General features: G+C 39.7%; 53 protein-coding genes, 5 tRNA genes and 1 riboswitch. Of the genes, 15 read left to right on the forward strand and 43 right to left on the reverse strand.

All coding sequences use genetic code 11. From position 1 onward, the window contains the following. Positions 1–60: 60 nt before the first annotated feature. The 3 genes from FFU37_RS12600 to FFU37_RS12610 all read right to left on the reverse strand — a co-directional run bounded on the left by FFU37_RS12600 (position 61) and on the right by FFU37_RS12610 (position 1,660). Positions 61–570 carry a hypothetical protein gene (locus tag FFU37_RS12600; RefSeq protein ID WP_138489625.1) on the reverse strand — a complete coding sequence of 170 codons (510 nt, stop codon included), beginning with the start codon at positions 568–570 and terminating at the stop codon, positions 61–63. A gap of 99 nt (positions 571–669) precedes the next feature. Next, positions 670–1,119 (reverse strand): low molecular weight protein-tyrosine-phosphatase, encoded by a 450-nt coding sequence (locus tag FFU37_RS12605; protein ID WP_138489626.1) that lies wholly within the window; start codon positions 1,117–1,119, stop codon positions 670–672. A 34-nt stretch (positions 1,120–1,153) separates the two neighbouring features. After that, positions 1,154–1,660 carry a DUF3087 domain-containing protein gene (locus tag FFU37_RS12610; RefSeq protein WP_024606258.1) on the reverse strand — a complete coding sequence of 169 codons (507 nt, stop codon included), beginning with the start codon at positions 1,658–1,660 and terminating at the stop codon, positions 1,154–1,156. Between the two features lie 156 nt (positions 1,661–1,816). Between FFU37_RS12610 and FFU37_RS12615 the strand changes: the two genes are divergently transcribed. The 3 genes from FFU37_RS12615 to FFU37_RS12625 all read left to right on the forward strand — a co-directional run bounded on the left by FFU37_RS12615 (position 1,817) and on the right by FFU37_RS12625 (position 3,826). Further along, entirely contained in the window at positions 1,817–2,446 is a 630-nt protein-coding gene (locus FFU37_RS12615; protein WP_138489627.1) for an energy transducer TonB, read from the forward strand. Between the two features lie 176 nt (positions 2,447–2,622). Then, positions 2,623–3,216 (forward strand): sigma-70 family RNA polymerase sigma factor, encoded by a 594-nt coding sequence (locus tag FFU37_RS12620; RefSeq protein WP_138489628.1) that lies wholly within the window; start codon positions 2,623–2,625, stop codon positions 3,214–3,216. Continuing rightward, positions 3,203–3,826 carry a hypothetical protein gene (locus tag FFU37_RS12625; RefSeq protein ID WP_138489629.1) on the forward strand — a complete coding sequence of 208 codons (624 nt, stop codon included), beginning with the start codon at positions 3,203–3,205 and terminating at the stop codon, positions 3,824–3,826. Before FFU37_RS12620 ends, FFU37_RS12625 begins: the two co-directional genes overlap by 14 nt. Positions 3,827–3,916: 90 nt before the next feature. Here FFU37_RS12625 and FFU37_RS12630 read toward each other — a convergent pair whose 3' ends face one another. From FFU37_RS12630 to xerD, 18 genes are all read right to left on the reverse strand, one after another. Beyond that, the gene (locus FFU37_RS12630; RefSeq protein WP_138489630.1) at positions 3,917–5,608 is read right to left on the reverse strand and encodes a hypothetical protein; all 1,692 of its coding nucleotides are present in this window, start codon (positions 5,606–5,608) and stop codon (positions 3,917–3,919) included. After that, entirely contained in the window at positions 5,609–7,333 is a 1,725-nt protein-coding gene (locus tag FFU37_RS12635; protein WP_138489631.1) for a hypothetical protein, read from the reverse strand. A gap of 120 nt (positions 7,334–7,453) precedes the next feature. Continuing rightward, positions 7,454–7,600, reverse strand: a complete 147-nt coding sequence (locus tag FFU37_RS20310; RefSeq protein ID WP_175413907.1) for a hypothetical protein — start codon at positions 7,598–7,600, stop codon at positions 7,454–7,456. A 342-nt stretch (positions 7,601–7,942) separates the two neighbouring features. Continuing rightward, positions 7,943–9,685, reverse strand: a complete 1,743-nt coding sequence (locus FFU37_RS12640; RefSeq protein ID WP_138489632.1) for a potassium/proton antiporter — start codon at positions 9,683–9,685, stop codon at positions 7,943–7,945. 237 nt (positions 9,686–9,922) lie between these two features. Next, positions 9,923–11,299: a Na+/H+ antiporter NhaC family protein gene (locus FFU37_RS12645; RefSeq protein WP_138489633.1), complete on the reverse strand. Its 1,377-nt coding sequence runs from the start codon at positions 11,297–11,299 to the stop codon at positions 9,923–9,925. Between the two features lie 191 nt (positions 11,300–11,490). After that, the gene (gene pbp4b, locus FFU37_RS12650; protein ID WP_138489634.1) at positions 11,491–13,149 is read right to left on the reverse strand and encodes a penicillin binding protein PBP4B; all 1,659 of its coding nucleotides are present in this window, start codon (positions 13,147–13,149) and stop codon (positions 11,491–11,493) included. A gap of 9 nt (positions 13,150–13,158) precedes the next feature. Next, positions 13,159–14,334, reverse strand: coding sequence for an exo-beta-N-acetylmuramidase NamZ family protein (locus FFU37_RS12655; RefSeq protein WP_138489635.1), 1,176 nt, complete (start codon positions 14,332–14,334; stop codon positions 13,159–13,161). Positions 14,335–14,703: 369 nt separating this feature from the next. Continuing rightward, positions 14,704–14,780 (reverse strand) — tRNA-Arg (locus FFU37_RS12660). Positions 14,781–14,895: 115 nt separating this feature from the next. Beyond that, positions 14,896–14,972, reverse strand: a tRNA-Arg gene (locus tag FFU37_RS12665). 78 nt (positions 14,973–15,050) lie between these two features. After that, positions 15,051–15,127, reverse strand: a tRNA-Arg gene (locus FFU37_RS12670). 46 nt (positions 15,128–15,173) lie between these two features. Beyond that, positions 15,174–15,250 (reverse strand) — tRNA-Arg (locus FFU37_RS12675). A 38-nt stretch (positions 15,251–15,288) separates the two neighbouring features. Next, positions 15,289–15,381 (reverse strand) — tRNA-Ser (locus tag FFU37_RS12680). A 128-nt stretch (positions 15,382–15,509) separates the two neighbouring features. Then, a complete protein-coding gene (locus FFU37_RS12685) occupies positions 15,510–15,692 on the reverse strand; it encodes a hypothetical protein (protein WP_002961421.1) in 183 nt (60 codons plus the stop codon). 321 nt (positions 15,693–16,013) lie between these two features. After that, a complete protein-coding gene (lysS, locus tag FFU37_RS12690) occupies positions 16,014–17,549 on the reverse strand; it encodes a lysine--tRNA ligase (RefSeq protein WP_138489636.1) in 1,536 nt (511 codons plus the stop codon). Between the two features lie 26 nt (positions 17,550–17,575). Beyond that, positions 17,576–18,674 (reverse strand): peptide chain release factor 2 gene (gene prfB / locus FFU37_RS12695; protein ID WP_100218355.1). Its coding sequence is split into 2 segments (ribosomal slippage): positions 17,576–18,598 and positions 18,600–18,674, totalling 1,098 coding nucleotides; the frame shifts between segments, so codons are not numbered across the junction. Between the two features lie 144 nt (positions 18,675–18,818). Beyond that, on the reverse strand, positions 18,819–20,540 hold the full coding sequence (recJ, locus tag FFU37_RS12700; RefSeq protein WP_138489637.1) for a single-stranded-DNA-specific exonuclease RecJ: 1,722 nt from the start codon (positions 20,538–20,540) through the stop codon (positions 18,819–18,821). Positions 20,541–20,618: 78 nt separating this feature from the next. Next, positions 20,619–21,347, reverse strand: coding sequence for a bifunctional protein-disulfide isomerase/oxidoreductase DsbC (gene dsbC / locus FFU37_RS12705; protein ID WP_002961417.1), 729 nt, complete (start codon positions 21,345–21,347; stop codon positions 20,619–20,621). Positions 21,348–21,410: 63 nt separating this feature from the next. After that, positions 21,411–22,337 (reverse strand): site-specific tyrosine recombinase XerD, encoded by a 927-nt coding sequence (gene xerD, locus FFU37_RS12710; protein WP_002961416.1) that lies wholly within the window; start codon positions 22,335–22,337, stop codon positions 21,411–21,413. A gap of 94 nt (positions 22,338–22,431) precedes the next feature. Between xerD and fldB the strand changes: the two genes are divergently transcribed. Beyond that, positions 22,432–22,953: a flavodoxin FldB gene (gene fldB, locus FFU37_RS12715; protein ID WP_024605911.1), complete on the forward strand. Its 522-nt coding sequence runs from the start codon at positions 22,432–22,434 to the stop codon at positions 22,951–22,953. A gap of 385 nt (positions 22,954–23,338) precedes the next feature. Here the strand turns inward: fldB and FFU37_RS12720 are convergent, their stop codons facing one another. The 4 genes from FFU37_RS12720 to FFU37_RS12735 form a co-directional block, all read right to left on the reverse strand. After that, positions 23,339–23,806, reverse strand: coding sequence for a YHS domain-containing (seleno)protein (locus FFU37_RS12720; protein WP_138489638.1), 468 nt, complete (start codon positions 23,804–23,806; stop codon positions 23,339–23,341). A gap of 137 nt (positions 23,807–23,943) precedes the next feature. Next, complete coding sequence (locus tag FFU37_RS12725; protein WP_138489639.1) at positions 23,944–24,390, reverse strand: DUF2147 domain-containing protein; 447 nt, start codon at positions 24,388–24,390, stop codon at positions 23,944–23,946. Between the two features lie 356 nt (positions 24,391–24,746). Then, on the reverse strand, positions 24,747–26,756 hold the full coding sequence (locus FFU37_RS12730) for an alpha-amylase (RefSeq protein WP_138489640.1): 2,010 nt from the start codon (positions 26,754–26,756) through the stop codon (positions 24,747–24,749). A gap of 156 nt (positions 26,757–26,912) precedes the next feature. Then, positions 26,913–27,611: a tRNA1(Val) (adenine(37)-N6)-methyltransferase gene (locus FFU37_RS12735; protein WP_138489641.1), complete on the reverse strand. Its 699-nt coding sequence runs from the start codon at positions 27,609–27,611 to the stop codon at positions 26,913–26,915. Positions 27,612–27,686: 75 nt separating this feature from the next. Between FFU37_RS12735 and srmB the strand changes: the two genes are divergently transcribed. Both srmB and FFU37_RS12745 read left to right on the forward strand, forming a co-directional pair. Continuing rightward, on the forward strand, positions 27,687–28,913 hold the full coding sequence (gene srmB, locus FFU37_RS12740) for an ATP-dependent RNA helicase SrmB (RefSeq protein WP_002961405.1): 1,227 nt from the start codon (positions 27,687–27,689) through the stop codon (positions 28,911–28,913). 273 nt (positions 28,914–29,186) lie between these two features. Further along, on the forward strand, positions 29,187–29,507 hold the full coding sequence (locus FFU37_RS12745) for a BON domain-containing protein (RefSeq protein ID WP_002961403.1): 321 nt from the start codon (positions 29,187–29,189) through the stop codon (positions 29,505–29,507). 843 nt (positions 29,508–30,350) lie between these two features. Here the strand turns inward: FFU37_RS12745 and FFU37_RS12750 are convergent. Beyond that, positions 30,351–31,307, reverse strand: coding sequence for a mechanosensitive ion channel family protein (locus FFU37_RS12750; protein WP_024596180.1), 957 nt, complete (start codon positions 31,305–31,307; stop codon positions 30,351–30,353). A 120-nt stretch (positions 31,308–31,427) separates the two neighbouring features. Next, positions 31,428–32,207 (reverse strand): peroxide stress protein YaaA, encoded by a 780-nt coding sequence (yaaA, locus tag FFU37_RS12755; protein ID WP_138489642.1) that lies wholly within the window; start codon positions 32,205–32,207, stop codon positions 31,428–31,430. A gap of 225 nt (positions 32,208–32,432) precedes the next feature. On the opposite strand from yaaA, the gene tal reads away from it, so the two are divergent. Both tal and FFU37_RS12765 read left to right on the forward strand, forming a co-directional pair. Then, on the forward strand, positions 32,433–33,383 hold the full coding sequence (gene tal, locus FFU37_RS12760) for a transaldolase (RefSeq protein WP_002961397.1): 951 nt from the start codon (positions 32,433–32,435) through the stop codon (positions 33,381–33,383). Between the two features lie 212 nt (positions 33,384–33,595). After that, a complete protein-coding gene (locus FFU37_RS12765; protein ID WP_002961395.1) occupies positions 33,596–33,784 on the forward strand; it encodes a DUF3545 family protein in 189 nt (62 codons plus the stop codon). A gap of 87 nt (positions 33,785–33,871) precedes the next feature. Here the strand turns inward: FFU37_RS12765 and ung are convergent, their stop codons facing one another. The 8 genes from ung to FFU37_RS12805 form a co-directional block, all read right to left on the reverse strand. Further along, entirely contained in the window at positions 33,872–34,534 is a 663-nt protein-coding gene (gene ung, locus FFU37_RS12770; RefSeq protein WP_138489643.1) for a uracil-DNA glycosylase, read from the reverse strand. Continuing rightward, positions 34,531–35,391, reverse strand: a complete 861-nt coding sequence (locus tag FFU37_RS12775; protein ID WP_138489644.1) for a cobalamin-binding protein — start codon at positions 35,389–35,391, stop codon at positions 34,531–34,533. Before FFU37_RS12775 ends, ung begins: the two co-directional genes overlap by 4 nt. Next, positions 35,391–35,990 (reverse strand): cob(I)yrinic acid a,c-diamide adenosyltransferase, encoded by a 600-nt coding sequence (gene cobO / locus FFU37_RS12780; protein WP_007376484.1) that lies wholly within the window; start codon positions 35,988–35,990, stop codon positions 35,391–35,393. The genes FFU37_RS12775 and cobO overlap by 1 nt, the downstream gene beginning before the upstream one ends. Next, positions 35,983–37,467: a cobyric acid synthase gene (locus FFU37_RS12785; RefSeq protein ID WP_138489645.1), complete on the reverse strand. Its 1,485-nt coding sequence runs from the start codon at positions 37,465–37,467 to the stop codon at positions 35,983–35,985. The genes cobO and FFU37_RS12785 overlap by 8 nt, the downstream gene beginning before the upstream one ends. Before the next feature lie 4 nt (positions 37,468–37,471). Next, positions 37,472–38,476 (reverse strand): FecCD family ABC transporter permease, encoded by a 1,005-nt coding sequence (locus FFU37_RS12790; protein WP_138489646.1) that lies wholly within the window; start codon positions 38,474–38,476, stop codon positions 37,472–37,474. A gap of 1 nt (position 38,477) precedes the next feature. Then, the gene (locus tag FFU37_RS12795; RefSeq protein WP_138489647.1) at positions 38,478–39,290 is read right to left on the reverse strand and encodes an ABC transporter ATP-binding protein; all 813 of its coding nucleotides are present in this window, start codon (positions 39,288–39,290) and stop codon (positions 38,478–38,480) included. Positions 39,291–39,802: 512 nt separating this feature from the next. Then, positions 39,803–39,954: riboswitch (cobalamin riboswitch) on the reverse strand. 43 nt (positions 39,955–39,997) lie between these two features. Beyond that, positions 39,998–40,930 carry a porin gene (locus tag FFU37_RS12800; RefSeq protein ID WP_002961381.1) on the reverse strand — a complete coding sequence of 311 codons (933 nt, stop codon included), beginning with the start codon at positions 40,928–40,930 and terminating at the stop codon, positions 39,998–40,000. Positions 40,931–41,096: 166 nt separating this feature from the next. Beyond that, positions 41,097–41,969, reverse strand: a complete 873-nt coding sequence (locus tag FFU37_RS12805) for a LysR family transcriptional regulator (RefSeq protein ID WP_024596245.1) — start codon at positions 41,967–41,969, stop codon at positions 41,097–41,099. Positions 41,970–42,060: 91 nt separating this feature from the next. Between FFU37_RS12805 and FFU37_RS12810 the strand changes: the two genes are divergently transcribed. Then, positions 42,061–42,435, forward strand: a complete 375-nt coding sequence (locus FFU37_RS12810; protein ID WP_024596244.1) for a MaoP family protein — start codon at positions 42,061–42,063, stop codon at positions 42,433–42,435. An 86-nt stretch (positions 42,436–42,521) separates the two neighbouring features. Further along, positions 42,522–43,757: a response regulator gene (locus tag FFU37_RS12815; RefSeq protein ID WP_138489648.1), complete on the forward strand. Its 1,236-nt coding sequence runs from the start codon at positions 42,522–42,524 to the stop codon at positions 43,755–43,757. A 16-nt stretch (positions 43,758–43,773) separates the two neighbouring features. Here FFU37_RS12815 and rarD read toward each other — a convergent pair whose 3' ends face one another. Continuing rightward, a complete protein-coding gene (gene rarD, locus FFU37_RS12820; protein ID WP_039488332.1) occupies positions 43,774–44,691 on the reverse strand; it encodes an EamA family transporter RarD in 918 nt (305 codons plus the stop codon). Between the two features lie 51 nt (positions 44,692–44,742). Then, complete coding sequence (locus tag FFU37_RS12825) at positions 44,743–45,198, reverse strand: thioesterase family protein (protein WP_024596241.1); 456 nt, start codon at positions 45,196–45,198, stop codon at positions 44,743–44,745. 133 nt (positions 45,199–45,331) lie between these two features. Between FFU37_RS12825 and recQ the strand changes: the two genes are divergently transcribed. From recQ to FFU37_RS12845, 4 genes are all read left to right on the forward strand, one after another. Continuing rightward, positions 45,332–47,155 carry a DNA helicase RecQ gene (recQ, locus tag FFU37_RS12830; RefSeq protein WP_024603604.1) on the forward strand — a complete coding sequence of 608 codons (1,824 nt, stop codon included), beginning with the start codon at positions 45,332–45,334 and terminating at the stop codon, positions 47,153–47,155. A 7-nt stretch (positions 47,156–47,162) separates the two neighbouring features. Beyond that, entirely contained in the window at positions 47,163–47,447 is a 285-nt protein-coding gene (locus tag FFU37_RS12835; protein ID WP_002961372.1) for a DUF3630 family protein, read from the forward strand. 169 nt (positions 47,448–47,616) lie between these two features. Beyond that, a complete protein-coding gene (locus FFU37_RS12840) occupies positions 47,617–49,326 on the forward strand; it encodes a BamA/TamA family outer membrane protein (RefSeq protein ID WP_138489649.1) in 1,710 nt (569 codons plus the stop codon). A gap of 64 nt (positions 49,327–49,390) precedes the next feature. Next, positions 49,391–49,963, forward strand: a complete 573-nt coding sequence (locus tag FFU37_RS12845) for a mechanosensitive ion channel domain-containing protein (RefSeq protein WP_138489650.1) — start codon at positions 49,391–49,393, stop codon at positions 49,961–49,963. Positions 49,964–50,320: 357 nt separating this feature from the next. On the opposite strand, the gene FFU37_RS12850 is transcribed toward FFU37_RS12845, so the two are convergent. The 3 genes from FFU37_RS12850 to FFU37_RS12860 are packed head-to-tail and all read right to left on the reverse strand — an operon-like array spanning position 50,321 to position 52,708. Continuing rightward, complete coding sequence (locus FFU37_RS12850; RefSeq protein WP_002961978.1) at positions 50,321–51,379, reverse strand: succinylglutamate desuccinylase/aspartoacylase family protein; 1,059 nt, start codon at positions 51,377–51,379, stop codon at positions 50,321–50,323. Next, on the reverse strand, positions 51,366–52,271 hold the full coding sequence (gene rimK, locus FFU37_RS12855) for a 30S ribosomal protein S6--L-glutamate ligase (protein ID WP_002961977.1): 906 nt from the start codon (positions 52,269–52,271) through the stop codon (positions 51,366–51,368). Before rimK ends, FFU37_RS12850 begins: the two co-directional genes overlap by 14 nt. A gap of 2 nt (positions 52,272–52,273) precedes the next feature. Further along, complete coding sequence (locus FFU37_RS12860; RefSeq protein ID WP_002961974.1) at positions 52,274–52,708, reverse strand: ATP-dependent zinc protease family protein; 435 nt, start codon at positions 52,706–52,708, stop codon at positions 52,274–52,276. A 287-nt stretch (positions 52,709–52,995) separates the two neighbouring features. Here FFU37_RS12860 and FFU37_RS12865 point away from each other — a divergent pair, with 287 nt between their 5' ends. Then, positions 52,996–53,967, forward strand: coding sequence for a zinc transporter ZntB (locus FFU37_RS12865; protein WP_138489651.1), 972 nt, complete (start codon positions 52,996–52,998; stop codon positions 53,965–53,967). 282 nt (positions 53,968–54,249) lie between these two features. Here the strand turns inward: FFU37_RS12865 and FFU37_RS12870 are convergent, their stop codons facing one another. From FFU37_RS12870 to FFU37_RS12880, 3 genes are all read right to left on the reverse strand, one after another. Next, on the reverse strand, positions 54,250–55,419 hold the full coding sequence (locus tag FFU37_RS12870) for a polysaccharide lyase family 7 protein (RefSeq protein WP_039488327.1): 1,170 nt from the start codon (positions 55,417–55,419) through the stop codon (positions 54,250–54,252). A 1,097-nt stretch (positions 55,420–56,516) separates the two neighbouring features. Beyond that, the gene (gene rraB / locus FFU37_RS12875; protein ID WP_002961968.1) at positions 56,517–56,852 is read right to left on the reverse strand and encodes a ribonuclease E inhibitor RraB; all 336 of its coding nucleotides are present in this window, start codon (positions 56,850–56,852) and stop codon (positions 56,517–56,519) included. Then, complete coding sequence (locus tag FFU37_RS12880) at positions 56,852–57,574, reverse strand: 1-acylglycerol-3-phosphate O-acyltransferase (protein ID WP_138489652.1); 723 nt, start codon at positions 57,572–57,574, stop codon at positions 56,852–56,854. The genes rraB and FFU37_RS12880 overlap by 1 nt, the downstream gene beginning before the upstream one ends. Positions 57,575–57,671 lie beyond the last annotated feature (97 nt).

Here is a 57,671-nt window from a genome sequence, read left to right on the forward strand (position 1 = left end):
CTCATTAAAAAGGCGCTTTTAGCGCCTTTTTTAATACCAACAAATACAAATTCTACGTAGTTAAAATTCGTAACTTACGCTAATACCGCCATCGGCTCTTTTTTCGTTGCTGTCGCTTGCTTTACCGTAGCCCACATCTAGCTCTAATCTAAAACCAGCGCTGTTCAGTTCATTAAAGTTGTAGCTGTACGTAAGCCCTATGCCGTTTGTTGTTTCTTCATCAAAAATACCGCCAATTACACAACCTAGCGTATTAGCAAAGTCAGTTGCTACATCATTAGTTGAACTTTCACACTCTTGGTCTGTATCTCTTGCACCAATAGCGCCCACAAGTACGCCAAAAGCATGTTTTTTATTATCGCTAACCGCTTGTTCAAAACCGGCAGAAAATCCATCATCAAGGCCTAGTTTATAGTTTGCATACCAGCGCTGTGTGTCGTCGTTAGCCGATAAAGACACTTCAGGAATAACTAAGTAAGGATAGCCACCCCCAATCGAAAAACTAACATCGTTAGCAAAAGTAGGACAAGAAGCAATAGATAAAGTGAGTAGTAATATTTTTATTTTCATAAAGTTCCCTTTGAGTAAGTATAAAATGTACTTACTTTAGGAACACCATGCAATACGACTAAAAGCTCGTTAAATTTAGCTTTAGTAATAAAATAGGGATTAAATTTTAGCGAGTATTTTATCGCTAGCCGCTTCTATTAAATCGAGCACATTTTCAAAGCCATCATCGCCGCCGTAATAGGGATCGGGAATCGCGCTTTGGGCTTGCTCGCCATATTCTAAAAGCAGCGCTAATTTGTACTGTAGATGCTCAGGGCACTGGGCTTTTAAATCAGCTAAGTTTTGCGTATCGGCCGCTAAAATTAAATCAAACTCAGTAAAGTCACTTGTACGCACTTTACGTGAATAGATACCTTTAAAGCTGTAACCGCGCTTCTCCCCTGCTGCCATTGAGCGACTATCAGGCGTTTTACCTTCGTGATAGCCAATAGTGCCCGCCGAATCAACGTTAACGTTAACACCTAGCTTTTTAGCGCGGGCTTTTAATACCGCCTCTGCGGTTGGCGAGCGGCAAATATTACCTAAACACACTATGAGTACTTTTTTCATTAAGGCTCCTCCAACTAATTTAAAAACCTAAGCTTTAAAACTGTTTTAAAATGCTTTCATCGTAATCTTCAACATTAAGCGTTACGTTATGTTGCGCTGCAACAGATTCAAGCTCAGCTTGTTTAATGGCTAAATCGTCCATGGTGATTAGGTTATCGTCTAGTTGCCACAATAACCGAGAGCCCGCGTAGCTATAATGAATCGCTAATAACGCATCGGCATTACCTTCACGGCCAGCGGCTTTTAACTTAGCCATTTTACGGGTTATTTTATTAAGTGCTTTTTTAAGCTCCCACACATAAACAACTTCAGTCATAAAGCTATGTGTACGGTATTTATTAAGTAACCACGCAAGCCCAACGCTTGTAATAGCAACGCCTATTAAGTTCCAATGAAAGTGGCTACCACTTTCATCAGGAAATAAAGCAATCAGCGTTTGCGATATAGCCAAGCTGCCTACAGCCAAACCAATACCGCATCCAGCAATAACACGGTTTAAATGTTTACGGTAACGCGCTTTATTTATTTCAATGAGTTGCATAACAGCCTAAAAAGTTAATAAGTAAAAGAATGCGAATGGCTATTGTAACTAAACCCCACATTTTTTATAAAATTATTTCACCCCTTTTTGATTTGCCACCCGTTATAGCTTTGAAAACACCCTAATTGTAGTGGTCAATAAAATTTGGAGCGGCTTATGCACACACTTGAAGTACCTAACAACCCAGTATTTATTAAAACATCGACTGCCGTTATCGGCGGCGCCGCAATGACCTTTGCAGCTTTTGCGTTTATGCAATATTTAATAAGTGGCGAGCAACGCGCACCGGTTAAACCAGGGGGCGATATTATAGTAGAGATTTTTCAGGCACCTGAGGATTCAAAAGTCAGGCATATACAAAAAATACAGCCGCCACCGCCAATGCCTAAAGTGCCGCAAAAAGCTCCACCGCTTGATACATCAGCCGATCCTGTGTTGGCAATTAGCGACTTTACGCCAGTTACGATTGACGATTTTGGTGGCGACATTAACAATACCATTAATCGCCCAACAGGGGATGCAACACCCATAGTGCGCATAAACCCTAAATACCCAACTACAGCCGCGCGCGATGGTATTGAAGGTTGGGTACAACTAAGCTTTAGTATTTCGCCAACGGGGGAAGTAATCGACCCAGTAGTTATTAACGCCGAGCCAAAACGTACCTTTGACCGCGAAGCAATAAGAGCCATTAAACGCTGGAAATATCGCCCCAAAGTAATTGAAGGTGTGGCACAATTACAAACAGGTCAAACCGTACAGCTCGATTTTAAATTACAACAATAATACCAATCCGCAATAATACTTAATCATTTTGTGGGGCTAAACATGTCGCTACCTGCGTTAAAAAATTCTCATTTAGAACAACTAAATAGCGAATTTTTTGCCTAGTTATCAACACGTTTTTCTACCCTCAAAATAGATCACTTAATTAAGCGAATTGGTATAAAAGCGATGAGCCTATGCTACTAAGTATTAAGTCATGGTTATTTGAAACGCCAAGCAAGGACTGCATGGCAAGTTACGCAAAAAGTGGCGACAATCGTTACTTAGAGCAGCTTATTGCCCTCTACAGTAACGACTTATACCACTACCTTGTTACGCAATCTAATACGCATTTAGCATACGACGTAAGCCAACAAACATGGCTAAAAGTAATCGAAAAACGCCACCTTTACCAAGCGCAAACCACACCAAAAGCGTGGTTATTTAAACTTGCCCGCAACACACTTATTGACGAATACCGCAGGCAACAGCACTTTGTAGAGCTTGACGAAAACACGCATTTAGCAGCACAAAATGATAAAAGCGAAAGCGACTTAACTAGTGGAGACTCGCATATAGGAAGCTCAAACATAAGTTACGAAGCGTTCGACGCCGCCCTAAAACAACTCAGCTTTGTACAACGCGAAGCCATAACATTACAACAAGAAGGCTTTTCGCTCACCGACATAGAACTTATAACACAAAGCAGCCTTGAGACCATTAAAACAAGGCTGCGCTATGCCAAGCAAAATCTTAAACGTTTATTAGGAGCAAACAATGAACAAACCTGATGAGCCGTTTGATCACAAGCTCACACAACACTACAAAGAGCGAAAAGCGCGCACTACACTTACAAGCGCTCAACAAAAAGCGCTACTTAAAAAGGCCACTAACACAAAGCCTAAAAAGCTCGGCTTTACGCTACAGCTAACCAGCCTTGCCTGCGCTCTGGGTGTATTTGCTTTTATTGTGTTTGATAATAACGATAGCATTAACCACGCGCCTAAAACCGTGCTTAACAGCGGATCTAACACCATAGACATTCACGACTATTCATTTATTAAAACACACGAAATAAACCAAGCTGGTAGCTACGCAAGCTCTATAAACGAGCAAAAACACGCGCTTGATAGTCAATTAGCTAACGATTTACGCCGCCACCAACAACGCCACATAGAATACGGCACGCTAGTGAAGGTAGATAACGACTGGTACATAGCCAGCTGTAATGATGAGGTGCTAGTGCAAATTAAGCATTCACTGTTGAGTAATTTAAAGGGCAAACACGCGATTGAAAGTAATATAAACACCGGCGACATGCTCGCAATGGCACATAACGGTAAAGGGCAGATTATTGCGCTTAAACATGCGGGTGCTGGGGTTAGGCAGTGTGGGGCTTAGGTGGTTTGGGATGGTGATAATTTAAATAGTAAATTATCACCTAGCTTAAAGAGAATTCACGCTATACAGAAGAGGCTCGCAAATGTAGATTTATTTCATCTCAGGAAATAATAAATTAAATGGCGTAGGGTAGCGATAATGTCGACAAGCGACTAAAGCCAATGGTGTATAGCCCTGCTTTACGGCTGAAAGCTCCCAAAAAAAATTAGAATGCTTACACTCTTCTTTTACGTGCTTTACAGCAGCCACACCATTTATTGGAAAGTTAGTCGTTGCCACTCCATGCTGGTTAGTACCTGAAAAAAAATACTCCTCAGAAGTTTCATTTGGATACCAATATTGAAGAGTACAGTGCTTCAAGCTTTTATTGCAAAACTCTTCTAATATTTCTGCTAAGTCAGGCATATCGTACAAATTGCAGAACAAAGTTAAAGCGGGATAAAGAATACTCGCTTTTGTCATTGACTCTTTATAAACAATATCCATTTTTTCTTTATTACGATGCTCTAGTAATTGCTCATATGCATGCAGGTTTGTGGGATACATACCATTAAACTCATAAGAGTAAGTAACACGATCAATGATGGCATCCAACCAACTTTTTGCGAAGACATCATCTTGACTGCTTTGGTATAAAAGGTGAAGAGCTAATACCAAGTCTATCGCCTGATCATCTTTATAGGGTGAAAGCAATAAAGGGTTATTAACAACTAAATGATTTATTGCTCTTTTTACTTTACTTAGTTTGTTTTGCAGTATTTCAAATTCTTCACTCTCGTATTTTTTCGAGATATCTTTTTTATACAATTCCGTCAGATTAAATAACAACCATTGCCCCCTAAGAGCTAAGCGACCTAAAATATCAAATAATTTTAGATTAATGCTTATTGAACATGGTGCAGAGATTAAATGTGATATTGCATGTCTTTTATCTACAAATGGAAATATCACTTTTTCAAAATACGCCTCGGTGATCGTATGATAGGTATGTAAAAGCCCTTCAAATGCATTACGGATGGACTTTTGATTAAGGTTATCTTTAATTGAGTCCCATGTGACAAGTAAAGAGTATTCTGCTAGTTGATAAGAAGCCTCTAAGCTATCTTGTTCTCTATGTTGACTAAATATCAACCACAAAGCTAAATTCACTTGATTGATGGATTTAATAGTGGAGGCTTGTTTCTTATCTTTATCAAAAATAAATTGCAGTAATATACTGAAGTATTTTCTAGATTCTACTGGTTCATCAATAAGCGCAATTGACTTATGAAGTAAAGGCTGCCAACCAACGGGGAGGAGTGCTTCAGTGAACATATATTCAAGAATTAGGCTTGATAACTTATCGCCATTCCATTCTTCAAAAGATAGATCTTCATTTGTATGTTTTCTAATATAACCTGTAACGTCCTGCCTTACACCTGTAATGATATGACCACCAAAGCACAAGCAAATAACAACAGGCTTAGCCTTGTGTTCAAGAGGAATTCGGCTTTCTATAAACGAGTCTTGTATTTCATCTAGTGACCAACGCAGCGATTGCGGTGAATCACCTATCCAAGTACTGCGTGTTAGGTTTTTTTCTTTAACTGAGAATAGATAAACTTTATCAACGTCACCATTTATACTACCTACAGCAGCGATATCTACGCCGTATTCTTTGAACCCTCGAGAAGGCTTTATAAATACATTTAAACCCATCTGACTCAACAAATCAGGTAAAATAACATCAAGTTCATCTCTTTCCTTTAATGAAGCTAAATACTCCTTAAGCATCTTTTTCATTTATGACCTCTCATAACGAAACACCCTTAGCATCATTTCTAAACCTTCAGGATCAACTACAGTCATTTTGGGAATGTCTATTTTTTGCGAAAACGAGTGCAGCGTATTCTTCATTCGTTGATTTTTACTTCCTAAAATTGAAGGTGTGACTACGTCATTACCATATAAAATAGTTTGTGTTGTAGCAATTAAATTAACTATAGAACCTTTCCGTGCTTCATTCATACTTTGAGACATTTTCACTTCAAAATCTCGCCAGTAAAGGTGAACTTCTTTTTGAGGCGCTTTTAATTCTTTGATCTTATTTATGCCTTTAAAACTTGCATTATAGCTATCTAATTCAGATAAAAGCTGGTCGATAACAACCAAAATATCGCTGTCCGCACTCTCTTGTATTTTTGTCAGAAATTCTTTTACTTTTTCCGTATAACTTAGAAGTAATGGATCATAAATCAATCTAATTATTTGTTTTTTTGTATCCGCCGTCGTATGGGAAATAATTGAGAGTAAAAAGCTGACAACAGCGATTGGACTGTAAAAAAGCCAGCCAACAGCTTTTTTAATAATAAATAAAAACTCACTATCTGTAAGCGGTAAAACTGATTCATCAATTGAGAGTTCAATCAAGTCTCTATCACCTTTAGTAATTACATCATGCAACGCACAACACAGTTGAACATCTCCTATTAAAAGCCATTTTGTAACTATTCTATTTAAAAAATCTGAATTTCGCTCATTCACAAGCTCATGATCTAGGTGCTGAAAATCACTAACTTTAAGCTCATTATTTTTTATAAGTAGGGTTTCAAGTAAATCTTCTACTAAAGAACATTTCTCACCATTAATTTCATTTCTAATAAAATAGGACAAGTGATCTAGTGTTTTAGATTGAGCTGGCGTTGTATTTTTGAAATAAGGTATTAGAAATGTAACGACGTTATCAGGAAGATCTTGTCCATTAAAAGCTGCTAGGTATGAAGCTTCTTGTATTACCAAGTGTTCATATTTCTGAAGACATTGTTCAAACAATAACTGGGCTTGAGGCCATAATATGGGAGTTTGTTTCGCAATAAGAAAAGCTGAGCGAAAAATTTCAGATTTTTCAGAACTACCTGTTTCAATATTTAAAGCGCTTTCTAATAGCTTTAGACGAACTGATGGCATATCTAAATCATTCAATGAGACCCGACCTATAGCCGAATATATCTGTAATCGTATACCCGCACTTTCGTGCTTGATCAACGTCGAAAGTTGTTCTATTACCCATGAAGAGTCGAGTTTCGCAGCAGCCATTATTGTATTAGCTAATAAAGGATAACTATTTTCCGGTTGCTCTAATATAAAACTTAAACCAGCTTTACAACGATCTAAATTTTGCTGGCAAAACAAAAAATAGGCTTGTTCATAATCGCCATAAACTAATTCTTCATCTTTTAAGTGAACGAATACGTTAACAACATCAATCACAGTAGTATCAAGTTTGGGCAATACAGAACAATAGGCAAATGTCAGACTTGAAGAGTTATAATTATTTTCTTGATTTGTTAGCTTTAGTAATTGCTCATTCAGATCCAAGATTTGATTATTGTGGAGATACGCCAACTCTTCAGCTATTAAACTATCTTTATTACGAATATCTCTGAAATCCAAGTCATTTAAAACCTTAAGTAAGGTATCGTTTTTTACCGCATACTCTAGAGTCGCTTTTATTTCCGCCTGTTCCATTGCAGAACCTTTGAATTAAGGGATAGTATTTAATCCCACTTTAAATTGACAGATACCACAAGTCAATTGAGGAGAAATATCATCATTCTAAACTAAGCTTCTGAGTTAGCGCTTATTTATTTAATTTGCAAAACCCGCTGGGCTAGATTTTGCATCCCATCCCTCAGAGTCAGGTCTTATTTCTTGCCAAACTAAAACATAAATTTCACGTTTAACAATTTTCCCGACATCGCGACATGAAAATAGGTAGTTGATGAGTAATTTCACGCATTGGTATCTTATCTTCACCATTTACTTTCACATCTATCAATATTTGAAGGGAGTAATGTGATGCTCGGTGGTACAGGGAAAGCTCAGGGGATATAAGCGTCAGTATATCTTTGCCGCTGTCGCCAGCACGATAAAAACTTAAATAAGGTTTTATCCTACATTAAACTTTTTAGGCTAACACCTGACACGCCAGCAAGCTGTTCACCTACAAAAAACACTACATATAACTAGCTTTGGGTGTGCTCATTGCATTGGAGAACCGTTGGGTTTCGTGCCACTCAACCCAACCTACGTCCGCTATAAACGTGAGCCTAGCGCTAAACAAATCATTGTTAATGATTACTGCTTTAAAAGTCGCTTTTCTGGATTATTTAAATACTTTAAGCCAATGGTAACTATGCGTGTATGTACCATTGTTATAACGCGTATTTGCACATTGCCAATAACAACAATATCGCCTTTACTGACTTCTCCTGAGAGCTTTTGGTTAATCACTTCTTCCAAGCTTATCTCTTCTGGGGCGTCTATGTGCATATGGTAAGAGTAAAATATATCACCTACCAACGTTACCCCTTTCACTTTAAGTTCGTTGTGGGCTAAGTGGCTATCTTGATGGTTTGTTTTATCGGTTGCTGTAAAAACTAAATCAACAAAAGGTCTGTTATCTGGTTTTAAAACAACAAATAAGTGGTCGTTTGGTTTTAACTTAGTTGAGCCTCGCGGCGGTATGATTGACGGACCACGTGTGATCATAGCAACAACCACGCTCTCAGGAAGTGCGGCATGTGACAAGCTGCGCCCAGAAACCCGAGAAACATCACTTAAGGTGTATTCTACAATTTCTATATCAATATCGTTTAGTGCTGTAATTTCGAGTGTTGCAGCAGCCAAATCAGGTGGCGGCTCTACTAAATTTAGTTTTTTAGCCATCCACGGCATTGTTGAGCCCTGTAACGTGGCTGAAATTAATACCACGAAAAAAACGACATTAAAAATAAGCTCAGCCCCTGAAAGGCCAAATAGTAATGGGAATATAGCTAAAATAATGGGTACTGAGCCCCTAAGACCAACCCAAGATACAAATAAGGTTTCGCGATTATTAAAGCCAAACAGTTTTAAAATAGGTGCTACAGCTAATGGGCGAGCAACAAAAATAAGTGCCAGTGCAATAAGCAGTCCTTCTAACCATACATCAACCAACGACGACGGATTAATAAGAAGTCCTAATACAACAAACATGGTTATTTGCCCAAGCCATGCTAAGCCGTCATGAAACAGAAAAATACCGCGTTTATATACAAATTTACTGTTACCTAAAATAACACCCGTTATAAATACAGCTAAAAATCCACTGCCGCCGAGCGTTGCAGAAAGGCCAAATGAAAGCAGTCCAAATGCGGTTACCATCACTAAATACAAACCCGATGCATTTAGTTTAATTCGATTAATAAACCAAACCGATATTTTACCAATTAAAAGACCACAAATAGCGCCAACACCCATTTGTTGAGCAAATAACTGTAGTAAACCCAGCCCTACTGGCATGTCATTAACGAGCATTTCTAACAAACCAACCGTTAGAAAAATAGCCATTGGATCGTTCGAGGCACTTTCTATTTCAAGGGTCGATTTAAGCTTTTTGTTTAAGTGAATACCCGCACTTCGTAAAAGTGCAAACACGGCTGCAGCATCTGTAGAGCCAACAATGGCGCCCAGTAATACACCTTGTAATATGGGCAGGTCTAAAATATAAGTGGCCACAAGGCCTGTAATTACAGCGGTAAATAACACCCCGATGGTTGCTAAAGCAGATGCGGGTTTCCACACTTGTTTAATTGAACTGGTGGGCGTTTGTAAGCCACCATCAAATAGAATAATAGCAAGCGCGAGTGTACCCAGAGCATGTGCGGCCTCTGCGTTGTCGAATGATATACCTGCAATACCGTCTTCACCTGCGAGCATGCCTACAAGTAAAAATAGCACCAGCACCGGTAAGCCAACGCGTGCAGATAACTTGCTCGAGATCACTCCAAGTAAAATTAAAATGGCACTAACGAGAATGATATTATCAATTACAAACATAGTGTGGGTTTACAGCCTTATATGAGTTAAAAAGTAAGAATTTATAGCTACCAAAAAGCTTAAAGCTCATGCTATACAATAACCTAAAAAATATAAATACGGGTACTTAAGTCTATATTTAAATTGTTTATTTAATAGCTAGAGCGTCGTTAAGCTTGGTATTACTAGCCTCAGTCTTAATTTAAAAACAAAAAAGCCTGCAATAAGCAGGCTTTTGAGTATTTAAATAACTGTATTTTACAACACAATAATACTTGTTATTAAGTACGCTATAAACGTAAGGCCGCCACCAAATAAGGCATACGGTAGCTGCGTTTTAACGTGGGTGAGTAAGTCGCACCCCGATGCAATAGCCGATACAGCGCTGGTGTCGGATATAGGCGAGCAGTGATCGCCAAATATACCACCACCTAAAATAGCACCAACAACAAGCGATGGCGGTAAACCTAGCGCTTGAATAAGTGGCACACCAATTGGGATTAATATAGCAAACGTGCCCCACGATGTACCCGTAGTAAACGACATAACTGCGCCGGTTAAAAACAGCACCGGTACTATTAAGTAAATAGGTAGGTAGTCGCCAACAAGCGACGCTACAAATACACCAGTACCCAACTCTTTTAAGCTTGCGCCAAGTGTAAGCGAAAGCAGTACAATGGCGACCAGTGGCATTAATTCGCCCATGCCTTTAAAGCCGGTATCAACTAATTGATGATGCGTAAATTTACGTGAGCCAATCATTAAAAAGTAAGCGACAACAATGGCTAAAACCGTTGCATATAATACTGATTTAGAGCCGCTGCCCTCTGCTAATACACCATTACCGGTGTAGTACATAAAGCCAACCATGCTGGTAATAAGCGTAATAAGCGGGATTAACATGTAACGCGCTTTAGAGCCTTTTACTTCTTCTTTTAAGTCAGTTGTTTGAAGCTCTAGTTTTTGTTCGGCTTCTTTCATTGGGCCATGCACTTTATCAAACGCGATGGTATAAAAAACAATGGCAAGGGTAATTATGGCGTAAAAGTTATACCCAACGCTGCCCCACAACACCGATACAGCCGACTCACCTAGCTCGTAGTTACCTAACAAACCAAGTACAAATGCACCCCAGCCATTAAGTAGTATTAAAATACACACTGGCGCACTGGTGCTATCAATAATGTACGCTAGGCGCGCTCGGCTCATTTTAAATTTGTCGAATAAGCCACGCGATAAAATCCCTGAGGTGAGTACGCTCAAGTTAGATTCTATAAACACCGCAATGCCGGTAAACATGGTTAAAAAGCCCACTTGGCGCTTACTTTTTGCAATACCTTTGTTCATTAGCATATTAACCGTTGCTGCAACGCCGCCAGATTCGCGAATGTAGGCAAGCAAGGCACCTATTAAAATACTAAATATTAATATGCGTGTATTACCTGGCGAGCTGGCAACCGAAATAATACGTTCAATGGTATTTAAAAAAGTGTCAAACAAGCTATTACCTTCGCCCTGAAAGGCGAGTAAAAACTCAGAAGAAGCAACAGCAACAAGTAGCGCCATAATCACTTCTTTTCGCCAAAACACGATAGCAATCGCAATTAGCGGCGGTAAAATAGAATACCAATGCATAAAAAGTTAACCTTAATTATTAGCGAGCCACTCTCGCTTTGTACGCGTTTTATCGCTTATTTGTTAAGCCTAGCAGCATAAACTGGCTTAGATTTGTAAACCGCTTAGCTTAATGGATTGCCTTACTCAAGTCACCTGTAAATAAATCACTTAGAGTAATGCTGTTAGTACGTTTTAACCTATACGATAGCTTATTGATTTAGTAGCGCTTCATAAATAAGCGACACCACCGATCCGTACTGCGCGGTTTCAAATTGTTTACCTGTAAATTCGTAACGTTTTTGCGAGCCTTTAATTGCACTATGGCGAGCATTGGTAAGTAAAACAATAGCTAAATCGTAAGCGGGGTCAATTACGGTCACTGTACCCGTCCAACCTGTGTGCCCATAAGCCTGCGCGCTTGCATAAGGGCCAAAGTGCCAGCGCCTTGCTTGGTTGTTACCAGCAAGCCTAAAGCCAAGCCCGTAGGTCTCATCGCTGCTTTGCGGCGTTAAAAATTGTGCTAAGGCACTGGCACTAAATAATTGTTGGTCGCCGTAGCCGCCATTATTTAGTAATAGCTGGCAAAGCACCGCTAAGTCGTGAGCATTACTAAATAGCCCAGCATGCCCTGCTACGCCATCAAGTGAATAGTAAGCGCGCTCGTCGTGCACTTGGCCTTGTAAAACGGTGGTACGAACATTATCAAACTTAATGCGCCCGTCTCGTGTGTTGCCGCTAAGCTCAGTGGCTGCAAATTGCTGCGGCTTAAAGCCTTTTTTAAGTGGATTAAATAACGTGTTAGTTAATTTTAGTGGCGCGTACACTTGCTGCTCTAGGTATTCGTCAAGGGGCTGCCCAGTTATGCGCTCAATGAGTACGCCTAAAATCATGTAATCAATATCTGAGTAAACATGCTGCCCAGATGATTTACTACTAAAAGGCACGCTGGTAAGTAATAACTGTTTGGTCGTTTTACTGTTTTGCGAATAAAACGCGTCACCATAGCTGCCATCTTTACGATGAAAGTCAAATACTGGCGGGTATCCGGCGCTGTGTGTGAGTAAGTCTTTTACTGTGCGCTTTGCTCGCCCTTCACCTTTATATTCGCTTAGGTAGCTTTGTACGGGTTTATTAATATTTAATAACCCTTCGCTTACTAATTTCATGAGTGCAAAGTTTGTGGCAAATATTTTGGTGTTTGAGGCAAGATCAAACAAAGTATTAGTTTGCATGGGCTCTGGGCGTAGTAGCATTAAATCACTTTGCTGGTATTGCTTTGCATCGCCATAGGCGGTTAATTTTATTAGCTCGCCATTTTTAACAACTGCCAATACAGCCCCAGGAAAACCCGCTTTTACATCGCGTTCAATTAATGTGTCTACTTCAGTAAAATCTATATGCTTTTTTGGTTCATCGCTTAAAGTAGGAAATGCAAAACGCAGCGTTAAACTTGCGCCAGCAGGGAGAATATTTTCAACTTTAAAGGTATTAACACCGTTGTGAGTATTTTTTGCCAAACTGTAATTGTATAAGGTGTTGGCGCTTAGTTGGTTAACGTCGAGCTTTTTATTATTAATGTAAATATCGGCGCTTTGTGCGTTGTGGTTTTGTATTAATAATTGCCCGCGCCCTTTGTAAGCTTTAAACGTTCCTCGGTTATTTACATAAAACCGGCTACTTGGATTTACCTCAGGAAACGTAACGACCACTTGTGCGTTAGGCAGCTCTAAAAGTTGGCTCTTTGTAAGCAGTGGCAGCGAGCCAATAGGTTCCGGTGGTGTACTACAGCCCACAATAATAAAGCTCAATGCCGCTATAAATGCTTGTTTGATATAACCACACCTTTGATATTTTACAGCAATAAACATGCTTAGCCCTTATTTATATAACAAGTAAGGCGCTCTTTGCGCTTTAAATTGCGCAAGCCCCGCCTGCCAACTTTGTTTTATTTGCGTCTCTGATTGCCCTGCTTCAATAGCTAAGCGCAATTTATTAGTACCCGCTAGTTTATCCATAAAGTCAGCGCGCTCAAAAAACGAGATGTTGTTTTTACTAAGCTCCGTGTACGCATTTATTAAGTAAGTTAAATTTAGGCCTGTGGTGTTTGCTTGTCTTAAATCGAGCCCTTGCACGGTTTGGTTTTTAAATTTAGGGTTTAAAGCAGCGCCTTTAATTGCGCGCGGTGTAAAATTAAAATCACCTAATGCTACTGGCGAATAGCCAATTACTTGAAATGCAAAGTCGGTGCCTCTACCAATACTGATAGGCGTTGCCTCAAAAAAGCAAAGTGATGGGTAAAGCGCAATCGCCTGATCGTTAGGCAAATTAGGGCTGGGTTTTACAGGCAAGCTGTAAGTACTTTTGCGAGTGTAATGATCAACAGGGATCACCGTTAATTTTAAATCGGGCGCTTTATTGATCCAACCCTCGCCCTTGATCATTTTGGCAAGCTCGCCAACGGTCATGCCGTGTAAAACAGGAATTGGGTGCATGCCTACAAACGATTTAAATTCTGGCTCTAATATTGGCCCATCAACGTAGGCAATATTTGGATTAGGCCTGTCGAGCACCAAAAATTCTATCCCCTGCTCTGCAGCGGCTTCCATCATGTAGTGCATTGAACTTATGTAGGTATAAAAACGCACTCCCACATCTTGAATATCAAAAATAATCACATCAACATCGGCTAAAGCAGCTTGGCTTGGTTTTTTATTTTTACCGTAAATAGAAATAAGCGGAATACCAGTTTTACCATCAACAGCATTTTTCACATGGGCGCCCGCATCGTGATCGCCACGAAAGCCATGCTCAGGTGCAAAAATTTTAGTTATATTAATATTTTTAGTCAGCAGAGTATCTACTAAGTGAGTTTGCCCCATCATTGATGTTTGATTGACTACTAGCCCTACACGTTTATTTTTTAACTGCTGTAAATATTTAGCATATTGCTGCGCACCTACTACAAGTGAGTTATTAACTTCGTTAGCTTGCACGCTTGCAATAAAAATGGTGCTAAAAATAAAAAATAAAGTAATAAATAGGGTTTTAAACATACTGCAATATCCTTTTAAACAAGGCGTTTAAAATAACATAGGTAATAATAAAGAGCAGCTTTAGAAAAGGGTTAAGTGGGCTTGATTAGATAACTGATTAGAAGCTGGCGCTTCTCACGCGAGCAAGCTCTGCGTCTACAGCGGATAAATAAACTCGAAGTTTAGATTTAAAGATTAGGGCTGGTTTTACTTGTAGGCGTGCAGCTTGCTGACGCGACGAGCGAAGCTCGTAAATGTGCTGTGAGTTTTATAGATTAGAAGTTGCGCTTCTCACGCGAGCAAGCTCTGCGTCTACAAGTTAGCCATCTACCAATTTCACTTTATTTCAGGCACAAAAAAACCGACTTAATGTCGGCTTGTTTATGAAAGTGGTGGGCGCAGGAGGATTCGAACCTCCGACCGCTCGGTTCGTAGCCGAGTACTCTATCCAGCTGAGCTATGCACCCACTTTCATAGATTGCTTATTTAAACTCTAAGCAGAGCGTATTAATTCAGGCATAAAAAAACCGATTTCCATCGGTTTATTTTTCTTACACTTAAAAGTGTATGAAAACATGAAAGTGGTGGGCGCAGGAGGATTCGAACCTCCGACCGCTCGGTTCGTAGCCGAGTACTCTATCCAGCTGAGCTATGCACCCACTTTCATTTTTACTATTACTTGTTTTTACTCTAAGTGAGAGTTTTACTTATTTATACTCTAAGTAGAGTTTATAAAGTGGTGGGCGCAGGAGGATTCGAACCTCCGACCGCTCGGTTCGTAGCCGAGTACTCTATCCAGCTGAGCTATGCACCCACTTTATAGTTTGCTTATTTAGACTCTAAGCAGAGTTATTAAAGTATGGTGGGCGCAGGAGGATTCGAACCTCCGACCGCTCGGTTCGTAGCCGAGTACTCTATCCAGCTGAGCTATGCACCCATACTTTAAAATTTTACAAAACACGCCATTAAAAGAAATGGTGGAGAGGGAGGGATTCGAACCCTCGATAGAGCTACAAACTCTATACTCCCTTAGCAGGGGAGCTCCTTCGGCCACTCGGACACCTCTCCGTCTTGTGGGGCGTATAATAAAGATTTCAGAAAATATGTCAAACACTTTTCTACCAAAAACGACTATATGGTTATAGATTGCACATATGCTTGGTTTAAAAGTGTAATTTGTTTGAAATTTAAGCGGGTTACGTATTTTTATTTGAAGGATTAACACCTAGCACGGGAACTAAATCATCAGTTAACTGAGCCAAATACTGTTCTTGGTAACCTAATTGTTGAAATTCAGCGATACAAGCACGGTAGTAAGCGTTTCGTTCTTGCTCTGATGTGCATTCTTCTGATAAATCATCTAATCGCTTGTCTTTCATACTCTTTTTCTAGGTCCTTTAAGAATCAATATTTAGCTGCTAAATACCAAGCAGTGTAAATTTCGTGCGTATTCTAGCCTAAATATTTACATAAATACAACATGTGTTTAAAAAACAATCATACTAAAAAGCTATAGCACTGTTAGTTTTAATATTAAAAACTTCCAATAACAATAAGTTATTGAAGCTGATTGCACATTAATCAGCACTAATAATTACCTTTAATTTTTAGTGTAGTACTTATTAATTAAAACACTAATTATAAGCAAAAAAACGCCGCTATTAAGCGGCGTTTATTAACTTACTTTGTTCTACTAAAGATTAGTCAGCTTGTGGACGCATATGCGGGAACAAAATAACGTCTTTAATTGTTGATGAATCAGTAAACAACATAACTAAACGGTCAATACCAATACCTTCACCAGCCGTTGGCGGTAAGCCGTACTCTAGTGCGCGTATGTAGTCTTCGTCGTAGTGCATTGCTTCATCATCGCCTGCGTCTTTCTCTTCAACTTGACGAGTAAAGCGCTCAGCTTGGTCCTGTGCATCGTTAAGCTCAGAGAAACCATTTGCAAGTTCACGACCGCCAACAAAAAACTCAAAACGGTCGGTAACAAATGGGTTTTCGTCGTTACGGCGTGCAAGTGGTGATACTTCCCACGGGTAACCAGTAATAAACGTAGGTTGAATAAGCATGTGCTCTGCTGTTTCTTCAAATATTTCACAAAGAAACTTACCTGGACCCCAAACACAGTTTTCAGGAATTTTAACGTGCACTTGTTTAGCGTACGCTTTTAACTCTTCAAAATGGTTTTCTGGGTCATTAAATACCGCAGCATCAAACTCAGGATTATATTTTAAGATAGCATCCGCCATACTTAAACGTGTAAACGGTTGGCCAAAGTCGTATTCAACTGAATCGATAACTTCGCCGTTTTCGTCCTTAGTTGTATTAACTACAACTGCACTACCAAGTACGTTTTCTGCAACAGTACGTAGCATATCTTCGGTGATGTTCATCAGGTCGATGTAATCAGCGTATGCTTGGTAAAATTCAATCATTGTAAATTCTGGGTTGTGACGTGTAGATAACCCTTCGTTACGGAAGTTACGGTTAATTTCAAATACACGATCAAAACCACCTACCACTAAGCGCTTTAAGTAAAGCTCTGGCGCTATACGTAGGTACATGTCGATATCAAGCGCGTTATGGTGAGTTACAAACGGACGCGCAGATGCACCGCCAGGTATAACCTGTAGCATAGGTGTTTCTACTTCCATAAAGTCACGGTCTGCTAAAAAGCGACGAATACCTTCAACCACTTGTGAGCGAATGCGGAATGTTTCGCGCGTTGCTTCGTTAGTAATTAAGTCAACATAACGTTGGCGGTACTTTGTTTCTTGATCTGATAAGCCATGGAATTTTTCAGGTAACGGGCGAAGTGACTTAGTTAGTAATTGATACTCAGTCATTTCTACGTATAAATCGCCTTTACCCGATTTATTTAACGCGCCTTTAACACCTATAATATCGCCAGTGTCTAGCTGACCATATTTTTCTTTAAGGTCTTTTTGAACATCTTTAGATGCATACGCTTGTACGCGACCTTTCATGTCTTGAATTACAAAAAACGGTCCACGCTTTGCTAAAATACGTCCAGCAATAGACACAACTTCTTGTAGTTCAACTAATTCTTCTTTGCTCTTATCACCAAACTGGGCTTGCAAATCAGCCGTGTAATGCTCACGACGGAATTGGTTTGGATGACCGTTGGCTGGGCAATTTTCGCGTATCGCGTCTAACTTGCCGCGACGCTCAGCGATTAACTTGTTTTCGTCTTGGATTTTATCAGTCATTTTTTAGCTCTTTATTAGCTTGGTGGTTATAGGCCAGATTTAAGGCTGGCTTCAATAAATTTATCTAAGTTACCGTCAAGTACCGATTGGGTATTGCGGTTTTCAACGCCTGTACGTAAATCTTTAATACGTGCGTCATCAAGTACGTATGAACGTATTTGGCTACCCCAACCTATATCAGATTTAGCGTCTTCTTGCGTTTGTTTTTCAGCATTTTGCTGCTGTAGCTCAAGCTCAAATAATTTAGCTTTTAACTGCTTCATCGCTTGGGCTTTATTTTTATGCTGTGAACGCTCGTTTTGACACTGCACTACGGTATTTGTTGGTACGTGAGTAATACGAACCGCCGATTCGGTGGTATTAACGTGCTGACCACCCGCGCCTGATGCACGGTAAACGTCTATACGTAGGTCTGACGGATTAATATCAATTTCAATATTATCGTCAATCTCTGGGTATACAAACGCAGAAGCAAATGAGGTATGACGACGACCACTTGAGTCAAACGGGCTTTTACGCACTAAACGGTGAACGCCTGTTTCTGTACGTAACCAACCATAAGCGTATTCGCCAACAAAGCGAACTGTTGCGCCTTTAATACCGGCAACATCACCGTCGGTTGCTTCAACTAGCTCAACTTTAAAGCCTTTAGCCTCACCCCAACGTAAATACATACGAAGTAGAATGTTACACCAGTCTTGTGCTTCAGTGCCGCCAGAACCCGATTGTAAATCAAGGTACGCATCGTTTGAGTCATGAGGACCTGAAAACATACGACGAAACTCTAAACCTTCTAACTGCTCGTTTAGATCGCTAAGCTCGCTTTGTGCTTCATCAAAGGTATCTTGATCTTCGGCTTCTACAGCAAGTTCAAGTAGACCTTCAACGTCGTCAGTACCGGCTACAAGGTTGTCGATTGTTTCAACAACAGCCTCTAATGCTGATTTTTCACGGCCAAGCGCTTGTGCGCGTTCAGGCTCGTTCCATACGGCTGAATCTTCAAGTTCGGCGTTAACTTCTTCTAGGCGTTCTTGTTTAAGAGCGTAGTCAAAGGTACCCCCGAAGCAATTCAGTACGTTCGCGAATTTCCTTGATTTGGTTAATCACAGGATTCACTTCAAACATGTACATCACTCCAAAATGGCTAGGTAATTGCGCCCCTTTACATGGGATTTTCGCAACAAATTATCGTCAAATGATAAAAACGCCCGATTTTAACAAAAAACCGCGCGCTTTATTAGCCTTTTATGCATGATTTGTGCATATTTTTTAGTGCACTTTTTCAAGCTCTCTAACGATTAATTGCAGCGTAAATTTACCTCTAAACTCATTTATATCTAGTTGATAGGCTACTTTTACAAACTTCGCTTCTGTGTCGGGCCATTCTTTTACATCAATACCAAAGGCAATGGCGTCAACTAATCGCCCTGATTGATGCTTTAATACAAGTTTTAAGTGCTTTTCGCCGACTATGCGCTGCTGTATTACTTCAAATGTGTGCTCAAACACCGGCTCAGGAAATTGCTGCCCCCACGGGCCCGATTGCTTTAATAACTGTGCAAATTCCATAGTAAAGCACTCGTTTGGCAGCTCACCGTCGGTAAATACAATACAGCGCTTACTTTCTTCACTCAGTTGCGCACTCACTGCAGCATCAAATGCCTTTTTAAAGTCGTTAAAGTGTTGCTCATTAATACTTAAACCAGCGGCCATTGCGTGGCCACCAAATTTATTAATTAAGTGTGGCTCAGCAGTATTAAGCCCTTCGAGTAAGTCGCGCATGTGCAACCCTTCTATAGAGCGGCACGAACCTTTTATTTCACCATTTTCGCCACCAGCAAATATAACGGTTGGTCGGTGGTATTTTTCTTTTAAGCGACCAGCCAAAATACCAATAACACCTTGGTGCCAATCGTCTTGAAACAAGCAGATTGCATCAGGGACGTTATCGTCGCTAAATGCGAGTCTATCAAGCACGGCTTGCGCCTCGGCTTGCATGCCTTGTTCTATTTCGCGCCGTGCAAAGTTTAAGCTATCGAGCTCGCCGGCTATACTACGCGCTTGGTTTATGTCGGTGCTAAGCAAGCAAGCTATACCCAAACTCATGTCGTCTAATCGCCCTGCTGCATTTAAACGCGGCGCAAGTGAAAAGCCAAAGTCGCTTGCGCTTAAGCGGGCAGCATTGCGGTTAGCCACTTCAATAAGCGCGGTAATACCAGGGCGTGTTTTACCACTGCGAATACGTGCTAAACCTTGGTGTACTAAGGTGCGGTTATTTGCATCAAGTGCGACCACGTCAGCAACCGTACCAAGCGCTACAATGTCGAGCAAGTTAGCTAAATTAGGCGGCGGTTGCTGCTCAAAATAACCAAGGTCTCGCATTACGCTTCTCAGTGCTATCAGTAAGTAAAAAGCAACGCCAACACCTGCTATAGATTTAGACGGGAAGTTACATTCGTGCCTATTTGGATTTACTATTGCATCGGCATTTGGCAGCTGCTCACCTTGTAAGTGGTGATCTGTTACCAGCACTTTTATACCAACCGCTTTTAAAATATCAATACCAGCAATACACGATATGCCGTTATCTACGGTGATCACTAAATCAGGCTTTATTTGTACTATTTGCTCTGCAAGTGCGGGGCTTAAACCATAACCTAAGCTAAACCGGTCAGGAATTAAGTAATCTAAATGCTTAAAACCAAACATCTCAAGGCCTTGCATTAATGTTGCAGTGCTTGTTGCGCCATCGGCATCAAAATCGCCGACTATTAATATTTGGCTTTGCGCTTTTAATGCTTCAATTAATAAATCGCTGGCTTTGTCGATATCTTTAAACAATTTAAAGTCGTGAAGCGTAGCTACGCTGTTATTTAGCTCGTCGGCATTAAATACATTGCGGTTAGCATAAATTTGTTTAATTACAGGATGTAAATTACTCGGTAGATGCGAGTCGTCAACGTTTTCACGCGCAATGATTAGTTTTTTCATGCAGAGTTTTAACTTATTGGGTCGTATTAAAAAGACAAAAAAAGGCCATTAAGGCCTTTTTATTAGCTATAAAACGTATTACGACGCTTTGTTAGCATCTAATGCTGCTTTTAGTGCTGCTGCTGGCTGGTAACCTGGGATCATCGTACCATCTTCTAAAATAATGGCAGGCGTGCCGCTAATACCAAAGCTTTGACCAAGCTGGTAATGCTCTGCAACCGGTGCGCTACAGCCTGCAACTACTTTAGTGCTTGTGCCCGACTTAGCTTCTGTTAGTGCTTCTTGCTGATCGCGTGCGCACCATACATTCATTAAATCGGCGTAGCCTGAACCTTGTAAGCCACCACGTGGAAACGCAAGGTACTTAACGGTAATACCCGCATCAAGTAAATCGTCTAACTCGCGATGTAATTTACGACAGTAACCACAGCTAATGTCGGTAAATACAGTAATACTGTGTTTTTCGTTTGGTGCTTTGTACACAATCATCGAATCTTCGTATTCTTTAATGCCCTCAACACGCACGCCGTTTAATGCTTGCTCTGTTAAGTTGTTACGATTATTTAAATCGATTAACGTACCTTGCATTAAAAATTGACCATCTGGACTTGCGTAAAGTACGCCCTTATTAGTGATCAACTCTTTTAAGCCCGCTACTGGGCTTGGGTTAATTTGCTTTACAGTTACACCAAGCTCGGCAAATTTAGTAATAATAGGATCATTAGCATCTGGTGTTACAGCAACGCCATTTGCAAATGCACTAATACTTGTGCACAACATGGCACCTGCTAACATTAATTTTTTCATAACTTCTCTCTATCCTAAAAACACTTAATATATTGACCGGCTTAATAATATTTACTTTCAAACTTACGCTCGCGGATGATGCTCTGCGTGTACCGACTTTAACCGTTCATTGGCAACATGGGTATAAATTTGCGTCGTTGATAAATCGCTATGGCCCAACATCATTTGTACCACACGTAAATCTGCCCCATGATTTAATAAGTGCGTAGCAAAAGCATGGCGCATGGTATGGGGCGATAATGGAGACTCAACTGATGCCAAAATAGCATAGTGTTTAATTCTATGCCAAAAGGTTTGTCGCGTCATGCCTACTCCGCGCTTAGATGGGAACACAAAATCGGTGGCGTGTTTTATCATTTGTGCACGCCCACCCTTTAAAAATTGCTCCAGCCAATACATGGCTTCTTCACCCAATGGCACTAAGCGCTCTTTGTTACCCTTGCCTTTTACAAACACAACCGCTTGGCGCAAATTAATTTGCTCCATACGAAGCCCAACAAGCTCACTTACACGCAAGCCCGTTGCATAAAGTAGCTCTAGCATGGCTTTGTCGCGCAGTCCCATCGCTTCTTCTGTGTTGGGCGCATTTAACAATGCCTCAACTTCAGCTTCTGAGAGTGTTTTAGGTAACGACTGTCCGGCTTTTGGTTGAGCTATGTTTAGCATGGGCGAATCACTAATTATTTTTTCGCGCACAAAATACTGATAAAAACGCTTTAGCGCACTAATGCTACGTGCTGTACTGCGTGGTTTTAAACCTAAATCAACTCGATGCGCTAAATAGCTTTCTATGTCGAGCCCCGTTACCGTCATTAAATTTTCGCCCTTTAAAAATAGGCAAAACTTATCTAAATCACTGCGATAAGCGCTTAATGTATTTTCGCTTACGCCTTGTTCTAAGTACAGGCTATCTAAAAAGGTTTCTAGGTAGTCGCTATTACTGCTCATACTGCTGTTATTTTCAAAAGAATCGTCAGATAGCGTTGTCACATTATGCTCTCATGCTTTGCTAAGGTATCAATTAAAAATACCTTACGGTAAACTTGAGCCTATCATATCAGGCAATTACACAGTGATAAATACGATGCAAATTGGTTTATTTTTTGGTTCTACTACGTGCTACACCGAAATGGCAGCAGAAAAGATTCGCGACATTATTGGTGCCGATATAGTTACCCTGCACAATATTAAAGACGAGCCACTAAAAAATGCAGAGCAGTACGACTTTATCATCTTTGGTATTTCAACATGGGATTTTGGTGAAATACAAGAAGACTGGGAGTCAAAGTGGGACGACATAGCCGACGTAAACCTAAACGGTAAAACCATTGCTTTATTTGGCATGGGCGATCAGCAAGGTTACGGGCAATGGTTTCAAGATGCCCTAGGCATGCTACACGATGAAATAAATACGCAAACATTTACTCAACTTGGTTTTTGGCCAAACGACAGTAGTTACGAGTTTGAAGCTTCAAAAGCATTAACGCCTGATGGTAAACAGTTTGTTGGTCTTGCGCTCGACGAAGACAGTCAATACGAGCTAAGCGATGAGCGCATTGCAACATGGGTTGAACAGGTAATGACTGAATATAGCGAAACGCTTTAATTAATTAGCTAATAAGTAAAAAGCCCGCAACTAGTTTAGTTGCGGGCTTTTTAACTAGGCTCTGTTGATCTTTTAAGGTTGAATTTGCAGCAGTCTGTTTGGTATTTAGGCAAGGCAGAGCCTATGCAGTGTGGTTATTCCCCATAAATGGGCGATAACGTAGCATTAATGCCAAACAGGCGCTGCCCAAAGGGTTCTTCCTAGGGGCTACTTACTCTTTGTTGCTCGGTTTTTACTTATTCTTACATGGATGTAAGCCAGTAGGGTAACGCAGGAGCAGTTACCGAGCCCACTAGGTTACAAATCTCGCGCCGCGATTAAATAGCCCCTAGTTTGAACAAATTTTAATCCGCAAAGTTCAAAAGACCCTAATAATATGAGTAATTTATTGAAACGTCATAACATTGGTCGTTTGTGGGTAATATCCATCAGCCATCACAATGTATGGCAATAAATTACTTAACCATTTTTGTTGTACGCTTTGGCTGTAATTTAAGTAAAGCTTACCTTCGTGAATATAAAATGCTTCTGGGTCTATCCCTACGGCATTCCCCTCATCAGCCATTGCATAAGCGCACCAGCCACCATATTGCGGTGCATAAAGCTTTGGGTTTTCTGCAAATGCCGTTTTGTTTTCTTCACTCGAAAAATGCCAGTCGGCACCTAAATAACTAAACGTATATTTGTCGCTGCCTTTAACGGCTTTATTTTGGGTAAAATAAGCAACACTGTCATACCCTTTAATAGCCGTGTTATTAAACCAGCCAGTGTTTACCGCATCATCCTTTGCGTTTGCCCCACCGCTTATTAACAGTGTGCTAAGCATTATTAAAGCAACTATGTACTTAATCATATTTTACCCTTTTATTTACTCAAAATTTTATGCCAATTAAATATGGCAGGCTTAGTGAGTAAGAAAGGCAAAGCGCAAAAATGATTTCAGTTAATGCTTAATTATTTAACGTTTAGTAATTAAGTAAGTAGTTAAACTTACTCAACTCTTAGCCAATATTGGTTTCGGTAAAAAAAGCCAATGTAGCCGCGTACTTCGAGCTTTTTACCTTCATCTTGCGGGGTTAATTGTAAGGTGTAGGTTTTACCATTTATTGGGTCGAGTATTTCACCGTCTGCCCATACGCCATCATCTTGTGCTTTTACATCGGTGATTATGGTCATTCCTAAAATAGGCTGATCTTTTAGCTCATCATCACACTTACTGCATATATCATTTTGTTTTGCAGGGTTAAGAATGGTTTCAACTTTGCCGCTTAATACACCGTTGGTTTGGCTAATACGTACATACGACTTAGCTTGGTTTGTATCCTCGTCAGTCGTTTTCCAAAGGCCTACTGGCGTAATAGCAGCAAACACACCTTGGCTTGCAAAAATGGTGGCTGTTAACGTGCTAAGTAATGCTATTTTATTTAACTTTTTCATTGTGTTGTCTTTAAGATTAAGTGGCCAATGGTTAAATCATAACAGGTGATTTATAAACACACTATTAAAGCGCTGTACTTAAAATAATAAACCTGAACTCTGGATAATAAATCTATCTCGAGCAGCTATTTTCAGCGCTAACTGCGTTGAATTTACTTGCAATAGGCCAGCTATTGACCCGTAAATTCGCCTTGTTTTCACTGAAAATCTCTGGCTAGAGAAAATAAATTTAAATATCACCATGATTCAATATGTTAGTAAATCTCTTAACCAGAGTTCAGATTAAAAAGCAAAAAGCCTAAACTAATAACCATTAGCTTAGGCTTAGGTTCAAATATAGGCTTTTTATTTATTTTTTAAAAACTACGAATTACTACACTTGAATTATTAAACTCAAATTTATTAACTTTTCCGCATTGCGCCATATGATTAGTGCTTGTATAAGGAGTATTGTTTTGAGCAATAGCAGTCTCCCATCCTTGGCCATTTTTAATGAATGCTTTTAGCTCAAACCACCCATTAACCGCTTTACTGCAATCCATATCCACATCAAGCATCCAATAGTGTTCGCCCCATATATTTAATGGTGTTACACCAAAACCATCTGTGTTTAGCGTTTTTTCAGCGCCCCAACCTGCAGGCCAAACATTCGTTGTCCAGTCGGTAGCAGAACCTTCTGCTTCGCTACTTTGTCCATTTTCTATGCCATACCAATCAAGGTAGTTATCATTTGCTTTCCAAGGGCTTGTTGTCACGTTTTTTAAATTATTATGACGAATAGGCATTGCACACTCAAAATTACTTGTTTGGCAATTTCGACCAAGGTTTGCGTTTGCATAAGCGTGGTCAATCCCACCGCGCAAAAACATATCTTGTCCGCTTTGTGTTTGTGCATTAATAAAAATAACCGTTCGCTGCCAGTCACCTTCAGTGCTTGGCGCTGAACTTGTATTTAACTTGGCATTTTTATGAATTGCCATCGCATCCCAAGCGCCAATATTAAGATTAATAGTACCGTCGGAATTAACCGTTATAACCTCACCACTACAACTTTTAGCATCAGCCGACAACTCGCCTTTTAACACATTACAGTATTGCCCTGGCGCCATATCGGTTTGCACAGTTGCAGTAAGTGTTGAGTCTTCTTTGTTAATAGCCATATGACCCGAGCTACCTCGGCCAAATGAAATTTGATTATTTGTGTTATCCCACCAGTTTGTTACTGCCCAATTGTCGGCGGTGTTATTTCTAAAATCGACCCCGCCTGCAATATATGACCAGCGATGTTCACACTTCCAATTACTAGCAAAACACTCTAAGTTACCATTATTATGTACAGGTACATTTGGCCCACCAGCATCTGTATCACCATGAAAATCATAACTCGACATTACTTTTGGATAACCGTACGGATAAGCCAACATAAATACATTGGCTAAGTCATATAAGCGGCCATCCTCAAAGGTAATTACATTACCAGCGCCGCCGTGCCCGCGCTGATTGTCGTGATTATCTACAAAAACCACCGCAGAAGAGCTTGGCATAAAGCCCCACCCTTCGCCAAAATTACTCAGCCATGCAAGCGAGCCGTTTCTAAAGGTGTTACCAAGCTCAGTGCTATATTTAAATTCAGTTACTAAACCTGTGCTTAAATATTCAGAGGCACCAACAGCCTCCCCACCTTGATCGATCACTTCTTGAAAAACCACTGGCGAGCCATTTACTTTAGCCATTAAACTTTGGATATCGCTTGCTGCAACATGTTTAGAAGCATCAAAACGAAAGCCTTTTACGCCAATAGCCTGCAAGTCGTTAATATATGCTGCAATGGTATTTTGCACATAGTTTGAAGCGGTATCTAAATCGGCAAGTCCAACGAGTTCACAATTTTGTACTCGGTAGCGATCGTTGCCATAGTCAGAGCTATTAATGGTACAACTTTCATGAAAATCTTGTGGGCTATAAATAGGAAAGCTTTTATTACCAAAGCTATTTCCCGCTGTGCCAGTGCCACTTTCTGCTGCCATATGATTAATAAGCGTATCAACGTAAATATCAACCCCAGCTGCACTACAGCGATTTACCATATCGATAAACTGCGCACGGTTTCCGCCACGACTTTGCAGTTCATAACTTACTGGCTGATAACGTGTCCACCATTGGCTTCCTGTAATGTGCTCATTAGGCGGCGAGACCTGTACTGCAGCGTAGCCTTTTGGTCCTAGGTATTGCTCACATTCTTGCGCTACATCTTGCCAATTCCATTCAAACAAATGCACAAATGTGGTGGGCGTAGCTGTGGCAATACTCGGTAAGAGCAACCCTAGGCTTAAACCTGCGGTGGTGATTATTTTATTGAGTTTCATAGTGTGTGATCCAACTGTTGAGCGAGCAAAACAACTACTCGATGCTATTTACAAGTGGTTAACACTAGATTGAGAATTGATTAAATAAAAACTGAATACGTATGCATAATAGGTAAATTATCCTTTATTACTAGATAACCTACATAACTTGGCAATTTACATTTTCAAATAAAATGCTTTGCACAAGGCTATATAATCAGCGGTGTAGGTATTATCTAAGTTTCTAATACACAGGGTTGATGATTCTAAATCGCTTTTTACGTAGCTAAATGCCATTAAACTGCGGCTAATATCTTTATTAGGCGTGGCTTTTACTTGGCAGTGAGCATTTAAATAAAGCCCATTTTGAGTAGCAAGCTCAATAAATAATGCACCTTCAACGCTTGGGAGTATTAAGCTAAAGCGAGAGCGGCTATGGCTTAAGCGTTTAAAGGCATTAATTAACTCTTCAAAACTTAAGCCGTCGGTATGGCGTGCGGTATTACGCGCAGCATTATCGCCTTTTAAACTGTGATTAAAATACGGTGGATTAGAGATAACAACATCAAATTTAACTTCACTACTAAAGCTTTGAATAGTTTGGTGCTTAATACTTATTGTTGGCCACGGACTATTAGCTACATTTTGTAATGCTTGGGTATAGGCGCTTTCGTCAATTTCTACCGCAGTTATATCAAGCTCATTACTGCGCTGCTTACACATTAATGCTAGTAAGCCGGTGCCTGTGCCTATATCAAGTAATGACTTTGCACCGCTTAAATTAGCCCATGCGCCAAGCAAAATGCCATCGGTAGAAACTTTCATTGCACAGTGGTCGTGTTCAACTTTAAATTGTTTAAATACAAAACCAGACATTTTTTCACCTTTTCATTCACCAAGCGCAGCATAGCGCGTATAATCAGGTTAATTGTCCCTTATTTTAGACACTCTATGCAATTTTCTGAATTTGATCTTGATAACAAGCTACTCGATGCCATTAATAAAATGGGCTACGAGACGCCAACCAGCATTCAACAACAAGCTATTCCTGAAGCACTACAGGGGCGCGATATTTTAGCATCTGCGCCTACTGGTACAGGTAAAACAGCGGCATTTTTAATTCCGGCTATTCAGTACTTACTGGATTTCCCACGTCGTGATCCTGGTTTTGCGCGCGTCCTCGTTATGACCCCGACTCGTGAGTTGGCTTATCAAATTCATGAACAATGTGAACTGCTAGCTAAACGCACACACCTAAAAATTGGTGTAGTAACAGGCGGTATTAACTACGGTACGCATAAAGAAATTTTTGAAAAAAATAACGATATTTTAATCGCCACACCAGGTCGATTAATGGAATACCTAGAAACCGAAAACTTTCATGCTGAACACGTAGAAATGCTTATTATCGATGAAGCAGATCGCATGTTAGACATGGGTTTCAAAAAAGAAATGAGCCGTATTTGTGACGAAGCTAAAAATCGTCGCCAATGTTTTTTATTCTCAGCAACACTCGAAGGTGACAGCGTAGAAAGGTTTGCTGAAAAAACATTAAATGACCCTGCACTGCTTGAAGCTGAATCGTCACGTAAAGAAAAAGCTAAAATTCACCAGTGGGTACATTTAGCCGATGACTATCATCATAAACTAGAGCTTTTAGTAAATACCTTAAATGGTCCAGACGTGACTAAAGCAATTGTGTTTGTTAAAACCCGTGAGCGTTTAGAAACACTGATTGGCGAGCTAACCAATAACGGCGTTAAAGCAGCTTGGTTACGCGGCGAAATGCCACAAGACAAACGTATGAAAGCCATGGAAAACTTTCACAGTGGCAAAACACGTATCTTAATTGCGACCGATGTAGCTGCACGTGGTATTGACGTATCTGACATTAGCCACGTTATTAACTTTGATATGCCGCGCACTGCCGACGTATACGTACACCGTATTGGTCGTACTGGCCGTGCTGGTAAAAAAGGGATTGCAATATCATTAGTTGAAGCACACGACATTGGTATTTTGTATAAAGTAGAGCGCTACGTTGAACAAAAACTAAAACGCCGTGTAATTAAAGGTGTTGAGCCACAGCATAAAGAAGCTAAGCCACCGGCTAAAAAGCGTAAAGATCCAGTAAAAATGAAAGCCAAGAAAAAGGCTAAGGTTAAAAAGAAAAAGTAACCTAACATATTTTTATTCTAAGCCGACTTTTGTCGGCTTTTTTAATGCAAGCCTTACAGGCTCTAGTGTTTGTACCTGTTACATATGTAACCCAAGCATGTAACTCATACTCATTTAAATGTAATTTTTGCCCACCTTAATTCCCACTTAATAAAATTACCTTATATTTCATAGCGTTAATATTGGCACCGAAATTGTAACTACAAAGATAACCTAGCCGATGGAATTTCCATTTTGTGGCTGCACTATTCACCGTAATGTAAGGATTAAGTTATGAACCGCTTCAAGTTAACTATCGCTTTAGTATCATTTTGTTGTTTATTTTTATTAGCTTGCGCTACAAAAGTAAGTGCAGCAACCAACATGGCCGTAGTAAGCAGTGTAGCCACTCAACCTAACCTACAGCAAACTATCACCAACACCCTACGAACTAACCCTAACCTGGCGTTAAGTGATATTCGTGTGCAGGTAAAAAATGGTGAAGTAGATTTATACGGTGAAGCACAAACTGGTTTTCAGCGCGCACTAGCTCAAAAATTTCTAGAAAATATAGATGGGGTTAAAATCATTCGTAACAAAATTAGCGTTATTTAATTCGCACCACAAAAACCTATTTGTATAACTAATTCATAAGCGCGCCTTGTTACTCCAACACAAGCTGCGCTTTTTTATATTCAGTTTAAGGCAAGTTTTGCAGCTGTGAAAAAGATAAAATAAAGCCTAAGCAATACGATTATTCCTCCCCCTAAAACGATAGCTCACACTTATACTTAAGAAGATAGATTTAGAATTGACGCTAGCGTGTTTGTCTTTGCTCTTTTAACCCTTAAGTTAACCCAATTGATACTGAAAAAGCTTACACAGATTCTTTAGCCGACCTGACGGGCTTAAAAAGGATGATTTATTTAGTTATTGAAATAGATGAGAGCGTTATTTCAGAGTGTGCAGCAAGGCAGTAAAAAAATCGTTGGGTAAACACTACTTTTACTTGTTAATACTCCAATGGCCAAACGCAACTAATCAGAATTGATATTCAATAAACACAAAACTAGGTATTTAAACTTTTAGCTAATAATCCGTTTATAAAAAAAAGCGCAATTTTACTCTGTAAAATTGCGCTGTTGGTAAGTAACTATTTCCCAATGCTTTTGCCTAATGAGTTTTAACTAGGGTCTGTTGATCTTTGCGGATTAAAATTTGTTCAAACTAGGGGCTATTTAATCGCGGCGCGAGGTTTGTAACCTAGTGGGCTAAGTAAAAACCGAGCAACAAAGAGTAAATAGCCCCTAGAAAGAACCCTTTGGGCAGCGCCTGTTTGGCATTAATGCTACGTTATCGCCCATTTATGGGGAATAACCACACTACATAGGCTCTGCCTTGCCTAAATACCAAACAGACTGCTGCAAATTTAACCTTGAAAGATCAACAGACCCTAAATTACTCACTTTGGCTAGAGTCAGCACCGTCGCTACTGTCTTTATTGGATGACTGCTGGCTTATTTTATCGCTTATCATGGCATCGAGTTTTTCACCGCCTTTAATGCCAAAATCTAAAGTACGAATTGGGAAAGGAATACTAATATCAGCTTCATCTAGTGCTTGCTTAACGGCAACAACACCTTTGTGGCGTACCGTCATAAAGTCAGGCTCGCCTGGGTATTTAATCCAAAACCACACCAGTAAGTTAATGCTGCTGTCGCCAAAACCTTCAGCGTATACAGCGGTTTCGTCTTTACGTATTACAAAGTCAAATTCGTTAATTTTATCGACTATAACGTCTTTTGCTTTTTCTATGTCGTCGCCATACGAAATACCTACGGGTACTTCTATACGTCTTATACCTAGCGTGGTGTAATTTTTTAGCACATTTCTAAATAAGACTTTGTTTGGTACAAGTATTAGTTGCCCGTAAAAGCTCTCTATTAGCGTGTTACGTAGGTTTATAGAATGCACCGAACCAAACACATCATCGGTTTCTATTACATCACCTGTTTTAAATGGCTTACGTACACCCATTGCTATACCTGCAATTAGGTTTTCGGTCATGTCTTGAAACGCAAAACCAATGGCTAAACCCACAATACCCGCACCAGCAAGTAGCGAAGTAACGGTGCCTTTTAAGCCAACAAAATCGAGCGCTATAAATAAACCTATGCACAACACAATAACTTTAAATATTGACGCCATTAAATCGGCAATTTGTGTTGAGTCGAGAGAGCGGCGCAACACGTTTTTCATCAGCTTGCCAGCAAAGCGTGCCAATATTGAAAATACTATGGCAATTACAATTGCCACTATAAAATTAGGGATATGGCTTATTACAACATCAAACCACCCTCCGAGCTTTTCCTCTATTAGCTTTTCGGCTTCGCCAACTGACGGAATACTGATCATTTTGTTTGCACCTATTTAATTAATAATCTCATTAATATTAGATATAGTTGCAAATATAACGCCAGTATCAAAAAAGCCATGCAATGCATGGCTTTTCAATTGTTTATTTAAGCTTATGACCTAATTTTGTTCGTCGCGCATAAATACCGGCTCAAGCTCTTTAACTGTTACCTCAGGGCTAAAGTAATAACCTGCTACCGTAAACTCTTTAAGTTGGCTTAATTGCGTTACTTTATTTTCGATAATGTAGCGCGCCATCATGCCGCGTGCTTTTTTAGCGTAAAAGCTAATTACCTTGTATTGACCGTTTTTACAGTCTTTAAAGTGTGGGGTAATAATTTGTGCATTTAATGCTTTTTTATCTACCGCTTTAAAATATTCGTTTGAAGCAAGGTTAACTAAGTATTGTGCGTCTTGTGCTTTTAATACGTCGTTTAGTTTGTTCGCTATTACGCTGCCCCAAAACTCGTATAAGTTTTTGCCACGCGAGTTTTCAAGCTTGGTGCCCATTTCAAGGCGATAGGCTTGCATTAAATCAAGTGGTTTTAATAAGCCGTATAAGCCAGAAAGGATACGTAAGTGGTTTTGTGCGTAATCAAGCTCGCTAGCTTTAAGCGTACTTGCATCTAAACCGCCGTATACATCGCCATTAAAGGCAAGCACTGCTTGTTTAGCATTACTTTGTGTAAACGGCTGTGCCCACTCACTAAAGCGTGCTGCGTTAAGCCCAGATAGCTTGTCGCTAATTTTCATTAAACTGCCAATTTGCGCTGGTGTTAGTTCACGGCATACTTTCATGAGCTCTTCGCTGTGCTCTAGTAATTCAGGCTGAGTGAACTTGTCTGTTGCGGGTGGCGTTTCGTAATCAAGATTTTTTGCAGGTGAAATAACAGTGATCATAGTTAGCTATTGACTTGTAATTTATTTAGTGTCAATTTCAACATTAAATGAAACGAAAAGCACGTTTTGTTTAAATAAATCCTCTCTTAATAACCCATGCATTGCCGTTTTTCTATTGATAAGGACATAAGACCTATCAAGCATTGTCACACTGTTGCAGTATGGATTGTATATATTAAGAGTGATTAGATTTTTCTTTTAACTTGCTTGGAATGAGGAAAGCAAATGACTTCAGCTCTACAAAGGCTAAAACAACATTCATCTATCGTAGCCGACACTGGTGATATTGAAGCTATTAAAAAGCATCAACCAGAAGATGCAACTACAAACCCGTCGCTTTTATTAAAAGCGAGCGAGATTGAAGCATATAAGCCTTACCTAGATAAAGCTTGGAGCTATGCAAAAGAAACCGAGCAAGAGCCAGCTAAACAACTTGAACTAGCATGTGATTACTTTGCTGTGTTACTTGGTAAAGAAATTAGTGAGATTGTACCTGGTTATATTTCTACTGAAGTAGATGCACGCCTTTCGTTTAATACGCAAGCGACTATTGATAAAGCACATACTCTACTTAGCCTTTACGAAAAAGAAGGTGTAAGCAAAGACAAAATTTTAATCAAAGTAGCGTCTACGTGGGAAGGTATTAAAGCCGCTGAGCAACTAGAAAAAGAAGGTACTAAATGTAACCTTACTTTATTATTTAGCGATGCCCAAGCTCGCGCATGTGCCGATGCAAACGTATTTCTAATTTCGCCATTTGTAGGGCGTATTTTAGATTGGCACGTTGCTAACGGTATGGAAAAACCAACCGATCCGCTACAAGATCCAGGTGTTCAGTCTGTACGCAGCATTTTTGAATTTTACAAACGTCATGACTACAAAACAGTTGTGATGGGTGCAAGTTTCCGTAATACAGGCGAAATTATTGCTCTTACTGGTTGTGACAAGCTAACCATTAGCCCTAATCTTTTAGAAGATTTAGGTAACCTTGAAGGCGCACAGGAATACTTGCTAGAAACAGATATTCCTAAAGAGCCAAAACCAGAGCCACTTACAGAAGCGCAGTTCCGTTGGTTACATAACCAAGATGCTATGGCTACTGAAAAACTAGCTGAAGGTATTCGCTCTTTTGCTGATGCACAAGAACAGCTAGAAGCGCGTTTTAAAGCAATGTAATTTGCTATAATCGTGTTTTAGAAAACGTCGCAATAGCGGCGTTTTTTATGCCTAAAATAGGCTACTTCTCTATTTAACCTTCATATAATCTTCGTATAAACCTTCATCAATCAATCACACTTATGTAACATAACTGTCACTTTTTTATTCTATTTTAACTAGGCCTGTGGTATAGGTATTCTTGAGGTCAATAAAATCAATAGGAGAAGTTCATGGATAGCCTAAACGATATATTAGAGATATTAGAAGGACCAGATACAACAAGAAAAACCTCTCAGAAAAATAAAAAAAGAAAATGGCGTGAAATAGAAGCAATAAAAGACAAACAGCGCCTACGTAAAGAACTACAAGAACTAGACTACTTTACAGACAGTATTGCAATTGATGAGCTCGATTTTTAATTCAATACGCCCCAACTAAACAAAAAGGCTTCCAGAATCTGGAAGCCTTTTTTAATGGTTTAAACAGTTTGAGTTCTTTGGAATAAATTAGATTTGCCAGTTAATTGGCTTATCTTTTTGGGCTTGCAATAACTTATTCGTTTGTGAGAAATGCTTACAACCAAAAAAGCCTCTATGCGCCGAAAGCGGCGATGGGTGCGGCCCTTTTAAAACATGATGGCGAGCGCTATCTATGCCTTTACCTTTTTTTTGTGCATGTGCCCCCCATAAAATAAATACCACACCTTCGCAGTGCTTATTAATATGGGCAATTACATTATCGGTAAATTGCTCCCACCCTAAATGCTTGTGAGAATGCGCTTGCCCTTGCTCAACGGTCAATACTGTATTGAGTAAAAACACGCCCTGATCTGCCCAGCTTTGCAGGTAACCATGCTCAGGAATAATAAATCCGCTGATATCGACAGCTAACTCTTTGTACATATTTTTAAGCGACGGTGGCAACTTTTTTACATCAGGCAATACCGAAAAACACAAGCCATGCGCTTGCCCTTCTCCGTGGTATGGGTCTTGTCCTAAAATTACAACGCGGATGTCATTTAGTGCGGTGGCATCAAAAGCACTAAATACTTGAGCTTCAGACGGATAAACAGCAACACCTTCATTGCGGCGATTAGCCACATACTCTAACGTTTGCTGCATGTAAGGTTGCTGTAATTCACTTTCTAAAAATGTAGCCCAATTGCTCATTGTGTACTCTTAATCTGTTTACGTGATGCGTCTATTTTATCACACATATCCGCGAGCCCATCTAGCATGCGCGGAGTAAAACGATGTAATAAATCGGCATTTACGCTAATAAATTGATCATTTTTAACAGCGGGCACTTCTGGCCACTTTTGCCAATTAACAATCGGCTGTGGTGTTTTTGATTTTTCATCAGGGATAATAATAACTTGTGGCTTAGTAACAATGACATTTTCGATACTAATTTGCGGGTAATCTGTAACGCTCTGTGCAAATACATTGCTTACATGGCATGTTTCAATCAGTTGGCTTATCCACGTATTTTTACTTACTGTCATCATGGGCTCAGCCCATAACTGATAAAATCCGGTAATATCTTTTTTATCTTGCTGGCTTTTAATAATCGCGTTTAGTTTTTGTGTAAATGCATTTGCCGCTTGCTGGCTTTGCTCAATCTTCCCTGTAAATTCACCAAAAGTAAGTAACTCGTCGGCTACACCAGCGATTGTGGTGGGATTACTCAAATACACTTTTATACCTAGGCGCTCTATTTGGGCTAAATCTTCGCTTTGATTTCCGCTTTTCCACGCAATTACTAAATCAGGTTTAAGCGCTAATACTTTCTCAAGCGAGATACCGTAATAACCCCCTATGCGCTCAATACTTTGGGCTTCACTTGGGTAGTCGGCGTAATCAACAGTGCCCACAATATTATCGCCCGCCCCTATGGCAAATAGGTTTTCGACTATATGTGGTGCAAGCGCGATTATTCGCAGTTTTTTAGAATCATTAACCTGCTCTGCAAGTGCACTGCCCGATACACTAAAAAGCAGTAGCCCAATAAAAAACGCTTTAAACATTAGTAATCAAACCCTTCGAGCGCTTTTATGCCTGAGTCGAATGCGTGTTTTACATTACGCACTTCGCTTACTGTGTCGGCAAGGTCTGTTAAGGTACGATGCGCTGCACGCCCTGTAATAATAACTGACTGCATTGGTGGGCGGTTATTAAGCGCTGTTACCACTTCATCTAAATCAACGTAGCCGTAGGTCACCATATACGTAAGCTCATCGAGTAATACTAAATCAATACTGCTATCTGCAAGCATGCGTTTTGACTCTTGCCATGTTGCTTGGGCGGCTGCAGTATCGGCTTCTTTATTTTGCGTATCCCAGGTAAAACCGGTGTTCATTACAACAAACTCAACGCCTGCACCTTGTAATAGATTACGCTCGCCACATTCCCACGTACCTTTAATATATTGGCAAACAGCTGCTTTTTTACCATGCCCTACGCAACGTGCTACAACGCCAAAGCCCGAGGTTGATTTACCTTTACCGTTACCGGTGATTACCTGAAAAATACCTTTTACATCTTGTGCGGCGGCAACACGTGCATCCACTTGTTCTTTTACTTTTTGTTGGCGCTGCTTATGCTTATCGTTGTTTTGTTCAGTCATTATTGTGCCCTTCATAAATCGAGATAATTTGCTGTATGTTTAAATGCGTTTCGCACATGGTTGCTAATCGTTCTAACTGCTGCTCGCGATGAGTGGCAATACTAATTGGGTTAATTGAGGCGCTTGGTTTTACCCATTTTAGAATTTGCGATGTAGCATCGGCTTCATCAAACAAGCCATGTAAATAAGTGCCCGCAATGGCGTTATCATAGCTAATAAAGCCATCGAACATAAAACCATGTGGGTGGCTTTCATCAAAGGTTAAAAATGGCTTATTAAGCGCTGCACCTTGGCTAATCCCTGCATGTATTTCGTAACCACTACAGGGTGTTTGTTGGTTATTTAAAAGCAGTGTAGCGGTTATTTTAGTTAATACTTTTTGTGTTGTTAGCGTGGTTTCAAAATCGCACAGGGCAAGTCCATTTACTTGTTTTAATGATGACTCAATACCATCTGGATCATTGATTGTATTGCCTAGCATTTGCATGCCGCCACAAATACCAAGTACTTTACCACCATAGCGTAAGTGGCGTTTAATTTGAGTGTCCCATCCTTCATTTTTCAAAAAATTTAAATCGCCCAGTACATTTTTACTGCCTGGAAGAATTATCAGATCAACGTCTGGGATCGTTTCCGTATGGCGCACATAATTTATATTAATGTTTGGATGCAAACGCAGTGCATCAAAATCGGTGTGGTTACTAATATGGGGAACAAGTAGCACTGCAATATTAATTGTGGCGTTGGTTACGTTATTATCAATTGCGACGGCGTCCTCGGCATCAAGCGCAAGGTCGTGCAAATAAGGTAATACGCCAAGCACGGGTTTGTTTGTGTATTCTTCAAGCCAATCTAGCCCGCCTTGCAGCAAACCTATATCGCCTCTAAAGCGATTTATAACAAAGCCTTTTACGCGCGCCTGTTCTGACTCGCTTAGCAAAGCAAGCGTACCTACCAAGTGTGCAAATACGCCGCCTTTATCAATATCAGCAATTATAATTACTGGGCAATCGACCTCTTCGGCGTACCCCATATTGGCAATATCGTTTTCACGCAGATTTATTTCAGCAGGGCTCCCAGCCCCTTCAACAAGGAGTAAATCAAAACGTTTAGCTAAACGGTTATGTGAGGTTATTACTGCATCCATCGCCACTTTTTTATAGTCGTGATATTTGCCCGCTTCCATATTGCTAATGGCTCTTCCGTGAATAATCACTTGTGCGCCCGTATCGCTATTAGGTTTAAGTAATATAGGATTAAAGTCTATTTCGGGCTCTACTTTAGCTGCTATTGCTTGCAAAGCTTGCGCACGACCAATTTCGCCGCCATCTTTTGTTACTGCGCTATTAAGTGCCATATTTTGTGGTTTAAAAGGCGCAACCTTTACCCCTCGCTTAGCAAATACTCTGCAAAGGGCTGCAACTAGGGTACTTTTACCTGCATCTGATGTAGTGCCTTGCACCATTAAGGTTTTCATGGAATTACACCTTTCGCTTTCTAAAAAACAATAAACTTAAAAAGAACACGCTACCAATAGCAGCGGTTATAACACCTACAGGTAACTCTTGGTTTTTTAGCAAGGAGCGCGAAAGTACATCAACCCACACCATAAATGTACCGCCCACCAAGCTGGTTACTAGCAATCCCGCGATGGTGCCTTGCGAGATAAAAAAGCGCACAATATGCGGCACCATTAATCCTACAAACCCAATACCACCACACATAGCCACCAGCACAGCGGTAATTAATGAGCTCAAAACCAGCATGAGTATTCTAAAGCGCTGGACCCTCACACCTAAAGTAATTGCGCTTTCATCGCCCAGCAACATAGCATTGAGCTGCCTTCTAAAGCTCAGCATTACAAATGTACATAATGTAATTACCAACAAAGGCAACCAAAGCGTTGCCCACTGCGCACGTGCAAAGCTGCCCAGTGTCCAAAATAAAATAGCAGCTACTGCCTGAGGGTCGCTCCAATAAAGCAACAAGCTGGTAAATGCACTAAATAAAAACGACAGAGCAACACCAGCTAATAACATTGATTCTACCTGTGCACTTTGCTGCCTACCTGCAATAAGTATTAATAAACTCATGGCGAGTAAGCTGCCCAGCAGTGCTGCTGCCGACAACATAAAACCTGCGCTAATACCTGCTAATGCCATAAGTAACACCACCCCAAATGAGGCACCCGACGATATACCAAACAAGTAAGGATCGGCTAAAGGGTTGCGCGTTACCGTTTGTAAAATAAGCCCTGCAATTGCTAAGCCAGAGCCTGCTAAAAAGGCGAGTAATGTGCGTGGCATTCTTAGTTCAAAAATAATACGCGTATTAAAAGACGCATCATTTGAGAGCAAAAAACTATTAAGTACGTCTTGAAGTGAGGTATCTGCTGCACCAAAACTAAGTGCTGCAAATAAGCTAAATAAAGCAGCTGCAGCACTGATGAATAGCGCAAGTGAGTGGCGATTATTAACTGCGCTCATATTATTCGTAACCATAAAAGTAAGTGATATGAGGGATGCTATTTCCCGACTTCGATATTTGCGGGTGATTATTTACTTGGGCGCAGACACCAAAAACGTCGCCTAGCATGTTTTCGGTTAATACCTCACTTGGCGTGCCTGTATGTGTAATTTCACCATTTTTAATAACCACTAGTTCATCGCACATTGCAGAAGCTAAGTTTAAATCATGAAACGATGCAAACACCGTTACACCCAACGATTTAGCAAGCTCCATTACCTGTATTTGGTATTTAACATCTAAATGGCTAGTTGGTTCGTCCATTATTAACAACTGAGGTTGCTGGACTATGGCGCGGGCTATCAAGGCACGTTGCTTTTCACCACCGGAAAGTGACTCAAAGCTTTGACCGCTATGATCTGCCAACCCTACAGTGTTGATAGCTTGGGTGATTTTTTGTTTATCAATGTTAGTTATTGAGCTAAATAGCGATTTATGAGGCGTTAGCCCAAGCGCAATAACGTCAAATACACTTAAGTTAAATTGCGACGGGGTTTCTTGCAAAACAACCGCTACTTTTTTTGCGTACTCATCGCTTTTTAGCTGCCAAATATCGGTGTTGTTAAACTCTACAACGCCATCACTTGGTTTATTAAAACGATATAAACAACGCAATAAACTCGATTTACCTGCGCCATTAGGTCCAATTAAACCAACAAATTTACCTGTGGTTATTTTAAGGTTTATTTTTTTGAGGATCGTTTTATTGCCAATACCCCACGATACGTTTTTAACGTTTAGTAATGGTATATTTAATGGCGTTTGAGTGTGCAATAGTCAGTCCTAGATAGGGTCTGTTGATCTTTCAAGGTTAAATTTGCAACAGTCTGTTTGGTATTTAGGCAAGGCAGAGCCTATGTAGTGTGGTTATTCCCCATAAATGGGCGATAACGTAGCATTAATGCCAAACAGGCGCTGCCCAAAGGGTTCTTCCTAGGGGCTATTTACTCTTTGTTGCTCGGTTTTTACTTAGCCCACTAGGTTACAAACCTCGCGCCGCGATTAAATAGCCCCTAGTTTGAACAAATTTTAATCCGCAAAGTTCAACAGACCCTAGGTTAAACTCACTAAAAATGCGATAAAAATACTAATGCACTACAAGAAAAAATGAGTAAACCCGCTCGTTAAAAGAATTCATACCAATTGCATTAAATTAGTGATTTATTATAGCGACAAATAAATAGCTTAATAACAAGGCGGAAATTATGACATATAGTTGTTCTATATGAATAATTTTTAACGAAGTTAGTAAGTTATTTAATTCGCTAGAAAGATCATGTTTTTAATAAAATTGATATTATACCATTTGTATCTGACTTAAAGCTTTGCGCTAATTACAGTTGCGGGAACAGTCGAGGACTCGCACCTCATTCCAAATGAAGCTCTATTATGGGCGGCTAAGTAAATAATTTAAAGCAAAAAAAACCGCACTCAAAAGAGCGCGGTTAAAAAGGGAGTGTTTTAACTAATTTAGCGAATAGTTAAAACTTGTATTCCATACCTAAGCCTACGTAGTCTTGGTCAACGTTGTTGTCCATATCGAAGCTTGAGTAAAAGCCAAATACTTTAATGTTTTTATTTAATTTGTGATCAAGACCAACTGATATTGCTGACTTATCGTCGCTGTCGTCAAAGTCCATGTCTTGGTATTGCACTTTAAATGTGTTGTTACCCATGCTGTAAGCTGCATTTAGTAGGTAACCATCCGCTTCTGCGCTGCCGTCAACTTTTTCTTGTGTTTGGTACATTGCACCTAACTTAAAGTTTTCAACTTTACCTTGGATTGACGCGCGTACTACATCGTAGCCATTTACTTCACTATCGGCTGCGATAGAGGCATATACTGCGCTCTTTTTAAGTGCCACGTCACCGTAAGTAACCGCCATTGAGTAACCGTTATCAGCGTCTACATCATCTTCAGCTACAAAAGTAGCAAGTACTTTAAAACCTTCGTATGAGTTTGATGAATAACTAACTGTATTTCCTAAGCGGTTTTCACCTTTAAATACATTTTTAATATCGCCTTCAAGGTCGTTAAACAAGTCTAACTTACCTTGAGATTGTTTAAGCGCAGTATCGTTACGACCAATAACCACTTGGCCAAACGCACCTTTTAAACCAACGTATTGGTTACGCGCAGAAATATTGTCGTCGTTATCGCCTTTTGAATCAGCATCAGACACATCAACTTGAAACTCAAACTTATATACCGCTTCTAAACTATCATTTATTTTTTCAGAACCTTTAACACCAAGACGAGATGCATTACTTTTTATCTCAGTAAAAGACCCTTCGCCGTCATCAGATGATTGCACTGTTACATTCGCTTTACCGTAAATGTCTACATCAGCAAGTGCATTAAAAGATAAACCACTTAATAGTGCTAAGCATAAGCTCGATTTTACAAATTTCATGTTATTTCCTTGGATAATCACAAAAGACTAATTTTTAAAACTGCTGCATTTTGTCACCGCTAAATGACAGTAATATTACAATGGAAATATTACTGTCTTTTTTTATTAATAAAAATGCATTAAATTTGAAATCAAAATAACATGAAAGCCTAATAAACGGCCGAACTTACTTACTTTTCTTTAATGACAAGCTTGGCGTCATTTGCGATAGTAAATTAACTAAGGTTTCTATTAACTCTTTTTGCTCGTTGTCTCTGTGATACGCTATAAACACGTCTCGCGAGGTATTTTCTACATCTTTAACATGAAACAGTTCACCTTTTTCTAAATGCCCTTCTACCAATACTTGAGGTATAAATGCACTGCCGCCACATTGCAGTATTAAATCAAGTGCAATACGTCCTGTGCTAGTTCTAAAATAAGGAGGGGTTTTTCCAGTAAACTGGCGTGCATGCCAAAGTGAGAAAGTAGTTCCCCAATCAACATATACATACTGATTATCAAAAAAGTTTTCGTTCGTTGCAGTGTCGTATCCGCTTACGGGAATGATTGGCAACTCACAAATTCTCTCTACTACTAACTCGTCTACTTTTGGTGGATCAAACAATATTGCCAAATCAAGCGTGCGTTCTAATAACAGCCGAGTGCTTTCTTGTTGTGCTTTAACTTCTGCGACTAATGACACGCCCGGCATCGCCGATACAATATTTGTTATACCAAACTGTAAAAAAGCATCCCAAATATTAGGCGTTCCTGCTAAGCTAATTTGCTTATGCATATTATCGGCAAGCGCAACATCCACTTTGGCGCGTTGCATGCCCGTAATAATCATTTGTGCATGGGGTAATAAGCGCTCGCCAGGTGCTGTAAGTTGAATGTTATTACGCTGGCGAATAAACAAATTAACACCAAGCCCTTGCTCTAATTGGCGAATTCTAAAGCTCACTGCAGACTGCGTAATATAAAGGTTTTCGGCCGCTTTACCAAAGTGACGCGTACGCACTACCTCAACGAATGTTTTTAATAAATCGATATCCAATTTTTTATCCTCACGATAAAAATAATTTGTTTAATAAATTGCCAAACTTGCATCATACTCCAGCTAATTACTAAGGTATGAGGATAAAGCTATGAGCAATAACATTTCATTACTACGCCAAGCATTTGTTAGCCAACGTCAATTTTATGATGATCAAAACTTTCCACGAGGCTTTAGCCGCAGCGGAAACTTCACCTTATTAGAAGCCAGCATACTTGAACAACACGGAGTTGTTTTAAAAGGCTTATACAGTAAAACAATTGAGCCGCAAAACGAACACCAAGAACAGTTTGTAGCAGTCGTAACTGGCTCACAAGAACCTACCAACCCAATCGAACGAGCTTGGGTAAAATACTTAAAACTAACGACCTGCAAAACTAAGTTTCATACTTTATTTGGCCGCTCAAAAATGTCGAGCCCGGCACCGATTAGCCAAGAGTATTATTCAGAAGCGGATAATCTGTAAGTACTTAAGTTATTTGCTTTTTTGCGTTTTAACAGTTACAACTTGTATAAGCAAATATTTTTGCAAAATATATACAGGGTTGTTCCGTGACGCGAAAAATACTAATAGTTGAAGATACACCTGCCATTGCGCGAGTGCAAAAACACATCGCGCTTAAGGCAGGTTATGAAGTTGATATAGCTGAGTCATTAGCGCAAACAAAAGAGCTTATAAGTAAAAATAGCTATTTTTGCGCTGTAGTTGACTTTATATTACCTGATGCCCCATTAGGTGAGGCTGTACCTTGTACTATTAATGCAGACATTCCAACTATTGTAATGACGGGCAATATTGATAAAAAAACCCGCGACACTGTAGAAAAATACCCAATCATCGATTACATCATTAAAGAAAATAAACAAGCTTATCAGTACCTCGAAAAACAATTACAGCGCCTGCCTCGCAACGAAAATGTAAAAGTACTCGTTGTTGACGACTCTAAATCGACCCGACGATACATTTGTAGTTTATTAGTGCGCCATAAATATCAAATTATTGAAGCGCAAGACGGACAAGAAGCGTTAAACCTACTTGAAGCTTCACCTGATATTTCAGTTATTATTACTGATAATGAAATGCCCAACATGAATGGCGATGAACTATGTAGCGAGATTCGCCGCTTATATAGCAATGATGAAAAAGCTATTATTGGCATTTCGGGTTCTGACTCTATAGGGCTTTCTAGCTTATTTTTAAAAAATGGCGCAAACGATTATTTGCACAAACCTTTTAACAGCGAAGAGTTTTACTGCAGGCTTAGTCAAAACGTCGATATGTTAGAACTTATAGCCACCATAAGGCGACAAGCCAACACGGATTATTTAACTAATTTACCAAATCGTCGCTACTTTTTTGAAGAAGCTGAAAAATCATTAAAGCAAATAAAACATACTAAAGGTGATGGTGCTTTAGCTATGCTTGATATTGATCACTTTAAATCAATTAACGATACATACGGGCACGATGTTGGCGACGAAGTATTAAAAGGGCTCTCTATTTGCTTCAGTAAATACTTTAAAAAGCACTTAGTAGCACGTTTAGGCGGTGAAGAGTTTGCAGTTTGCTTTATGAATATAAACAAACAAGAAGCCCTTAAGCGCCTTGAAGGCTTTAGGTATTTTATAGAAATGAATAGCCAAGAGTTTAGTAAAGCTAAAATAAAATTCACTATTTCTATTGGCTTTGCAAACGGGCCTGTTTATCAAATTGATGAACTTTTAAAACAGGCCGACTTAAAGCTTTACGACGCTAAAGAATCTGGTCGTAATAAAGTAGTTAGTTAACCATTTTATTAGTTAATTATACTTCTGCGGCTGTAATAGCCGCTTTTTTACGTTTGCGTGATTGATGGTAAGAGTCCCAACTAAAAATAGCCAGTGCACTCCAAATACATGCAAATGTTACTACACGCTCTGCATCAAACACTTCACCATAAAACACCACAGCTAGTATAAACATTAAGCTTGGCCCAATGTATTGAAAAAAGCCAAGTGTAGTATATTGCAAACGCTTAGCTGCACCGGTAAAACACAGCAGTGGTAATGTAGTTACAATACCTGCACTAATCAGTAGTACATTAGTATGCCAATCGTTAGCTGGCAGGCTTGATGTTGCTGTAGGCACCATTAACCACCAATAAATAAGTGCGACAGGCAGTAATATAAGTGCTTCGAGTAAAATGCCAGGTAAGGCTTCAACCGGTAACTTTTTACGTAATAAACCATAAAGTGCAAATGATATAGCCAGTGAAAAGGCAACTACCGGAAACGAGCCAAAACTAATTAGCTGCAGCACTACACCGCTAAAGGCAAGGGCTACTGCTACGCCTTGGAATTTACGCAGGCGTTCGCCTAAAAAAAGCATACCCAGTAATACATTTAAAAGAGGATTTATGTAATAGCCCAAGCTTGCATCAAGCATGTGGTTATTATTTATAGCCCATATAAATAAACCCCAATTAAACCCAAGCAGTGCAGAGGTTATAACAAGCATAAGCAAAAGCTTAGGTTGAACGATAATGCGTTTAATTTTACCCCAATACCGTAAAACACTTACTACCAATACTAAAAACACAACCGACCAAATAACCCGATGCATTAAAATTTCAAAAGCAGAAACATGCTGAATCAACTTAAAGTATATTGGCGCAAGGCCCCACATTAAAAAAGCAAGACAAGCAAAAATAGCACCTTTACGCTGCTCAGTATCAATCGACATAATAAACACTTAGTGATTTAAAAGGCCGCTAGTTTACTTGCCATACGCGTTTTATCCAACTAAATACGTGCCGGTTCCAAAAGCAATTTGAACAGACTGTTCGTTATGTAATTCCATTCTGCATACACATACTTTATTACCTGAACGAATAAGTGTTGCGCTGGCAGTAAAGCTCTCTCCTTTACCAGGGCGCAAATAATCGGTACGTAAGTCGATAGTCCCAAGCGTGGCTAATTTTGTTTGCACACTTGTGATATCTAAATCGGTGAGTTTATCAATTACACTTGCTGCAGCGAGCATACCGCCTACATTATCAAGTACGGCTGAAATAACACCACCATGGAGTATTTTTTGCGCAGGATTACCAATTAGTACATCCTGCCACGGGAACGTAATTTTGGCCTGTTCAGGGCTTAACGACTCAACCGATATTTGTAAAAACTGGTTAAACGGCATGCCATTTACAAATAACGCGCCCACTTGTTCAATTAACATTTCTTTATTCATTATTATTCTCTATGTCAAAACAGGTAAGATGAGTAAAACATACATAGTGTAAAACTACGAGACTCCACTTAAATAATTTATCAAGTAACTCAGCTAAAGACATCTCACTAAAAAACCACTAAAATACCCGCCAATGAATACATCAACTCCACCTTCTAGCACCCTTGTGCGTAAACCCGAAACTGTCCTCAAACAAGTGTTTGGCTACAGTGAATTTCGCGACGGTCAAAAAGCAGTTATTGATGCCGCTATTAACGGCCAAGACTCGCTTGTATTGCTTCCTACTGGCGGCGGAAAATCGGTGTGCTACCAAATCCCTGCTTTAGTACTCGAAGGCGTAACTATTGTTATATCTCCGCTTATATCGCTAATGCAAGATCAGGTAACGCAACTGCAAGCTCTTGGGGTAAAAGCCGCTTACGTTAATAACAGCTTAGCACGAGAAGAGCAGCAATTGGTGTATCAACAGCTTCATCAGGGGCAAATTAAGCTCTTATATGTGGCGCCTGAAAAAGTATTACAACGCGAATTTTTAGAGCGTTTATCGCATTTAAATGTGAGTTTATTTGCCATTGACGAAGCGCACTGTGTGTCGCATTGGGGCCATGACTTTAGACCTCACTACTTTCGCTTAAACGAATTAAAGCAACGTTTTGCACATGTCCCAATGATGGCATTAACCGCCACCGCCGATAAAGCCACACGGTTTGATATAGTTGAGCAATTAAAACTACAACAGCCTTATATTCATACTGGCAGCTTTGATCGCCCCAATATTCGTTACACCATAGAAGAAAAATTTAAACCTATGGTGCAATTGCTTCGCTACCTAAAGGAGCAAAAAAGCCAAAGCGGTATTATTTATTGCACCAGCCGTAAACGCGTAGACGACATTGCTGAAAAGCTTGCAGATGCAGGACTAAACGCTGCCGCTTATCATGCTGGTATGAGTAACGAGCAACGACAATTTGTACAAACCGGGTTTGCCCGTGACGATATACAGATAGTGGTCGCAACCGTTGCTTTTGGCATGGGCATAAACAAGCCTAATGTGCGTTTTGTACTGCATTACGATATTCCAAAAAGTATAGAGTCGTACTATCAAGAAACAGGTCGAGCTGGGCGAGATGGACTTGCCGCAGAAGCTATAATGTATTTTGACCCAGCTGATATAGGTCGCGTAAGGCGCTTTTTTGAAGACATAGACGACGAGCAACGCCGCCGCGTAGAAGAACAACGCTTTAACGCAATGGCAAGCTTTGCCGAAGCGCAAACATGTCGTCGTCAAATATTACTTAACTACTTTAGTGAATATCAACGCGAACCTTGTGGCAACTGCGATATTTGCTTAAATCCGCCAAAAAGCTTTGATGGTACGTTAGTCGCCCAGCAAGCACTTTCGTGTGTGTACAGAGCGGGACAACGTTTTGGACTTGGTTATATTGTTGAATTACTTCGCGGTGCAAACACGAGCCGCATCCGCGATAATAATCATCATGAGTTAAGTACCTACGGCATAGGTAAAGATAAAAGCAGTGAGTTTTGGCTCAGTATTTTACGCCAACTTATTCATCAAGGCTTACTTAGCCAAGATATAACACAAGGTGCGTCACTTAGATTAACAGAAGCCGCGCGTGTAATTTTAAAAGGTGAATACGCACTGCAATTAGCCGAGCCACGCCTGCAAGCCAAACACGTTTATCAAGATAAGTTAGCGCAATTTAATTACGACAAAAAACTCTTTGCTCGCCTGCGCGCACTTCGTAAAGAACTTGCTGATGCCGACGATGTGCCACCTTATGTAGTATTTAATGATAAAACGTTAGCCGAAATGGCGCAGCTTATGCCAACAAACGACAGTGAATTTTTAAAGGTCTCAGGTGTTGGTTTTACTAAGTTAAATAAGTACGGCGGCGAATTTTTAACGGCAATTCGACATTACCTAGCTACTAATTAAGAGCATTATGACCCAAATAGAATATGACCATACACACAAATGTATTTTGATTAATCCCATTGAGCTACCAAACGATGAAGACTTTGAGCTGTGGAGTACATTATTTTTACACTCAGACGAAGTAACACTCAATGAGTACTCTGCAGGCGCCGATCGCCATCAAGTTCGCTTTACCTATAATCATCAAACCTTTAATTTAAACTATGAGCATTACAGCCAAAGCATCTGGATTAATGCCGAAGGTCATGAAGCAGAACACTTACTCGCCGCTTTAGCATTTTATTTAAGCTAGCTTTTAATGCCTAGCGCATAGGTCGCTGCAAACCAGCTGGCTATTAACAAAAGTGAATATGAGTAACAATTAATTAATTTCAAAATCCATACCTTTTACTTACATTATAATAACAATGATGTAAGCTGATATTACGATAGTCATTTGCTACGTAGCAGTAAGAGGTTTAATGGTGAGCAAGAAATGGATAGCACAATGTTGTATTAGTTTAACGGTTTTAAGCTTTTATGTGCCTAATACGTTCGCACAACAATCTTCAATGAAAACTGATAACTGCCTTGTAGAACAGACAGATTTAAGCACAAATAAAAACCTACGCCGAGAAGTTCAAGACAAAACAACCCTCACGCACAGTAATAGTAACGCTAAAATAGCCTCAATAAAGCTCAAGCAACTTAATGTATTTAATACTGAGCTTGAAGAGGAAAATATTGCTTTATTCCGTTTTGCTAATCGCGCTCACATTCAAACAGAGCCCGATGTCATTAATAACCTTTTATTATTCTCCCCAGGTGACAAGTACGACGCTAAAAAGCTCGCAGAATCTGAGCGTTTACTTCGTAAAGAAAGTTACTTATATGATGCACAAATTAGTGCTACCGAAAACTGCGACGGCGACGTTAATGTAGAAGTGGTTACCCGTGATTTATGGACACTTTTACCTGAAGTGAACTTTAGTCGGAGCGGTGGAGAAAACAAATCGAGTATAGGTTTTAGAGAATCTAACCTGCTTGGGTGGGGTAAGCGCCTTTCTTTTTCGCGTACGACCGACAGCGATCGCAGCGGTTACTTATTTGTTTACGACGATCCAAATATTTTATCTACTCGCTACCGAGGCCGTTTAGAGTACGCCGATAACAGCGACGGCAAGCGCCATTTGCTTGAGCTAACCTATCCATTTTACGCAATTGACACCCCCTTTAGTTATGGTATTTTAAGCTATTCTGAGCAGCGCGAAGAGTCACTATATAAACGCGGCGAAGAGTTTAGCGAATTTGATCAAACTACCGATTTAAACCGTGTATTTATAGGACACTCTAGAGCGCTTAATAATAATTGGACCCAGCGACTAACGTTAGGCTATACCGACGAGCAACATACCTTTGAAGCTATAGACACTACATTTGCACCACTTGCCGATGACAGAAGTTTAAGTTACCCCTTTATAAGCGGCCATTGGTTTGAAGATAACTACATAAAGGTACGCAATTTTGACAGTATATCTCGCACTGAGGACTTAAATTTAGGTTGGAATATTAAAAGCTTAATTGGCTATTCAGATGAGTCATTAAGTAATGACGACAGCCGCGCGGTGTATTCTTTTAACTTTAAAAAAGCCCACTTTACTAACGATAATACCTTATGGCGTTTTAGTGCTGATATTGATGGCTATTGGAATAAAGAACAGAAAAAACTCGAAAACTTTATGGCCACCAGCCAAGTACAATATTATTTAAATACCAGTGAAGACCAATCTTGGTATGTTAAAGCCCGCGTGCAATACGCCAAAAACCTGACTGCTGATCAACAGCTTACTTTAGGTGGCGAAACAGGCCTGCGTGGTTACCCTATGGATTATCAACATGGCGACCGCAGCTTTTTAGTTAATTTAGAAAAGCGCTATTACTGGGAGTACGATTTACTACAACTATTTAAAGTGGGTGGCGCAGCTTTTGTAGATGTAGGCAGAGCATGGTTTAACGATGAAGATAACGGTGAAAATGCACATGTATTGAAAAATGTAGGCGTTGGTCTGCGTTTGGCACCGAGTCGCGCAAACTCAGGAACCATGATCCACATTGATATTGCCGCCCCTGTTGATAGCTACGACGATGTAGACTCAGTCCAGTGGCTAGTAAGCGTTAAAAACACTTTTTAAATAATACAAACACGTTAAACTAATACCAATTGCATTAAATTGTTATGAAAGTTCAGGACCTAATGTGGAAATAATAGAAGTTTTAGAATTGTTTGCATCACAATATAAGTTGGTTGTAACTATAATCGCTATTTTGGTTTTCCCTCTCCTATTAAAAATAACCAAAAAACTACTCGAAAAAGCGATTAAAGGCAAAGTAGATTTACACCGAAAATACCGTGCAGAGCTTTTACTAAAAATTATACTCGCCTTTGTAGTACTGTGTTTGGTTTTAGTATTTTGGGGTATAGAGCTGCGTGGTTTATTGGTTTTAGGCTCTTCTTTATTTGCCATGTTAGGGGTAGCACTTTTTGCCGCTTGGTCATTATTGAGTAACCTCACCGCATTTTTACTGATGTTTATTCAAAACGATTGCCGCGTTGGTTATTGGGTACGAATTATTGATGGTGCGAATCATGTTGAAGGGCGCATTGTTGAAATGGGCTTAATGAATGTAGTACTTGAACATATTGATGGGCACCGTGTAATTTACCCTAACAATTTATTTGTGACCCGTCCTGTCATGGTTTTAAATAAAGAACCAAAGCCAACTAAAACCCCTGTTATAAAGCGTATTATTGGTCCTAAAAAAACATAGTTTAAAAAATCATATTCACAAAAAAGCCGCAGTAGTCAAAATACCTACTGCGGCTTTTTAATGCTTAACTAACCACAATTAAGACTAGGGCGTGTTGATCTTTGATGGTTGAATTTGCAGCAGTATATTTGGTTTTTAGGCAAGGCAGAGCCTATGAAGTGTGGTTACTCCCCATAAATAGGCGATAACGCAGCATAAATGCCAAACATGCGCTGCCCTTCGGGTTCTGCCTAGGGGCGATAAACTCTTTGTTACTCGGTTTTTACTTAGCCCACTAGGTTACAAACCTCGCGCCGCGATTTAATCTTCCTTGGATTGAACAAATTTCAATCCGCAAAGTTAAACACGCCCTAGCTATTAGTTATTTAGTTCAGCTGTTTTAAGCTCGTCATCTAAATCATTTATCTCATCAATAAAGTTCTCTAGTTGCTGCTCTACTAAACTATTGTCATTTGCAAAGTAAGCAAGGTGGAATACCGCATCACCTTCATTTACCAATGGCATCGTTTGCTGACCAATAACAATACCGCCTTTAGGCGCTAAAAGCTCAAGCTCAGAATCCCCTAGAGGGCTACTTATATATGCAAGCACTTGCCCTTTAGTTACATGCTCCCCTAGTGATACTTGTGCACGCACAATGCCATCAACCTCTGCACGTATCCAACTAGTCGAACCTGCAATAATAGGATCTGGTAATTTTTTAGGGCGCTTGCCACGGATCATTTTTAAATGACGCATAACATAATCAACGCCCTGCACACCTGCCGCAATAGCGATAGGGTCAAAGCGTAGCGCTTCGCCTGCTTCATAAGTAATAACAGGTATACCTAAGTTTGCGGCTTCACTGCGTAATGAACCATTACGAAGGGATGCATTTATAACCGCCGGCGTACCAAATGCTTTAGCCATTTCAGCGGTTGCTTCATCTTCTAAATTAGCGCGAATTTGCGGTAAATTAGTACGATGAATAGCGCCAGTATGCAAATCAATAATGTGAGTACAATGTACTGCCACTTGATTAAAAAACATATAAGCCATACGCCCAGCTAATGAACCACGTTCAGAACCTGGGAAACTGCGATTCATATCGCGTCTATCTGGTAAATAACGCGATTTGTGAATAAAGCCAAACACATTCACAATAGGCACAGCGATTATTGTTCCGCGCAGTTGGCTTGGATCTATTTTAGCAAGTAACTGACGCACAACTTCTACACCATTTAGCTCATCACCATGAATAGCCGCACACACCATAAGCACTGGGCCTTCCATTACACCATTAACCACTTCAATAGGAATGTTAAGTGGTGAATGGGTGTAAAGCTTAGCAGCTTCTAAGGCAAGCGTTTTACGCTCGCCTACGCCTACATTTTCTCCTAATAAGGAAAAAGGACGGTTAATTTTAACCTTTGCCACGTGTTGCTGTTCCTTTACTTGAGGCATTTTTTTCGATGAAATCAATCACCATACCTGCAATATCTTTACCTGTTGCTATTTCAATGCCCTCTAAACCCGGTGATGAGTTAACTTCCATCACAAGTGGCCCTCGAGATGAGCGAAGTAAATCAACTCCCGCTACATTTAAGCCCATTGATTTAGCCGCTGCTACTGCCGTTTTACGTTCCTCTGGAGTAATGCGAACTAATGTAGCGCTACCACCACGGTGAAGGTTGGAGCGGAACTCACCTTCTTGTGCTTGGCGCTTCATTGCTGCGATTACTTTGTCGCCTAGTACAAAACAACGTATGTCTGCCCCACCCGCTTCTTTAATATATTCTTGAACCATAATATTGGCTTTTAAGCCCATAAACGCTTCAATAACACTTTCAGCTGCTTTGCGTGTTTCAGCAAGTACAACACCAATGCCTTGTGTGCCTTCAAGTAATTTAATTACAACAGGTGCACCGCCTACCATTTCTAGTAAGTCTTTTACGTCATCGGGTTTGCTGGCAAAACCTGTTACTGGCATACCAACGCCTTTGCGCGAAAGTAACTGAAGTGAACGTAATTTATCGCGCGAACGAGAAATAGCGACTGATTCGTTTACAGGATAAACACCCATCATTTCAAACTGACGAAGTACCGAACAGCCATAAAATGTAACCGATGCACCAATACGCGGGACAATTGCGTCAAATTCTTTTAAGTTTTCACCGCGATAGTGAATTTCTGGTTGCTCAGAGTTGATATTCATATAACAACGCAATGCATCAATCACTTTAACTTCGTGGCCGCGTGCTTCTGCTGCCTCAATTAAGCGACGTGTTGAATATAGCTTTCTGTTACGAGATAAAATACCGATTTTCATAGTTAAACCTTACGACCTAATAGTTGAGATAAAGCCGGGTCAACGACTATACGATTTTCCATGGCTGTACGCCCTAATAACATTCTAAACTTCATTGTTGCACGGCTTGTTAAAGTAAGCTCGATAGGCCAGCTATGCTCGCCTGCATGTAATGTAGTTTCTATAAAGTAGCGTAGCTCTTTTTGCCCACTTGAGCTGGTTACGTACTTCATTTTTTTAACTTTTGCATTGCAAGTGACTTGCGTTTGCTCATCATCTTGCAGTGGTTGGGCCGTAAATTTAACCCATTTTTCTGAGTCAACTTCGTATTCTTCAATGTTAATTGCATGAATACATGAAGTGCGAGCGCCAGTATCAATTTTTGCTTTTATCTCGTTAATACCAAGCTCAGGTAAACTTAACCACTCACGCCAACCAACTGTGATCTTTGCTGTCATAAATGTGCCCTTAATAAAAAAGTGACTTATACGCTACAGGTCAAAAAACACCAACGAAATAAATTTATCTAGTCGATTAGTAAATTAAATTGATCTTTTTAAGCAACTGGTCACACAATGCACGCCTTGCTAAGCCGTACTTTAATGCCACTTTGCTCAACACAGAGGCTCTGCATATATTTTGCTATTTAAGCTTAACTTATTAAAAGTAAAGGTAAGCCTGTAAGCAACTAAGTAGATACACTATAGTTAACAGTATTAAAAATACACTATTATGAGAACTAATTATGATTAATGGTTTACTACATGCACTTGTACTTGATGGACAAGGCGGCGCTCGTCCTATTGGAAGCACTGATGAGCTAAATAGCTGGCAACCAAGCCAAGGTAAACTTTGGGTGCACATGGATTATAGCCAAAGTGAGGCAGTTGAGTGGCTCAAGGCACAGCCTCACTTAAACGATTACGAACTAGAGTCTTTAATTGCTGACGAAACACGCCCACGTATTACGGCTACAACTAACGGGCACATGTTATTTTTACGTGGTGTAAATTTAAATCCAGCACAAAGCCCTGAAGACATGGTTTCAATTCGTTTATTTATTAGCGAAGACATTCTTATTACTACCCGTAAGCGCCGTTTATTATCGGTGCAAGATACGCTCGCATGTTTAAATGAAAATAAAGGCCCATGCAATATTTCTGAATTAGTGTGCTCTATTACACAAAAATTAACCTCACGTATGCAAAGCGTTATTGACTCACTAGATGAAACACTCGACGAGTTTGAAGAAGAAATAGATGAACCAAGTAAAAAGTTTGACAACCAAGGTTTATCACAGTTGCGACGCCAAACTATTGCCTTAAAACGTTATTTAAAACCGCAAAAAGAAGCCCTTAGTTCAATGGTAAATAACCACTACCTATGGTTATTAGATGACGATAAAGCAAAACTTAATGAAACCACCAACTTATTAATTCGTTATCTTGAAGAGCTAGATAGTTCGATTGAGCGTGCGCAAATTATTCAGCAAACAATCACTAACCAAGTTTCTGAGCAGTTAAACCAGCGAATGTATGTTATGTCTGTAGTGGCTGCATTATTTTTACCTTTAGGCTTTTTAACGGGGCTTTTAGGTGTAAACGTAGGAGGCATTCCAGGCACAGAGAACCCTTATGCGTTTAGTGCTTTTGTCATATTTTTAATTGTGCTTACTGGCGGGATTGGTGTGTATTTTAAAAATAAAAAATGGTTATAGTGCCAATCCGCAATAATACTTAATTAATTTGAGGGATTAAATCTGACGCTAACTACGTTAAAAATTTCTGATATACGACTGCATGGATGCAGGAGGTAGAGCAATGCAGGAGCAATTAGTGATAACAACTAAATAACGAATTTTCGCCTTGTTGTCGATACGGTTTTCTTACCTCAAAATAGATCACTTAATTAAGCCAATGGTATAAATTAAGTTTATCCCGTTAGAAAATAAAAAAGCCACTCAGCTTTAAACTGGGTGGCCATCTCAACTACTAAATAATTAATTAGTTCTACGCGTGTAACTAACGTCAGTCATTGTTACTTTAGCCTTAGTAATACCTAAATCTTTAAAGCACTCTTTAAATGAATCTGAGTTACCTGACTCGCCACACTCATCTAGTGTATATGGGTCTTGTGATTGGAGATAATTACCAAACTTGAAGTAAGACTCTGAATCATCTTCTACCGGAATACCAAAAGTAGTACCTAGTGCAGTTACATCTACATCACCGTAATTATTTACTACTTTTAGATTAAATGAACCACCACTTCTGATAGTACCTAGTGCATGTTTTTCTTCTTTACCACTGGTGTTACGCAGGCGAACATACACATCAAAAATTCCATTACCCGCTACGCTATCATCAAAACCTGATTCATCAGTATCTGAAACATATACTTTTGAAATCGTACCTGTATCGCTAGCATGGTGTTGAGAAATAATCGTTTTACCACCATCAGACATTTCCACTTTTACAGTTGCCTCAAAAACCTCATAGGTTTCGGTCATTGCAGCACGAGCACTTTCTTTTACTTTATATTCATGACGCCAGCCATTACCGTTTGGAGTGATATGACGCGCTTCTAGAGGAACAAACTCTAAAGTATTGCTATTTACTAATGGATGAGGATTGTTACCTTCAAGGTCAAAAATACTACCGTTGGTGATGTTGCTTGCTATACCAGAGCCACTACCAGTGTCGCCGCCGCCAGTATCACCGCCACCTGAAGTGCCCTTAGTTAATGAAAAGTTATCAAAACGAACATCGTTTGAGCTCTTATCGTGCTTGGCAAATACTTGTAGCGTACCTGTATTTGCTGTGGTGAAAGTTCTAGATACTTTTGTCCATGAAGAAACGTTAAATTTCTCATTTTTAAACAAACCATTAAGATCGTTAATGCCGATTTGACCCTTACCAAGTACATACGCACTTAACGTGTACTGAGTATTTCGATCTACATCTACATTCTGGTAAACTCGCCCTGGGCTACCTTGAATTTTTAATGATTTAGAGCCCTTATAAGCACTACCTGAGATAGCTGCAGGTTCTGTTTCATTCCAGTTACTCCAACCATCTTCAAACCCAGCATTATTGATCGTCGCCGCTTGTACAAAACTTGAGCTTGCAGTCATGGCTGCAAGCATAAATAGGGATTTTTGGTTAATCATTATCTTTATTTCTCCAAACCTGTACATGAAAAATCTTACTACATGGCTTTAAATGAGTATTTCACTCAAGCCTAGATCACCGCCTGTAAGCAGGTTTTAATTTATGTTTTTATGTGAAATTGGTAACAACAAAACGATTAAAAAACCAAATTTGGTCTACAAATAATTATTACCAATAATGACAGCCAGCTGGGCTGAGACATAAGTTATATTGCTTGTAATAAATTTGCAACAATTTATTTAATAAGCAATAAGTATTAATTCTATTTAGATTAACCGAATTAAAAATAAATTAAAGCAATTAAAATCAACAAGTAAAATAAAAAATACCAAATGAAAAAGAAAACCCAGATGAGGAACAAAATATAAAATAATAAAAAATCATTAATTTTAACAATTTGATTGGTAATTTATTAAACAACCAAAAAATCATACTTTTGTAATAATAAAATTTATTAGTTTTTATTTTACGTAGTAAAGCTTACGTTCAGTTTAATGAACTAAAATACCATTGGTTAACCAATTAACTCGTACTATTTGTATAAATAAAATTTAAGCATGGCAGTACAAGATGCATTTGAATAAGAATTTAAAAATTAAATATTAGTGAAAGCTAGCTTAAAGAACTTAAGAGGTATTTGAGCTCAGTGGGAGGAATTCTTTTTTGTAGATAATTTATTAATGATATTTATACAAAAAATATCAATAAGTTTTAAATAAAGTATTAAAAATACCTAGATGGTTAATTTAATTTAGCTCATATTAGATTTTTTAGCAGAACTCGGCGTGTTTTTTTGTGGATTGAAATTAGTTTAATCTAGGGGCTGTTAAATCGCGGCGCGAGGTTTATAACCTAGCCAGCCAGGTAGCTATTCCTACGTTATGCGACTGGCTTACCTTTATGTGAAAGTAAGTAAAAACAGAGCAAAGCTTCCGCGTCCTGTTCACGCCCCTTACCACATCGATTTAGGCAACAAAGAGTTAATCGCCTTTAGAGATTATCTAAAGGGCAGCGCATGTTTGCTAGCACGCTTTTACAGGCATTAAAAAAGACGAGCACTTTGCAATGATCGCCTTTTTATATAGCAGTCAGCTAATTACTCTTGAAAGTAAGTGCCCCAACCGTCGTATTCAACATCGCACTCAACGGCTAGTTGCGCTAGCTTATCAACGTCTTCCATAATAACGTCTACGTCTAGCTCAGCTTCAACTACAATGTCAAAGCTCCAAATTTTACTGCCATCTTCAAGTTCAAGCTCTGCTGGCTCTTCAACATCGTAGCCTAATTTAAAAGCAGCCAATGCAGCTTGCTCTAGTTTAGGGAAGTCTTCACACACAAAATGGTGTTCTACTTCATAAAGTATTTCAGGATCTGATCCATCTTCAAGTAGTGAACTTACGATGTCTTCACTTATTTCACGCCAGTTTTCCATTATTTTTCTCTCACTTGAGCATCTAATTCAGTTATTTTAGCAGCCATAATGCTATGCACGCTTTTAGCATGCTCACGCGCGCTAATTTCTTTATCAAGCGGTATAGGCGCTAACATTTCGATGTAAATTGTACCATTATCCCAACGATTTAGCTTAATGGTTTTATGTGTTGTATTCATACATACCGGAATTATGGGTACATCTGCGCTCATTGCGGTGTGAAAAGCACCTGTTTTGAACGGTAGCAACCCTCTTCCATAGCTTCGTGTGCCTTCTGGAAACATCCATACAGATAAGCCATTATTTTTAATTTTTTCGGCTGCTTTGGAGATAGTTCCCGCTGCTTTAGAGCGATTCGATCTGTCTATTAATATATTACCCGACAACCAATAAAGCTGACCGAAAAATGGGATCCACTTTAAGCTCTTTTTCCCCAAACTTACGCAGTTTTTAGGCACCATTGCAGGCACTGTAAATAAGTCGTAGCTATTTTGATGATTAGCAACATAAACTGCAGGGCCTGCATCAATTGCATCAATTGCATCTTTATGACGTGTTAAAACTAATTTAACGCCAATCATTTTAGCCATTGAGCCAAACCAGCCCGCTATAATATGTACATTATTGGGATGAAATGGTCTTACAATCGAAAGTAATAAACCAAAAATACAACTGAATAATATAAACATCAGCATAATAAAAACGCGTATAACAGCTAGCAAATGAGTTTCTCCAAAGATCAATTATGATTATTATAGCGTTATTTTGTGACACAGACGAGTCAATAGCGCACAAGTGTACGCTGAAATATGCAAGCTC

The sequence above is a fragment of the Pseudoalteromonas distincta genome (genome assembly GCF_005877035.1).
GTDB classification, from domain to species: domain Bacteria; phylum Pseudomonadota; class Gammaproteobacteria; order Enterobacterales; family Alteromonadaceae; genus Pseudoalteromonas; species Pseudoalteromonas distincta.

Bases quoted from the DNA above. Each gene is read 5' to 3' on its own strand.
- FFU37_RS12600 (WP_138489625.1), bottom strand. From the start codon at position 570: ATGAAAATAAAAATATTACTACTCACTTTATCTATTGCTTCTTGTCCT.
- FFU37_RS12605 (WP_138489626.1), bottom strand. From the start codon at position 1,119: ATGAAAAAAGTACTCATAGTGTGTTTAGGTAATATTTGCCGCTCGCCA.
- FFU37_RS12610 (WP_024606258.1), bottom strand. From the start codon at position 1,660: ATGCAACTCATTGAAATAAATAAAGCGCGTTACCGTAAACATTTAAAC.
- FFU37_RS12615 (WP_138489627.1), top strand. From the start codon at position 1,817: ATGCACACACTTGAAGTACCTAACAACCCAGTATTTATTAAAACATCG.
- FFU37_RS12620 (WP_138489628.1), top strand. From the start codon at position 2,623: ATGCTACTAAGTATTAAGTCATGGTTATTTGAAACGCCAAGCAAGGAC.
- FFU37_RS12625 (WP_138489629.1), top strand. From the start codon at position 3,203: ATGAACAAACCTGATGAGCCGTTTGATCACAAGCTCACACAACACTAC.
- FFU37_RS12630 (WP_138489630.1), bottom strand. From the start codon at position 5,608: ATGAAAAAGATGCTTAAGGAGTATTTAGCTTCATTAAAGGAAAGAGAT.
- FFU37_RS12635 (WP_138489631.1), bottom strand. From the start codon at position 7,333: ATGGAACAGGCGGAAATAAAAGCGACTCTAGAGTATGCGGTAAAAAAC.
- FFU37_RS12640 (WP_138489632.1), bottom strand. From the start codon at position 9,685: ATGTTTGTAATTGATAATATCATTCTCGTTAGTGCCATTTTAATTTTA.
- FFU37_RS12645 (WP_138489633.1), bottom strand. From the start codon at position 11,299: ATGCATTGGTATTCTATTTTACCGCCGCTAATTGCGATTGCTATCGTG.
- pbp4b (WP_138489634.1), bottom strand. From the start codon at position 13,149: ATGTTTATTGCTGTAAAATATCAAAGGTGTGGTTATATCAAACAAGCA.
- FFU37_RS12655 (WP_138489635.1), bottom strand. From the start codon at position 14,334: ATGTTTAAAACCCTATTTATTACTTTATTTTTTATTTTTAGCACCATT.
- FFU37_RS12685 (WP_002961421.1), bottom strand. From the start codon at position 15,692: ATGAAAGACAAGCGATTAGATGATTTATCAGAAGAATGCACATCAGAG.
- lysS (WP_138489636.1), bottom strand. From the start codon at position 17,549: ATGACTGATAAAATCCAAGACGAAAACAAGTTAATCGCTGAGCGTCGC.
- recJ (WP_138489637.1), bottom strand. From the start codon at position 20,540: ATGAAAAAACTAATCATTGCGCGTGAAAACGTTGACGACTCGCATCTA.
- dsbC (WP_002961417.1), bottom strand. From the start codon at position 21,347: ATGAAAAAATTAATGTTAGCAGGTGCCATGTTGTGCACAAGTATTAGT.
- fldB (WP_024605911.1), top strand. From the start codon at position 22,432: ATGCAAATTGGTTTATTTTTTGGTTCTACTACGTGCTACACCGAAATG.
- FFU37_RS12720 (WP_138489638.1), bottom strand. From the start codon at position 23,806: ATGATTAAGTACATAGTTGCTTTAATAATGCTTAGCACACTGTTAATA.
- FFU37_RS12725 (WP_138489639.1), bottom strand. From the start codon at position 24,390: ATGAAAAAGTTAAATAAAATAGCATTACTTAGCACGTTAACAGCCACC.
- FFU37_RS12730 (WP_138489640.1), bottom strand. From the start codon at position 26,756: ATGAAACTCAATAAAATAATCACCACCGCAGGTTTAAGCCTAGGGTTG.
- FFU37_RS12735 (WP_138489641.1), bottom strand. From the start codon at position 27,611: ATGTCTGGTTTTGTATTTAAACAATTTAAAGTTGAACACGACCACTGT.
- srmB (WP_002961405.1), top strand. From the start codon at position 27,687: ATGCAATTTTCTGAATTTGATCTTGATAACAAGCTACTCGATGCCATT.
- FFU37_RS12745 (WP_002961403.1), top strand. From the start codon at position 29,187: ATGAACCGCTTCAAGTTAACTATCGCTTTAGTATCATTTTGTTGTTTA.
- FFU37_RS12750 (WP_024596180.1), bottom strand. From the start codon at position 31,307: ATGATCAGTATTCCGTCAGTTGGCGAAGCCGAAAAGCTAATAGAGGAA.
- yaaA (WP_138489642.1), bottom strand. From the start codon at position 32,207: ATGATCACTGTTATTTCACCTGCAAAAAATCTTGATTACGAAACGCCA.
- tal (WP_002961397.1), top strand. From the start codon at position 32,433: ATGACTTCAGCTCTACAAAGGCTAAAACAACATTCATCTATCGTAGCC.
- FFU37_RS12765 (WP_002961395.1), top strand. From the start codon at position 33,596: ATGGATAGCCTAAACGATATATTAGAGATATTAGAAGGACCAGATACA.
- ung (WP_138489643.1), bottom strand. From the start codon at position 34,534: ATGAGCAATTGGGCTACATTTTTAGAAAGTGAATTACAGCAACCTTAC.
- FFU37_RS12775 (WP_138489644.1), bottom strand. From the start codon at position 35,391: ATGTTTAAAGCGTTTTTTATTGGGCTACTGCTTTTTAGTGTATCGGGC.
- cobO (WP_007376484.1), bottom strand. From the start codon at position 35,990: ATGACTGAACAAAACAACGATAAGCATAAGCAGCGCCAACAAAAAGTA.
- FFU37_RS12785 (WP_138489645.1), bottom strand. From the start codon at position 37,467: ATGAAAACCTTAATGGTGCAAGGCACTACATCAGATGCAGGTAAAAGT.
- FFU37_RS12790 (WP_138489646.1), bottom strand. From the start codon at position 38,476: ATGAGCGCAGTTAATAATCGCCACTCACTTGCGCTATTCATCAGTGCT.
- FFU37_RS12800 (WP_002961381.1), bottom strand. From the start codon at position 40,930: ATGAAATTTGTAAAATCGAGCTTATGCTTAGCACTATTAAGTGGTTTA.
- FFU37_RS12810 (WP_024596244.1), top strand. From the start codon at position 42,061: ATGAGCAATAACATTTCATTACTACGCCAAGCATTTGTTAGCCAACGT.
- rarD (WP_039488332.1), bottom strand. From the start codon at position 44,691: ATGTCGATTGATACTGAGCAGCGTAAAGGTGCTATTTTTGCTTGTCTT.
- FFU37_RS12825 (WP_024596241.1), bottom strand. From the start codon at position 45,198: ATGAATAAAGAAATGTTAATTGAACAAGTGGGCGCGTTATTTGTAAAT.
- recQ (WP_024603604.1), top strand. From the start codon at position 45,332: ATGAATACATCAACTCCACCTTCTAGCACCCTTGTGCGTAAACCCGAA.
- FFU37_RS12835 (WP_002961372.1), top strand. From the start codon at position 47,163: ATGACCCAAATAGAATATGACCATACACACAAATGTATTTTGATTAAT.
- FFU37_RS12840 (WP_138489649.1), top strand. From the start codon at position 47,617: ATGGTGAGCAAGAAATGGATAGCACAATGTTGTATTAGTTTAACGGTT.
- rimK (WP_002961977.1), bottom strand. From the start codon at position 52,271: ATGAAAATCGGTATTTTATCTCGTAACAGAAAGCTATATTCAACACGT.
- FFU37_RS12860 (WP_002961974.1), bottom strand. From the start codon at position 52,708: ATGACAGCAAAGATCACAGTTGGTTGGCGTGAGTGGTTAAGTTTACCT.
- FFU37_RS12865 (WP_138489651.1), top strand. From the start codon at position 52,996: ATGATTAATGGTTTACTACATGCACTTGTACTTGATGGACAAGGCGGC.
- FFU37_RS12870 (WP_039488327.1), bottom strand. From the start codon at position 55,419: ATGATTAACCAAAAATCCCTATTTATGCTTGCAGCCATGACTGCAAGC.
- rraB (WP_002961968.1), bottom strand. From the start codon at position 56,852: ATGGAAAACTGGCGTGAAATAAGTGAAGACATCGTAAGTTCACTACTT.